General features: G+C 56.9%; 54 protein-coding genes and 1 pseudogene (1 of these 55 running past the window's edge). 18 read left to right on the top strand and 37 right to left on the bottom strand.

Annotation, left to right across the window (positions count from 1 at the left end; all coding sequences use genetic code 11):
• The 12 genes from ccmE to F9C28_RS08440 form a co-directional block, all read right to left on the bottom strand.
• A protein-coding gene (gene ccmE, locus F9C28_RS08495; RefSeq protein ID WP_199014799.1) for a cytochrome c maturation protein CcmE crosses the window boundary here: on the bottom strand, positions 1 to 386 show its 5' portion. 97 nt of this gene lie to the left of the window's left edge; the window shows 386 of its 483 coding nt (coding positions 1-386); its start codon is at positions 384 to 386; its stop codon lies beyond the left edge, outside the window.
• On the bottom strand, positions 370 to 606 hold the full coding sequence (ccmD, locus tag F9C28_RS08490) for a heme exporter protein CcmD (protein ID WP_199014798.1): 237 nt from the start codon (positions 604 to 606) through the stop codon (positions 370 to 372). Before ccmD ends, ccmE begins: the two co-directional genes overlap by 17 nt.
• On the bottom strand, positions 603 to 1340 hold the full coding sequence (ccmC, locus tag F9C28_RS08485; protein WP_199014797.1) for a heme ABC transporter permease: 738 nt from the start codon (positions 1338 to 1340) through the stop codon (positions 603 to 605). Before ccmC ends, ccmD begins: the two co-directional genes overlap by 4 nt.
• A gap of 60 nt (positions 1341 to 1400) precedes the next feature.
• Positions 1401 to 2063, bottom strand: a complete 663-nt coding sequence (gene ccmB, locus F9C28_RS08480) for a heme exporter protein CcmB (RefSeq protein WP_199014796.1) — start codon at positions 2061 to 2063, stop codon at positions 1401 to 1403.
• Entirely contained in the window at positions 2060 to 2677 is a 618-nt protein-coding gene (gene ccmA / locus F9C28_RS08475; RefSeq protein ID WP_199014795.1) for a cytochrome c biogenesis heme-transporting ATPase CcmA, read from the bottom strand. The genes ccmB and ccmA overlap by 4 nt, the downstream gene beginning before the upstream one ends.
• 202 nt (positions 2678 to 2879) lie before the next feature.
• Positions 2880 to 4220 (bottom strand): c-type cytochrome, encoded by a 1341-nt coding sequence (locus F9C28_RS08470; RefSeq protein ID WP_233148992.1) that lies wholly within the window; start codon positions 4218 to 4220, stop codon positions 2880 to 2882.
• 13 nt (positions 4221 to 4233) lie between these two features.
• Positions 4234 to 6018 (bottom strand): GMC family oxidoreductase, encoded by a 1785-nt coding sequence (locus F9C28_RS08465; protein WP_199014794.1) that lies wholly within the window; start codon positions 6016 to 6018, stop codon positions 4234 to 4236.
• Positions 6019 to 6020: 2 nt separating this feature from the next.
• Positions 6021 to 6776 (bottom strand): gluconate 2-dehydrogenase subunit 3 family protein, encoded by a 756-nt coding sequence (locus F9C28_RS08460; RefSeq protein WP_199014793.1) that lies wholly within the window; start codon positions 6774 to 6776, stop codon positions 6021 to 6023.
• Between the two features lie 541 nt (positions 6777 to 7317).
• Entirely contained in the window at positions 7318 to 8508 is a 1191-nt protein-coding gene (locus tag F9C28_RS08455; RefSeq protein WP_199014792.1) for a cytochrome c biogenesis protein/redoxin, read from the bottom strand.
• 117 nt (positions 8509 to 8625) lie between these two features.
• A complete protein-coding gene (locus F9C28_RS08450) occupies positions 8626 to 9954 on the bottom strand; it encodes an ATP-binding protein (protein ID WP_199014791.1) in 1329 nt (442 codons plus the stop codon).
• Complete coding sequence (locus tag F9C28_RS08445; protein WP_199014790.1) at positions 9951 to 10691, bottom strand: response regulator; 741 nt, start codon at positions 10689 to 10691, stop codon at positions 9951 to 9953. The genes F9C28_RS08450 and F9C28_RS08445 overlap by 4 nt, the downstream gene beginning before the upstream one ends.
• A gap of 67 nt (positions 10692 to 10758) precedes the next feature.
• Positions 10759 to 11754, bottom strand: a complete 996-nt coding sequence (locus F9C28_RS08440; protein ID WP_199014789.1) for an alpha/beta fold hydrolase — start codon at positions 11752 to 11754, stop codon at positions 10759 to 10761.
• Positions 11755 to 12015: 261 nt separating this feature from the next.
• Between F9C28_RS08440 and F9C28_RS08435 the strand changes: the two genes are divergently transcribed.
• Positions 12016 to 12582: a TetR/AcrR family transcriptional regulator gene (locus F9C28_RS08435; protein ID WP_199014788.1), complete on the top strand. Its 567-nt coding sequence runs from the start codon at positions 12016 to 12018 to the stop codon at positions 12580 to 12582.
• An 84-nt stretch (positions 12583 to 12666) separates the two neighbouring features.
• Entirely contained in the window at positions 12667 to 13374 is a 708-nt protein-coding gene (locus tag F9C28_RS08430) for an SDR family NAD(P)-dependent oxidoreductase (RefSeq protein WP_199014787.1), read from the top strand.
• A 19-nt stretch (positions 13375 to 13393) separates the two neighbouring features.
• Here F9C28_RS08430 and hutG read toward each other — a convergent pair whose 3' ends face one another.
• The 4 genes from hutG to hutU all read right to left on the bottom strand — a co-directional run bounded on the left by hutG (position 13394) and on the right by hutU (position 18573).
• Positions 13394 to 14206, bottom strand: coding sequence for an N-formylglutamate deformylase (gene hutG / locus F9C28_RS08425; RefSeq protein ID WP_199014786.1), 813 nt, complete (start codon positions 14204 to 14206; stop codon positions 13394 to 13396).
• Positions 14190 to 15407, bottom strand: a complete 1218-nt coding sequence (gene hutI, locus F9C28_RS08420; RefSeq protein ID WP_199014785.1) for an imidazolonepropionase — start codon at positions 15405 to 15407, stop codon at positions 14190 to 14192. Before hutI ends, hutG begins: the two co-directional genes overlap by 17 nt.
• A 17-nt stretch (positions 15408 to 15424) precedes the next feature.
• Complete coding sequence (locus F9C28_RS08415; RefSeq protein WP_199014784.1) at positions 15425 to 16816, bottom strand: purine-cytosine permease family protein; 1392 nt, start codon at positions 16814 to 16816, stop codon at positions 15425 to 15427.
• Positions 16817 to 16896: 80 nt separating this feature from the next.
• Positions 16897 to 18573 carry a urocanate hydratase gene (gene hutU / locus F9C28_RS08410; protein WP_199014783.1) on the bottom strand — a complete coding sequence of 559 codons (1677 nt, stop codon included), beginning with the start codon at positions 18571 to 18573 and terminating at the stop codon, positions 16897 to 16899.
• 408 nt (positions 18574 to 18981) lie between these two features.
• On the opposite strand from hutU, the gene F9C28_RS08405 reads away from it, so the two are divergent.
• Complete coding sequence (locus F9C28_RS08405; RefSeq protein ID WP_199014782.1) at positions 18982 to 19947, top strand: Rpn family recombination-promoting nuclease/putative transposase; 966 nt, start codon at positions 18982 to 18984, stop codon at positions 19945 to 19947.
• Between the two features lie 52 nt (positions 19948 to 19999).
• Here F9C28_RS08405 and F9C28_RS08400 read toward each other — a convergent pair whose 3' ends face one another.
• Both F9C28_RS08400 and hutC read right to left on the bottom strand, forming a co-directional pair.
• Positions 20000 to 20566 (bottom strand): HutD/Ves family protein, encoded by a 567-nt coding sequence (locus F9C28_RS08400; protein WP_199014781.1) that lies wholly within the window; start codon positions 20564 to 20566, stop codon positions 20000 to 20002.
• Positions 20563 to 21315, bottom strand: coding sequence for a histidine utilization repressor (gene hutC / locus F9C28_RS08395; RefSeq protein ID WP_199014780.1), 753 nt, complete (start codon positions 21313 to 21315; stop codon positions 20563 to 20565). Before hutC ends, F9C28_RS08400 begins: the two co-directional genes overlap by 4 nt.
• A gap of 101 nt (positions 21316 to 21416) precedes the next feature.
• Between hutC and F9C28_RS08390 the strand changes: the two genes are divergently transcribed.
• The 3 genes from F9C28_RS08390 (at position 21417) to F9C28_RS08380 (ending at position 24899) form a co-directional block, all read left to right on the top strand.
• A complete protein-coding gene (locus tag F9C28_RS08390) occupies positions 21417 to 22778 on the top strand; it encodes a formimidoylglutamate deiminase (protein ID WP_199014779.1) in 1362 nt (453 codons plus the stop codon).
• Positions 22779 to 23097: 319 nt separating this feature from the next.
• Positions 23098 to 24330: an amino acid permease gene (locus F9C28_RS08385; protein WP_199014778.1), complete on the top strand. Its 1233-nt coding sequence runs from the start codon at positions 23098 to 23100 to the stop codon at positions 24328 to 24330.
• Positions 24331 to 24572: 242 nt separating this feature from the next.
• On the top strand, positions 24573 to 24899 hold the full coding sequence (locus F9C28_RS08380) for a gamma-glutamylcyclotransferase family protein (RefSeq protein ID WP_199014777.1): 327 nt from the start codon (positions 24573 to 24575) through the stop codon (positions 24897 to 24899).
• Positions 24900 to 24969: 70 nt separating this feature from the next.
• Here the strand turns inward: F9C28_RS08380 and F9C28_RS08375 are convergent, their stop codons facing one another.
• Positions 24970 to 25896 carry a DMT family transporter gene (locus F9C28_RS08375; protein ID WP_332909406.1) on the bottom strand — a complete coding sequence of 309 codons (927 nt, stop codon included), beginning with the start codon at positions 25894 to 25896 and terminating at the stop codon, positions 24970 to 24972.
• 103 nt (positions 25897 to 25999) lie between these two features.
• Here F9C28_RS08375 and F9C28_RS08370 point away from each other — a divergent pair, with 103 nt between their 5' ends.
• Positions 26000 to 26365 (top strand): AraC family ligand binding domain-containing protein, encoded by a 366-nt coding sequence (locus F9C28_RS08370; protein ID WP_199014776.1) that lies wholly within the window; start codon positions 26000 to 26002, stop codon positions 26363 to 26365.
• Complete coding sequence (locus F9C28_RS08365) at positions 26331 to 26789, top strand: helix-turn-helix domain-containing protein (RefSeq protein ID WP_199014775.1); 459 nt, start codon at positions 26331 to 26333, stop codon at positions 26787 to 26789. Before F9C28_RS08370 ends, F9C28_RS08365 begins: the two co-directional genes overlap by 35 nt.
• A gap of 17 nt (positions 26790 to 26806) precedes the next feature.
• Here F9C28_RS08365 and F9C28_RS08360 read toward each other — a convergent pair whose 3' ends face one another.
• Positions 26807 to 27760 carry a diguanylate cyclase domain-containing protein gene (locus F9C28_RS08360; RefSeq protein WP_233148995.1) on the bottom strand — a complete coding sequence of 318 codons (954 nt, stop codon included), beginning with the start codon at positions 27758 to 27760 and terminating at the stop codon, positions 26807 to 26809.
• Positions 27761 to 28243: 483 nt separating this feature from the next.
• Between F9C28_RS08360 and F9C28_RS08355 the strand changes: the two genes are divergently transcribed.
• The 3 genes from F9C28_RS08355 to F9C28_RS08345 are packed head-to-tail and all read left to right on the top strand — an operon-like array spanning position 28244 to position 31539.
• Complete coding sequence (locus F9C28_RS08355) at positions 28244 to 29461, top strand: MASE1 domain-containing protein (protein ID WP_199014773.1); 1218 nt, start codon at positions 28244 to 28246, stop codon at positions 29459 to 29461.
• A 3-nt stretch (positions 29462 to 29464) separates the two neighbouring features.
• On the top strand, positions 29465 to 30772 hold the full coding sequence (locus F9C28_RS08350; protein ID WP_199014772.1) for an MFS transporter: 1308 nt from the start codon (positions 29465 to 29467) through the stop codon (positions 30770 to 30772).
• Complete coding sequence (locus F9C28_RS08345) at positions 30772 to 31539, top strand: Lnb N-terminal periplasmic domain-containing protein (protein ID WP_199014771.1); 768 nt, start codon at positions 30772 to 30774, stop codon at positions 31537 to 31539. The genes F9C28_RS08350 and F9C28_RS08345 overlap by 1 nt, the downstream gene beginning before the upstream one ends.
• Positions 31540 to 31549: 10 nt before the next feature.
• On the opposite strand, the gene F9C28_RS08340 is transcribed toward F9C28_RS08345, so the two are convergent.
• On the bottom strand, positions 31550 to 32671 hold the full coding sequence (locus F9C28_RS08340; protein ID WP_199014770.1) for an MFS transporter: 1122 nt from the start codon (positions 32669 to 32671) through the stop codon (positions 31550 to 31552).
• Between the two features lie 306 nt (positions 32672 to 32977).
• Here F9C28_RS08340 and F9C28_RS08335 point away from each other — a divergent pair, with 306 nt between their 5' ends.
• Together F9C28_RS08335 and F9C28_RS08330 are read left to right on the top strand one after the other, a co-directional pair.
• The gene (locus tag F9C28_RS08335; RefSeq protein WP_199014769.1) at positions 32978 to 34012 is read left to right on the top strand and encodes an NADP-dependent oxidoreductase; all 1035 of its coding nucleotides are present in this window, start codon (positions 32978 to 32980) and stop codon (positions 34010 to 34012) included.
• Positions 34013 to 34146: 134 nt separating this feature from the next.
• Positions 34147 to 34399 (top strand): annotated as a pseudogene (locus F9C28_RS08330) (helix-turn-helix domain-containing protein).
• 28 nt (positions 34400 to 34427) lie between these two features.
• Here F9C28_RS08330 and csiR read toward each other — a convergent pair.
• The 8 genes from csiR to F9C28_RS08290 form a co-directional block, all read right to left on the bottom strand.
• The gene (csiR, locus tag F9C28_RS08325; protein WP_199014768.1) at positions 34428 to 35126 is read right to left on the bottom strand and encodes a DNA-binding transcriptional regulator CsiR; all 699 of its coding nucleotides are present in this window, start codon (positions 35124 to 35126) and stop codon (positions 34428 to 34430) included.
• 70 nt (positions 35127 to 35196) lie between these two features.
• Entirely contained in the window at positions 35197 to 36591 is a 1395-nt protein-coding gene (gene gabP / locus F9C28_RS08320; protein ID WP_199014767.1) for a GABA permease, read from the bottom strand.
• A gap of 140 nt (positions 36592 to 36731) precedes the next feature.
• On the bottom strand, positions 36732 to 38018 hold the full coding sequence (gene gabT, locus F9C28_RS08315) for a 4-aminobutyrate--2-oxoglutarate transaminase (RefSeq protein WP_199014766.1): 1287 nt from the start codon (positions 38016 to 38018) through the stop codon (positions 36732 to 36734).
• Positions 38019 to 38088: 70 nt separating this feature from the next.
• A complete protein-coding gene (gene gabD, locus F9C28_RS08310; protein ID WP_199014765.1) occupies positions 38089 to 39537 on the bottom strand; it encodes an NADP-dependent succinate-semialdehyde dehydrogenase in 1449 nt (482 codons plus the stop codon).
• 15 nt (positions 39538 to 39552) lie between these two features.
• A complete protein-coding gene (gene lhgO, locus F9C28_RS08305) occupies positions 39553 to 40821 on the bottom strand; it encodes an L-2-hydroxyglutarate oxidase (protein WP_199014764.1) in 1269 nt (422 codons plus the stop codon).
• Between the two features lie 27 nt (positions 40822 to 40848).
• Positions 40849 to 41826, bottom strand: a complete 978-nt coding sequence (glaH, locus tag F9C28_RS08300; RefSeq protein ID WP_199014763.1) for a glutarate dioxygenase GlaH — start codon at positions 41824 to 41826, stop codon at positions 40849 to 40851.
• A gap of 364 nt (positions 41827 to 42190) precedes the next feature.
• The gene (locus F9C28_RS08295) at positions 42191 to 42943 is read right to left on the bottom strand and encodes an aspartyl/asparaginyl beta-hydroxylase domain-containing protein (protein ID WP_199014762.1); all 753 of its coding nucleotides are present in this window, start codon (positions 42941 to 42943) and stop codon (positions 42191 to 42193) included.
• A gap of 366 nt (positions 42944 to 43309) precedes the next feature.
• Positions 43310 to 43915 carry a helix-turn-helix domain-containing protein gene (locus tag F9C28_RS08290; protein ID WP_199014761.1) on the bottom strand — a complete coding sequence of 202 codons (606 nt, stop codon included), beginning with the start codon at positions 43913 to 43915 and terminating at the stop codon, positions 43310 to 43312.
• Positions 43916 to 43958: 43 nt separating this feature from the next.
• Between F9C28_RS08290 and F9C28_RS08285 the strand changes: the two genes are divergently transcribed.
• Both F9C28_RS08285 and F9C28_RS08280 read left to right on the top strand, forming a co-directional pair.
• On the top strand, positions 43959 to 44669 hold the full coding sequence (locus F9C28_RS08285) for a B3/B4 domain-containing protein (protein WP_199014760.1): 711 nt from the start codon (positions 43959 to 43961) through the stop codon (positions 44667 to 44669).
• 2 nt (positions 44670 to 44671) lie between these two features.
• On the top strand, positions 44672 to 45022 hold the full coding sequence (locus F9C28_RS08280; RefSeq protein ID WP_199014759.1) for an antibiotic biosynthesis monooxygenase family protein: 351 nt from the start codon (positions 44672 to 44674) through the stop codon (positions 45020 to 45022).
• Positions 45023 to 45028: 6 nt separating this feature from the next.
• Here F9C28_RS08280 and yczR read toward each other — a convergent pair whose 3' ends face one another.
• The gene (gene yczR, locus F9C28_RS08275; protein WP_199014758.1) at positions 45029 to 46456 is read right to left on the bottom strand and encodes a MocR-like transcription factor YczR; all 1428 of its coding nucleotides are present in this window, start codon (positions 46454 to 46456) and stop codon (positions 45029 to 45031) included.
• An 87-nt stretch (positions 46457 to 46543) separates the two neighbouring features.
• Here yczR and yczE point away from each other — a divergent pair, with 87 nt between their 5' ends.
• Positions 46544 to 47158 (top strand): membrane protein YczE, encoded by a 615-nt coding sequence (gene yczE / locus F9C28_RS08270; RefSeq protein ID WP_199014757.1) that lies wholly within the window; start codon positions 46544 to 46546, stop codon positions 47156 to 47158.
• A gap of 19 nt (positions 47159 to 47177) precedes the next feature.
• Here the strand turns inward: yczE and F9C28_RS08265 are convergent, their stop codons facing one another.
• A complete protein-coding gene (locus F9C28_RS08265) occupies positions 47178 to 47837 on the bottom strand; it encodes a hypothetical protein (RefSeq protein WP_199014756.1) in 660 nt (219 codons plus the stop codon).
• Positions 47838 to 47985: 148 nt separating this feature from the next.
• Here F9C28_RS08265 and F9C28_RS20100 point away from each other — a divergent pair, with 148 nt between their 5' ends.
• On the top strand, positions 47986 to 48150 hold the full coding sequence (locus F9C28_RS20100) for a YnfU family zinc-binding protein (RefSeq protein WP_269846421.1): 165 nt from the start codon (positions 47986 to 47988) through the stop codon (positions 48148 to 48150).
• Between the two features lie 102 nt (positions 48151 to 48252).
• Positions 48253 to 48429: a YnfU family zinc-binding protein gene (locus F9C28_RS20455; protein ID WP_408641456.1), complete on the top strand. Its 177-nt coding sequence runs from the start codon at positions 48253 to 48255 to the stop codon at positions 48427 to 48429.
• A gap of 82 nt (positions 48430 to 48511) precedes the next feature.
• On the opposite strand, the gene fdnI is transcribed toward F9C28_RS20455, so the two are convergent.
• The 6 genes from fdnI to F9C28_RS08235 all read right to left on the bottom strand — a co-directional run bounded on the left by fdnI (position 48512) and on the right by F9C28_RS08235 (position 56663).
• The gene (gene fdnI, locus F9C28_RS08260) at positions 48512 to 49156 is read right to left on the bottom strand and encodes a formate dehydrogenase-N subunit gamma (RefSeq protein ID WP_199014755.1); all 645 of its coding nucleotides are present in this window, start codon (positions 49154 to 49156) and stop codon (positions 48512 to 48514) included.
• On the bottom strand, positions 49149 to 50033 hold the full coding sequence (gene fdxH / locus F9C28_RS08255) for a formate dehydrogenase subunit beta (protein ID WP_199014754.1): 885 nt from the start codon (positions 50031 to 50033) through the stop codon (positions 49149 to 49151). Before fdxH ends, fdnI begins: the two co-directional genes overlap by 8 nt.
• 11 nt (positions 50034 to 50044) lie before the next feature.
• Positions 50045 to 53098 (bottom strand): formate dehydrogenase-N subunit alpha, encoded by a 3054-nt coding sequence (gene fdnG, locus F9C28_RS08250; protein ID WP_199014753.1) that lies wholly within the window; start codon positions 53096 to 53098, stop codon positions 50045 to 50047.
• 388 nt (positions 53099 to 53486) lie between these two features.
• Entirely contained in the window at positions 53487 to 55049 is a 1563-nt protein-coding gene (locus F9C28_RS08245; RefSeq protein ID WP_199014752.1) for a sensor domain-containing diguanylate cyclase, read from the bottom strand.
• 338 nt (positions 55050 to 55387) lie between these two features.
• On the bottom strand, positions 55388 to 56290 hold the full coding sequence (locus F9C28_RS08240) for an alpha/beta hydrolase (protein ID WP_199014751.1): 903 nt from the start codon (positions 56288 to 56290) through the stop codon (positions 55388 to 55390).
• 151 nt (positions 56291 to 56441) lie between these two features.
• On the bottom strand, positions 56442 to 56663 hold the full coding sequence (locus tag F9C28_RS08235; RefSeq protein WP_199014750.1) for a hypothetical protein: 222 nt from the start codon (positions 56661 to 56663) through the stop codon (positions 56442 to 56444).
• Positions 56664 to 57047: the final 384 nt, after the last annotated feature.

Here is a 57047-nt window from a genome sequence, read left to right as displayed (position 1 = left end):
TTCGCCAGCACCTGGCGGGCGGTGATATGGCCTGGCCCATCAAGTACCCCCTGGGCCACCACCCCCTGCCCCTCGCGGAACAGATCCGGCAGAATGCCCTGGAAACTGACGCTGACCACCGAGCGGCTATCGTAGAGCTTGAAGGTGACCAGTAGGCTGTGCTCATCGCGCTTCACGCTGCCTGGCTGTACATAGCCCCCCACCCGCAAACTCTGCCCGATGCCCGGCTTCTGCTGGGTTTCGTTTTTGCCATAGGTTATCTCACCCGGGGTGTAGAACAGGTCAATGTTGGCGCTCAGCGCATACATTACCAGCCCGACAGCCCCCCCGAGACCTGCCAGTACTCCCAGTGCGATCCACAGGCGAATTTTACGGCGTGCGAGCATGGTGCCCCCCTGGGGTGTGTTGTTGTTCCCGGGCCGCACGGATACGCCGCTCCCGGGCCTGATGGCGGCGCACATCCGCCAAAATAGCCCGCCGCTGCCAGCGGGTGTGAATCACTAAGGCCAGCAGCGCCAGCAGTGTCATACCCACTGACAGCCAGACATAAAAGGCGTAACCGCCCATGGCCCAGAACGCGCTGAAGGATTGAAACGCCGGTGTCATTGTGCGCCTCCTTTATGGGCCAGCCCCTGCACCCAGGGGCGACGGCGCTCCATCACGAGGATCAGATTACGCAGCCGCATCAGGGTCAGGGTGGCAAACAGGCTGAGAAACGCGAGAATACAGAGGCGCAGCGGCATCCGCATGGTCGGATCAATGGTCTGCTGCATATTGGTCGAGCCCTGATGCAGGGTGTTCCACCACACCACTGAGAAGTGAATAATCGGCAGGTTTACCACCCCCACCAGCACCAGAATGCTGGCCGCGGTCCCCGCCCGGCGCCGGTCATCAATGGCGTTATACAAGGCAATGATCCCGGCATATAAAAACAGCAGCACCAGCTCCGACGTGAGCCGGGCATCCCAGATCCACCAGGTTCCCCACATGGGTTTTCCCCAGGCCGACCCGGTAATCAGGGCAATAAAGGTATATACCATACCCACCGGCGCCATGGCGGACACCGCCAGGGTGGCCATTTTCATCTGCCACACCAGGCCAATAAAGGCAGCTATCGCCATGGCGGCGTAGATCCCCATCGACCACATGGCGGCGGGCACGTGCAGGTACATAATGCGATAGCTTTGTCCCTGCTGGTAATCTGCCGGGGCATAGACAAACCCCCATACCAGACCCACCGCCAGTAATAGCACACTTAGCCCCCCCAGCCAGGGGAGCCATCTGCCACTCAGGCGGTATAACCGCTCAGGGATGGCCAGTTGATGTAACGCTTTCCACATACGCAGCTCACTCGACCTCTTGATAACTGCCGCACCGCTGACGGCCCGGCAGAAAACACCTCACGACTGGGCAGATAAGCGCAATGCTGCCGCCGTCGCAAACGGACACAGCGTGGCACTCGCCAGCAAAAATGCCCCCAAAATGGCCAGATAGCCGTCCACCGGCAGCCCGGATGCCGCGGCATCACTGGCTGCGGTGGCAAAAATTAACAGCGGTATTGCCAGCGGTAATACCAGCAAACTCAATAACACACCGCCGCGCTTTAGCCCCACGGTAAGCCCCACCCCCACAGAGCCAAGAAAGCTCAGACACGGGGTGCCCAGTAACAGGGTCAGTGCCAGCACCAGCGCGCTGTGGGTATTGATCCCCAGCAACAGCGCCGCCAGGGGGGAGATAATCAACAGCGGCAGGCCAGTCACCAGCCAGTGGGCGGCAACTTTGATGATAACCACCCACACCAGCGGGACCGGCAACAGGAGCAACTGCTCCAGGGAGCCATCCTGCCAGTCCTCCCGGAACAGGCGATCCATCACCAGCAGCGCCGCCAGCAACGCCGCCACCCAGACCACCCCGGGGGCAATCAGGGACAGCAGTTGTGGGCTGGGGCCAATAGCGAAGGGGAACAACGAAATCACGATCAGGAAAAACCACAGCGGGTTGAGGATCTCCGCCCCGCGTCGCCACATCAGCAGCAGTTCGCGGTAAAAAATAGCGCGGCTCACAGGCATTCCTCACTGTTGAGGGCAATAGCGCGCAGCGGGCAGGTCAGTACGCGCAGCGGCTGGTGGGTGGTCATCAAGACACTGCCACCGCCCAGCACGTGCTGCTCCAGCAGGCTGGTCAGGGTTTCTATCCCCGTGCTATCCAGGGCGGTGAAGGGTTCATCCAGCATCCAGAGCCGGGCATCGCTCAGCCACAGCCGGGCCAGGGCCACGCGGCGCTGCTGGCCCGCAGACAGCTGATCAAGCGGCTGATCTTCGTATCCGGCCAGCCCGATGGCGGCCAGCGCCTGTTCACGATCGGCCAGCCGGGAGCGGGGATAGAAAAAGTGCAGATTTTCATCCGCCGTCAGGGCCGCTTTCACCCCGGGTTTGTGGCCCAGCCACAGCACCTGGCGCTGAAAACTGTCGCGCACCGCCGCTAGCGGCTGCTCTTGCCAGTACACCTGGCCACTTTCCGGGCGGGATAACCCGCTCAGAATGCGCAGTAAACTGGTTTTGCCGCTGCCGTTCGCGCCGCTGATTTGCACCAGTTCCCCGGCGTTGATCACCAGGGACAGGTTGCTAAAGAGCAGCCGGTCGTCATACAGACAGCGAAGTTCATGGGCCCGGAGCATCAGTCCCCCTGCACCCCGGGACGCAGATTAAAAACATTGCCATATCCATGTTGTGTGCGCCAATGTGCGGGAGACCCCCCGCTGATTAATGCCTGGCCGGCAGGCTTCGCCAGCCAGGTTATTTATTATATGGGCATCCTGCCCGCCGGGGTGTCTCCCGGTTGATGCTTCCCTGCTGGGCTGTCGGTCATGACGTTACCGTCTATTCCGCCGCCCCCGGCAGTTTTGACACATCCGGGCTGCCCATGGCTTTTTCATCGGCTATCATGCTCCGGTCCTTACGGACTTTCGCCACATCCCCTGCGGTCACCGCCGGGGCTTTATTGCCCCAGCTGGTGCGGACAAAGTTTGCCACATCCGCCACTTGCTGATCGCTCAGCCGCCAGCCAAAGGATGGCATGGTCAGGTTAGAGACCGCCCCCTGGACTGCCGGGGTAGTGTTACCGGTGAGGATAATATGGATAAGCGAGGTGGGGTCATCGGTCTGCACCACCGGGTTACCTTTCAGGGACGGGAAGGCGCGTTTATAACCGACGCCATCCGTGCGGTGGCACGCGGCACAGTTATCCACATACAGCGCAGCGCCGGTTTTACTGTCATTCCCTTTCCACAGCTGTTGGGCTGTATCGTCCGCCTGCGGTGCCGGGGATTGTTTGCCCCCTTTCGGCGGCAGGGACTTCAGATAACGGGCAATGGCCGTGATGTCGTCATCGGACAGGTATTGCAGACTGTGTTCGACCACATCGCTCATACCGCCGAACACCACGCTTTTATCGTTACGACCGGTTTTCAGGAATTCGGCCAGTTCCGCCTCATTCCAGGTCCCCAGACCGTCGCGATTTTCACCGCGCAGGCTGGACGCAACCCAGCCGTCAATCGGTGCGTTGCTGCCGGACAAGTAATCATCCCCGTCCTGCTCGCTGAGGGCTTTTTCCTGCATGGTGATACTGCGCGGCGTATGGCATGCCCCGCAGTGCCCTAACCCTTCTACCAGGTAACGGCCACGCTCCAGCACGGGATCGGCGTTGCTGTTAATCACAAAGTCCTTGGGATCTGGGGCAAACAGCCCGCGCCAGATTGCCAGCGGCCAGCGCATAGAGAGCGGCCACGGGATATCGGTATCTTTGTTCGCCTCAGCAACGGGCTGCACGCCTTGCATAAAATAGGCATACATGGCGCGCATATCCGGCTCGGTTACCCGGGCAAAAGAGGGAAACGGCATCGCCGGGTAGAGGGTGGAGCCATCTTTACGCACCCCGCGACGTACCGCAGCATCGAACTCTTCAAAGGTATAGTTACCAATACCGTGCTGCTTGTCCGGGGTAATGTTGGTGGAGTAGATAGTGCCTATCGGGGTCGCCATTGCCAGGCCGCCCGCAAAAGGCTGGCCTTTGCTGCCGTTGGTGTGGCACGCCACGCAGTCACCGGCCCGGGCCAGATACTCGCCGCGTTTGATCAAGTCACTGTTATTTTGGGTATCCTGGGCCCAGCTCGCCATACTGAGCATCCCCAGGGCCAGGGCGGAGAAAAGTCGTTTTTTCATGATCTGCCTTCCTTTATGCCTGCACCAGTGGGCCCGGGTTCTTCAGGTACTGCTCGCGGATCGCTTTCGCAGACCAGTAGGCCAGTGCGGCCACGGTACCTGTCGGGTTATAGCCCAGTCCCTGCGGGAAGGCAGAGGCCCCAATAACAAACACGTTGTGCACGTCCCAGCTTTGCAAATAACGGTTTACGGCGCTGGTTTTCGGATCATCCCCCATTACCGCACCGCCGTTCATATGGGTGGTCTGGTAGCTGGTGGTGTCGAAATGGCTATTGGCGTTTTTCGGGCTGCCGAGAATATATTTCGGGTTCATGGCCTCGGCAATGGGTCGCAGCTTCGAGTACATAAACTGCGCCATTTTGATGTCATTTTCCTGCCAGTCAAACGTCATCCGCAGCAGCGGCTGGCCGAAGACGTTTTTGTAGTTCGGGTCCAGATCCAGGTAGTTCTGGCGATAAGACTGGTGCGCCCCGTGGGCATCCATCGACAAGTGGTGGGTGTAGGTATCCGCCACCGCCGCCTTCCATTTGCTGCCCCAGGCCGGGGTGCCCGGCGGAACCGGCAGGCCGGAGATAGGCTTGGTGCCCGCCTGGTTAACCCAGAACGGCGAGCCGCCCACAAACCCCAGCGGGCCGTGGTCAAAGTTATCGGCGTTGAAATCATCCACGCCCACCCCGTTACCACCGGCCCCGATAAACGGATTGGTGAAGGTGTCTTTATCAAAGATAGCCTTCACGGTGGTCATGTTCTGGTAGGCGAAGTTGCGGCCCACGACCCCTTCCCCGGTTTCCGGGTTATAGGGCTTACCGATGCCGGACAGCAGCATCAGGTGGACGTTATGGAACTGGAAGGCGCCAATAATGACCAGGTCCGCGGGCTGTTCAACCTCACGCCCCTGGCCATCCACGTAGGTCACCCCGGTGGCGCGCTGTTTGTCGTCCGTCAGGTTCACCTTCAGCACATTCGCATTGGTGCGCAGCTCAAAGCCTTTCTCACGGCGCAATGCGGGCAAAATGTTAACGTTAGGGGACGCTTTGGAGTACATATAGCAGGCATAACCGCTGCAGAAACCGCAGAAGTTACACGGCCCCATCTGGGCGCCATAGGGGTTAGTGTACGAGTCTGACGTGTTGGCAGACGGTAAGTTATAAGGGTGATAGCCAATCGATTTTGCGGCTTTCTCAAACAGCTGGGCAGACCAGGTGTTTTTCTGGGCCGGTAGCGGGAAATCCGCGGAGCGATCCGGCGCAAAGAAGTTGCCGCCTTTCCCTTCCCCCACTTTCTGGCCTTTAATGGTCCAGGCGGTGCCGGAGGTGCCAAAAACTTTTTCCGCTTTGTCGTAAAACGGTTCCAGCTCGTCGTAGGTCACCCCAAAGTCCTGGATTATCATATCGTCAGGAATAAAGTGTTTCCCGTAGCGCTCTTCGTAATGGCTGCGCATCCGCAGTTCAATCGGATCGGCGCGGAAATGGACCCCGGACCAGTGCAGGCCCGCACCGCCCACCCCGGTCCCCGGCAGGAACGCCGCCAGCTGGCGGTAAGGCACCGCCGTCTGGTTGCTGTCGTGGCGGATGGTTACCGTGCTTTTGGAGAGATCCTGGAACAGCTTACGGCGGATGTTATACGTTAGCTCATCAATCACCTGGGGATATGCGCCATCCGGCCAGGTGTCGCGCATTGGGCCGCGTTCAAGGGCGACCACATTCAGGCCCGCTTCAGTCAGTTCCTTGGCCATAATGGCCCCGACCCAACCAAAGCCGACGATTACCGCATCGGTTTTTTTCAGTACAGTTGCCATGCTTATGCCCTTACCCCATTAATTGATACTGGCGGGAAGGGATAGCGCTCGCCGCGTTCTACCCAGTCCATGAAATCGGCCCGCGCCCCCGGGAAATTAATCAACGTCCAGCCCACCATGCCTTTGTTACCGCCGTGGATCGGGTCACTGAAGAAGCCTTCACGGGTGTTTTGTAACAGGTAGGAGAAAAACAGACTGGCGGGCACTTGCGGGAACTGTGCGGAACCGGCTTCAAACGCGCTCAGGGTCGCATCTTGCTGTTCCGGGGTCAGATCGGCGAACACTTTACCGTGTTGCTGCTTGCACCAGGCGTTGGCGTCCGCAATCCCGAGATTGTAGATCTGCTTAGGGACCAGAGGCAGCTGATAGCCCATTTCTTTCGGGACATCCGGGTTAAACGGCCCCTGCATATACCAGATAGCGCCAGTGGCATAAGGGGTGTTCATCTGCTTATCAATAAACTCAGGGACACCGGCTTCCAGCGCACCTGGGCCGCGGTCGTCGGCGGGGATCAAGCGGGCCACGGCCGCCTTCACAAACGCCCATTCTTCAGTATTGAAAAATACCGGCTGCCACGCTTTACCATCCCCGGCTGACGCCCCAGAGGCTGCAGTTTTCGGGGTATCACTGGCGGCAGCGGCGGACCCGGCAAAACTCAGCGCACCAATATTGCCACCGGTCACCACAACGGCGGGGATTAATCCCATTGATTTTACAAGAAAATCACGCCTGGAACTGTTATTTCTTTCTTTCGACATAGTACATTCCCATCCAGAAATTGTTGTTGCTATAACACCAGGAACCTCGTAACGAACAGAAAACAAACAACGACAGCTAATTATTGTTATGCCATATCATGACCAGCGTATTGCCAGCCAGGTAACATGGATCGTTAATTGTTAGTTAATAATCACCGGAGTAATTGTAGTACTAAATAAACGAATATCGCGATATTACGCCGTCAGTTATCAGCAAAAAAGTGCGATTTTCGTTTGTCAGCCAGGTGATTATTCTACAGGTGAGTATTAACAAAAAGAGTAGTTCATTCATTCAATTAGCATTGTGAAAAATGGCGATCCTGCGGGAACCATTCTTCTGTGAAACACCAGATTGTTACCGGTAACCATCGCTAATTATATACTGTTCAGCCGGGTCGCTTACCAGTACATTTGTTGCCTTCTTCGATAAAAATTTTTAACATTATCGCCAGATATTCCCTACATTACCCCGCCAATACTGATGTTCGCTGGCTTTGGCGGTACGTACGGCACACCGCCAAAGAGATAGCAAAAAGAGCGATTATGCGTGAGCTTCTTTCAGCAACTGCTGAACGACCTGCTCCTGTTTCTCATAATTACCTTCACCAAAGGCGGCATAACGCAGCTGGCCGCGGCTGTCGAAATAATACTGCGCCGGCCAGTAGCGGTTACCGAAGGCCTGCCAAATCCGGTACTGGTTATCAGTGACCACCGGGTAACGGATGCCCCATTTTCTGACGGCATCCTGCACGGAAGGCAGGTTTTTCTCCCAGGGGTATTCCGGGGTATGCACCCCAATCACCACCAGCCCCCGGGGCTGGTATTTACGGTACAGTTCCCGCACGTGGGGCAGCGTATGCTGGCAATTGATGCAGTCATAGGTCCAGAAATCCACCAGCACCACGTGGCCCTTCAGGGCGGCGGCGGTCAGCGGGGGGCTGTTGATCCAGTCACCGCCGCCGTCCAGCTCAGGCATCGCACTGGTGGGCTGGGCGGCAGCCACCGGCTGGAGCCGGACTCTTCCCCCGGGCGCATCACGCCAGTCAATCAGCTGCTTTTCCAGCCGTTCGGCCAGGCCGGAGAGCTGGGGGTACAGATGATTACCTCCCCCGGTACTGACCAGCACGGCGATTAACATCACCCCCCCACCGCCCCGCCGCACCATCCCTAACAGCGGCTGGTGGCCCCGCAAACGGGCCACCAGCCGCTGGCCAGATACCCCCAGCAGTGCCAGCATCAGCGCACAGCCACCGCCATAGGCCAGCAGCAATACCCCGGTGGCCAGCGGGCTGCCTCCGGCCAGTGCCGTCCCGAGAATGGCGCCAAGGATCGGCCCGGCACAAGGGGACCAGAGCAACTCCACCGCCAGGCCGGACAGTAACGCGGCAATATCACCGCCGCCCCGCATACTGCGGAGATTCAGGTAGTTTCCCAGCCACACGGCGGGGGCCGCCAGGCGCTGAGCAATAGTCGGCGAGATTAACCCCAGCGCCGCAACCGCCAGCATCGCCAGCGCCAGCCAGCGCCCGATACGGGTCGCGGGGGTAATCCAGGCGCTGGAGACGGTCAATAACAGTGACAGGGCGGTGAACATCACCACCATTCCCAGCAGCAATAACAGAATATGGCGCTTACTGCCGCGAAAACTGGCAAATAACAGGGGAATCACCGGCAATGTGCAGGGGCTGAGCAGGCTTACCATCCCCCCCAGAAAAGCGATAACAGCAAACATAAGACACCTCGTGGCGGTTGCACAGCGGAACCCAGTGCCCGCTGTTGGTCCCGCCATTACATGCCGGCCAGGTATCGGTATTGTGTTGTCTGAGGGGGGTTTTTGTCTGGCGGTGTATCACGGCGGGCGCCCGATACAGTGTGATACGTTGCGGGGGAGCGCCAGACGGGCGCGTAGCCCCCCGTCCGGGGCGTTACTGAGCACCAGCTCGCCCCCCAGTTGCTGAGCCAGTTGCCGGGCAATGGCCAGCCCCAGCCCAGTGCCGCCGGTGGCGCGATTACGGGAGGACTCCAGCCGGTAAAAGGGCTGAAATACCGCCTCCAGCTCGCTTTCCGGGATCCCCGGCCCATTATCCGCAATAGTAATGATCACCCGGGCAGGGTCTGCGCTATCGAGAATAACCTCTGCCTGACTGGCGAACTTAAGCGCATTATCCACCAGATTCGTCATGATCCGCCGCAAGGCCTGGGGGCGGGTGGAAACCACAACAGCCACCGGAGAGGTGACAAAAGTGACGTGTTTACCGGTATCTACATAATCACACACCAGACTGTCGAGAAACCCAGGCAGCGCGAGGGGATGAAACGGCTCGGGGGGAACGTCCCGGGTGCGGGCATAGGCGATCCCCTCCCGCACCAGGCGGGTCATATTGTCGAGATCCTGGTTAAGCTTATCGCGCAAGGCGGGTTGGGCCGCCATTTCCACCCGCAGCTTCATCCGGGTGATTGGGGTCTGTAAATCATGGGATATCGCGGCCAGGATATGGGCGCGCTCTTTCAGGTGGCGCTGGATGCGGGACTGCATACTGTTAAAGGCCCTCGCCGCCTGGCGCACCTCCACCGGCCCCTGCTCCGGCATTGGTTCACTGTCGGTGGCGGGATCAATAGACTCTGCCGCCCGGGTAAAACGGGCAATGGGCCGCACCACATGGCGGACCGCCAGCCAGGCGCAAATCACCAGCAACACTAGCTGGATAAGCAACACCACCGGCAGCCAGCCCGCAACCGGCGCCATATGGGGGGTGACATCCAGAGTGAGCGGCGCGCCATCCCCCAGGCGCAAATGAAGCTGAAAATGGGGGATGTTACCGGGAACAGCGCTAAATGTCGGGGAATAGTGACCATCCAGCGCCTGTTGCAGTGCCCCGATAGCCGCCCGGGAACGGGCATCCACCGGTGCCGGGCCTGGCTGCCCCGCCCCCAGCACATAGCGGTAGTTACCCCGGTTAAGCCGCGCCAGCCAGGCCGGGCGCTCCACTGCCGGTAACCGGTCGAGGATTGCCACACTGGTGGCCACGTCCTGCCCGAGGGTGTTGAGCATTACCGTGCGGGCGCTCGCCATCCGCTCTGCCAGCACCAGGCTAAGGCTCAGCCCGTTAGCCAGCAGTAACCCCGGCAGGATGATAAGCATTAGCCTGGCCAGCAGGCTCCCGGGCCAGAGGGTCATTCCCGCCCTGCGGCAATCACCACCGGCATGGCAAAGACATAGCCTTCGCTGCGCACGGTCTTGATGTACGCCGGGGTGCGGGCGTCATCATTCAGGCGCTGGCGTACCCGGCTGACCAGCAGGTCGATAGATCGCTCAAACAATTCGGCGTCCCGCCCCTGGGTCAGGTTGAGCAATTGGTCCCGGGTGAGCACCCGCCGGGGATTATCCACAAAGACCCGTAGCAGCCGGTATTCCGCACCGCTCAGGGCAGTGATCACCCCCGCCGGGTCCACCAGGTGGCGGGCAGTAGTATCCAGTTGCCAGTCACCAAACGCGATAATACGCGCCGCCTCGCTGATTTGCAGATTGGGGGGCAGGCTGCGCAGCCGCCGGAGGATAGCTTTGATGCGCGCCAGCAGTTCCCGGGCCACAAAGGGTTTGACCAGGTAATCATCGGCCCCCATCTCCAGCCCGAGGATACGGTCCATATCGTCACTGCGGGCGGTCAGCATCAATACCGGCAGGTCTTTATAAGGGCCGCTGCGTAGCTGGCGGCACAGTGTCAGCCCGTCATCCCCGGGCATCATCACATCCAGTACCACCAGATCCACATGGTGATGCTCCAGCATCCGGTACATCGCCTTGCCGTTGGCGGCCCCCCCGGCCCGGTAGCCAGACGTGACCAGGTAATCCACCACCAGCTCACGGATGTCGCTATCGTCATCCACCACCAATATGTAGTCGCGTTGATCCATGATTTATCCCGGCAAGTGAAAGGTAACGGTGTTTTTCAACATAGCACAGCCCCGGTCAGTTAGCGGGCTAGCCCTCTCCGAGCTTATTCGCGGCCACCACCGCGTTGGTAAAGGCCACGGGATCTTCCTGGGGCGGGTTGTGGCCAATATTGCCGGTAAAGGTCACGTGCTGGTATTTGCCGGTAAATTTGCCGGCGTAGGTCTGCGGGGCCGGATGCGGGGCGCCGTTATTATCCCCTTCAATGGTAATGGTCGGCACACTAATCGCGGGCAGTGTCGCCAGTTTCTGCTCGTCGGCGGCGTATTTGGCCTCGCCTTTTTCCAGCCCCAGCCGCCAGCGATAGTTATTCAGGGTAATGGCCACATGGTCCGGGTTGTCCAGCGATGCGGCACTGGCGTTGAAGGTGGCGTCGCTGAATTTCCAGCCCGGGGAGGCTTGCTGCCAGATCAGCCGCGCAAAATCGTGGGTATTTTTGCTGTACCCCTGTTTGCCGCGCTCAGTGGCAAAGTAGAACTGATACCACCACTGCAATTCGGCCTGGGGCGGTAGCGGCTTCTCGCCGATAGCCTGGCTGCTGATAAGATAACCGCTGACCGATACCAGGGCTTTCACGCGCCCGGGCCACAGGGCGGCGACGATATCCGCACTGCGGGCCCCCCAGTCGTAACCGGCAAACACCGCCTGCTTGATATGCAGCGCATCCATCAGGGCCACAACGTCATGGGCCATGGCGACGGGCTCGCCATTTCTCGGCGTGCTGGCCTGCAAAAATCGGGTGGTACCAAAACCGCGATTATAGGGAACTATCACCCGAAACCCTTGTTTTGCCAGCGCCGGGGCCACGTGTTGATAACTGTGAATATCATAGGGCCAGCCGTGCAGCAGAATAACCGGCTGGCCGTCCTTCGGCCCGAGGTCCACATAGCCAATATTCAGCTCACCGGCGTTGATCTGGTTAACGTTGTCAAAGGCCGTTTGCGGTGCGGTGGTTTCAGCCTGGCACGCAGAAACGGTGGCTGCCGCGAGGATGGCGACCAGGGATGATAAGGTGATATTGTTCATAACAGTCTCTCCGGATGTAAGAAGTGGTTGTGTGGTCATATCAACCGCCGGATGTATCCAGAATGTGTTGCCTGACCGGGAGAATTGTATGGCACTGTATCTGCCCGCCGGTGTTCCCCCCTCACTGCCGCACAACAGACCCATCCGCCGCGTTCCGCGCGCCCCGTGATAACACTGCAATGGCCACCCCGGCCATAAACCCTTACAATACGGCCATCATTATTATTGACTGTTCAGTCTGGAATTAGATAGATTCAGAGTATGGCACGACATAAAGCATTTGATCTTCACCAGGCATTAAAGCGTGCCATTGCGGTATTTGCCGCCCACGGTTTTGCCGGCACATCCACGGCTATGCTGTTGAATGCCATGGGAATAAGCCGCCAGAGTTTGTATGACACTTTCGGTGATAAGCGCCAGCTGTATTTGGCCGCCCTGTCCCACTACAGCCAGGAGAGCGTGAGCGACATCCTCCAGCATCTCGAACAGGCAAGCACCGCCCGGGCCGGGCTTGAGCAGGCGCTGGCGGCGTTTACGCAACGGCCTGCGGATCAAGGCTGCATGGGGGTCAACGCGGTATGTGAGTTTGGAATAAGCGATCGCGACATCACCCAGGCCACTCACCAGAGCGGGTTGCGGCTGGCCACAGGGCTGGCCCACTGCATCCGCGAGGGCCAGCAACGGGGGGAGTTTGACCCGCAGCTTGATCCACACAGCGCCGCCGGCTACCTGATGACGCTGCTAAGCGGGCTGAAAGTGGCCGCCCGCGGCGGGGCCAGCGAGCAGGCGCTGCGCCAGACGCTGCAAATCGCATTGCGTAATCTCTGATTACGCCAGGCTGAGTAAGGTACCGGTCCGCCGGTATTTTTTTACTCTTTATTTAGACTAATCAATCCAGAAACTGATAATGCAATGAAAAATAACACCACAGGTAAAAAAGCGCTGGTCATCGGCGGCGCACGGGGCATTGGCGCCGCTATCGTACAGCGCCTCAGCCAGGATGGCGCAGCGGTAGCCTACACCTGGGTCACCCGGGCAACGCACGCCAGTGGCCTGGCCATCCAGGCAGATAGCGCCGACCCTCTGGCCCTGGCTGCTGCCGTAGATCATGCGGCTAACACCCTGGGCGGGCTGGATATTCTGATCTATAACGCCGGGATCCTGATCCCCGGTGATATTGCCAGCTATAAACTGGCGGATGTCGATCGTATGTACGCCGTGAATGTCCGCGGCCCCTTTGCCGCCGTCCAGGCCGCGCTGGCCCACCTGCCCGCCGGGGGAAAAATCATTACCGTGGGCAGTATCGCCAGTGAGGCCGCCCACGGGCCAGGCTCTACGGTCTACGGCATGACCAAAGCCGCCGTGGCCAGAATGGTACGCGGCCTGGCCTGGGATCTGGCCCCGCGCGGGATAACGATTAACGATGTCCAGCCCGGCCCCATCGCCACCGACATGACTCCCGGCAGCGGTGAGCTGGCAGAACGGTTGCGCAATGCCAGCCCCCAGCAACGGCTGGGCAGCGCGCAGGAGGTGGCGGATTTTGTCACCTGGCTGGCGCTCCACGCCCCGGATTATATCCACGGTGCCGGGCTAAAAATTGATGGCGGGTTTACCGCCTGATCCTTTGGCCCTGCGCCGATTACCCCCGGTAGCGGCGCTCCCCCCAGGCCAGCGCCGCCGTAATCAGGGCATGGAGCAGTTGCTGCACCTGCCCTGCCGCCGCGGCTTGCCAGCCAAAACTGCACTCATCCATATAAATCGCCTGGGCCATCTCCAGCTGTACCGCATGAATATGCCGCTGGGGGTCGCCATAATGCCGGGTGATATAACCCCCTTTAAAGCGCCCGTTCAGCACATAACGGTAGTGAGGTACCCCTGGCGGCGGATTGGCACAAATATCCAGCAACGCCGCACTGAGGGAAGGATCACAGCTGGCGCCGTCTGCAGTGCCAAAGTTCATATCCGGCAGGCGCCCCTCAAACAGCCGGGGTACCACGGACTTTATCGAGTGCGCATCCCACAGCAGCACATAACCAAACCGGGCGCGCAGCCGCGCCAGCTCATCATTCAGCGCCTGATGGTAAGGCCGCCAGATTTTCGCCAGAATCTGATCTTTGGCGTGCTGATCCGGCTGGCCTCCGGGGATAAACAGCGGTTCACCGTCGAAAAAGATATCGCTGAACAGCCCGGTGGTGGCACTGGCATAAAGCGGGGTGTCATCCGCCGGGCGGTTAAGATCCACCACATAGCGGGAGTAACCGGCACACAGGGTGCTGGCCCCCAGCCCGGCAATCTGCTGGTACAGTTGTGGGATATGCCAGTCGGTGTCCTCAAGGCGCCGGGCGCGAGGGCTCAGCCCGGCGGCCACTTCCGGGGTGAGCGCCGTCCCCGGATGGGGCATGCTCACCAGCAGCGGTATGGTGCCCTGGTGGAGCTCAAAGGGTGCTGTCACGGTAAACCTCCTTACCCTGATAAATAACCTGTTTCGATAATGTCCCCCCCAGCCAGTAGCTCAGCTCCGCCGGGTGCTGTATATCCCAGGCCACGAAACTGGCCTCTTTGCCCGCCTCCAGCGATCCATAACGCTCCTCCAGCCCCAGGGCCCGGGCGGCAAACAGGGTCACCCCCGCCAGCGCCTCTTCCGGGGTCATACCGAATAATGTACAGGCCATATTCATCATCAGCCGCAGCGACAGCACCGGCGAGGTGCCTGGGTTCATATCCGTGGCGATGGCCACCGGTACCCCGTACTGGCGCAGCAAATCCAGTGGCGGCGGTTGTGTTTCCTTCAAAAAGTAATAGGCGCCAGGCAGCAGGACCGCGACTGTCCCTTGTGCGGCCATCAGGCCGATATCCTCCTCGCAGAGATATTCCAGATGGTCTGCCGACAGGGCGCGGTAGCGGGCCGCCAGGGCTGCCCCGTGTTGCCGGGAAAGCTGTTCCGCGTGGAGCTTAACCGGCAGCCCCAGTTCCCGGGCGGTATCAAACACCCGCGCCACCTGGGCCGGGGAGAACGCCAGGTGCTCGCAGAACGCGTCCACCGCATCCACCAGCCCTTCCCGGTGCAGGGTCGGCAGTAACTGCCGGCACACATAGTCGATCCAGTCATCTGCCCGCTGCTGATATTCCGGGGGCAATGCATGGGCCGCCAGGCAGGTACTGCGTACGGTTAACGGCAACAGGGCCGCGATACGGCGGATAACCCGCAACATCGCGCGCTCGCTGTCCAGATCGAGGCCATAGCCGGACTTAATCTCCAGCGCGACCACCCCCTCCTGGCGCAGGGCATTAATCCGCTTGAGGGCGCAGTCCAGCAGTTGTTGCTCGCTGGCGGCCCGGGTGGCGCGCACCGTGCTCGCTATTCCGCCCCCTGCGGCGGCGATATCTGCGTAGCTGGCCCCCTGCAAGCGCTGTTCAAACTCCGCCCCGCGATGGCCACCGAAGACCGCATGGGTGTGGCAATCCACCAGGCCCGGGGTGACCAGCCGCCCCTGTAAATCCACCCGCCGGGATACCGGCAGATCCGGTGCGTGACCGGCCTCCCCCACCCAGACAATCTGCGGGCCTGCGCTAAGCAGCTCCCCGTGCGGGATCAGGTTATAACGCCCTCCCGCCATGGTGGTTATCTGGCAATGATGCCAACGCGTGTACATAGCACTCCTCCTGGCGGCTAATCAGTAACCAGCATGTCATCCGCCCGGCCGCTGACCTGACGTTTGCGTAACACGTAATAGACCACCGCCGGGACCACCAGTCCGATAATCCACGAAATATCAATCCCGCCCAGCAGTTTCACCAGTGGGCCACTGTAGAACCCACTGTCGATAAACGGGGTCTGTATTACCACCCCCATGATGTAAACCCCGAGGCCGGTAGCATTCCAGGCCCGGTATTTCCCCCGGGGATCGTTCAGGGCGGCGGTATCAATGTCCCGATGGTTAAAACCGTAGTAGTCCACCAGATTGACCGCACTCCAGGGGGTGAAAAAGGTCAGTAAAAACAGCAAAAAAGATTTAAAGGCCGCGAGGAAGGCATGTTGCCCGAGGATAGCAAGACCAGTGGCGACCAGAATGATGGCCGCCAGCACCAGCAAGCGCACCCGGCGGCTAATCTGTACTGCGCCACTACCGCAGCGGTATACCGTGGTCAGACACATCAGGCTGCCGTAGGCATTCAGGGTATTGATAGTGAGTTTGCCAAACGCGATGCTCAGGTAGAGCAAGGTGGCCACGGCACCGCTGCCGCCCAGGCCAACGATATAGTCCACCTCATGGCCTACCAACTTACCCTGTGACATCGCCGCCGCCAGCACCCCGACTGTCATGGCTATCTGCGCCCCAATCACCGAGCCGCTGCCCACCGCCAGGAACACTCGCCGCGACGGGGTGCTGCGCGGTAAATAGCGGGAATAATCCGCCACATAGGGGCCAAAGGTGATTTGCCAGGACGCGGATAGCCCGACGGCGGTCAAAAAGCTGCTCCAGCGGAATGGCTGGAAAGTGATCAGGGTACTGAGTGGCTGGAGTGTGCTGATTTTCCAGAAGAGATAGACAAAGGCCACAATGCCCACCAGGCTTGCCAGTTTCCCCAACAGGTGAATCAGGCGGTAGCCCACATAGGCGATTATCAGCGTCGCGAGGGCGAACACCATAATACCGCTGGTTTCGGATACCCCGCACAGGGCGGATATCGCCTGGCCGGACAGTACCGCCCCGGTGGCGATAAACCCCAGATACATCAGGCACACCAGCAGAATAGGCAGGCAAGCGCCATAAACCCCAAACTGCACCCGGCTGCTGATCATTTGGGGGATGCCCAATTGCGGGCCCTGGGCCGCGTGCAGCGCCATAACGACACCGCCGGCTATCTGGCCTATCGCCAGGCCAATCAGGGACCAGAACACATCGCCGCCAAACACAATTGCCAGGGCGCCGGTCACAATGGCAGTAATTTGTAAATTTGCCCCCAGCCACAGGGTGAACTGGCTGAACGCACTGCCGTGACGTTCACTGTCGGGGATGGGGTCAATAGAACGGGTTTCAATATAACTGTTGTTGCTCATGGTGGCGCTCCGCTACCGGTGCGCGCGGCCAACACCGCACGCCGGTGCCCGAAAATAGGGGGAGGTTTATACCGGCTGATTTAGCCGGTGATCATCGGCAGGTTCAGCCCCTGCTCCCGGGCGCACGCAATGGCAATGTCGTAACCGGCATCCGCATGGCGCATCACCCCGGTCGCCGGATCATTGCTCAATACCCGGGCGATACGTTCCGCCGCATCGTCAGTGCCGTCACAGACAATCACCACCCCCGCATGCTGGGAGAACCCCATTCCCACCCCGCCGCCGTGGTGCAATGACACCCAGGTCGCCCCGCTGGCGGTATTGAGCAGGGCGTTCAACAGCGGCCAGTCAGAAACGGCATCCGACCCGTCGAGCATGGCTTCGGTTTCGCGGTTCGGGCTGGCGACAGAGCCGGAATCCAGATGGTCGCGGCCAATCACAATCGGCGCGGAGACTTCACCACTACGCACCATTTCATTAAATGCCAGCCCGAGCCGGGCGCGCTGGCCAAGCCCGACCCAGCAAATACGCGCCGGTAACCCCTGGAAACTGATCCGCTCCCGGGCCATATCCAGCCAGCGGTGCAAGTGATTATCATCCGCCAGCAGCGCTTTGACTTTGGCATCAGTGCGGTAAATATCTTCCGGGTCACCGGACAGCGCCACCCAGCGAAATGGCCCGATCCCCCGGCAGAACAGCGGGCGGATATACGCCGGAACAAATCCGGGGAAATCAAACGCATTCGCCACTCCCATTTCTTTGGCCATCTGGCGAATATTGTTACCGTAGTCGAATACCGGTATGCCCCGGCGCTGGAAGGCCAGCATCGCGGTGACATGTTCGGCCATCGATGCCTTTGCCGCCTGGATAACCCGCTCCGGTTCAGTAACGGCCAGGGCGCGGTAAGTGTCCCAGTCCCAGCCCGCCGGCAGGTAACCGTTGAGCGGGTCATGGGCGCTGGTCTGGTCGGTGACCAGATCCGGGCGTACACCGCGTGTAACCAGCTCAGGAAGCACCTCCGCCGCATTGCCGCGTAGCGCAATGGAGACCGCTTTCCCCTGTGTGGTATAGCGTTGCAGGCGCGCCAGTGCATCGTCCAGATCCCTGGCCTGCTCGTCCACATAGCCAGTGCGCAGACGAAAATCGATACGCGATTGCTGGCATTCAATACTCAGCGAGCAGGCCCCGGCCAGGGTCGCCGCCAGGGGCTGTGCGCCCCCCATGCCCCCCAGGCCAGCAGTCAGCACCCAGCGCCCGCGCAGATCGCCGTTATAGTGCTGGCGCCCCGCTTCAACAAAGGTTTCATAGGTGCCCTGCACAATGCCCTGGCTGCCGATATAGATCCATGAGCCTGCCGTCATCTGGCCGTACATCGCCAGCCCTTTGGCATCCAGTTGGTTAAAATGCGCCCAGTTAGCCCAGTGGGGGACCAGGTTAGCGTTGGCAATAAGTACCCGCGGCGCGTTGCGATGGGTTTTAAACACCCCCACCGGTTTACCGGACTGCACCAGCAGCGTTTCGTCATCTTCCAGCTGTTTCAGGGTGGCGACAATCTTGTCGTAACACTCCCAGTTTCTGGCGGCGCGGCCAATACCGCCATACACCACCAGCTCATGGGGGTTTTCCGCCACGTCTGGGTCGAGGTTATTCATTAACATGCGCAGCGGCGCTTCTGTCAGCCAGCTTTTGGCAGTTAGCATAGTGCCGCGGGGTGCGCGGATATCGACATCACGAAAACGGGTTGTTTGCTTGCTCATGCACCTTACCTTATCAACGATGCTGAATTGTTGTTTTTATGTTCTTTTGGTAACTTGTATATACATGATAAGCACATTAAGTGCCAGTTTAGGCAAAAAGTTAAATACTCTTTTTATATCATTTAGTTAACCAAATACCCGACTATTACCCCGTTGAAAACACGGCAGTTAGATGATCTTTTTTAGTGCCGAAAACCGCGACCATGCCTCATTTTTGTGCGCCGGTTAGTCATGGCGACAACGGATAAAGAGGGTTTATGTCGGAGATTGACGCGTAATGTGAAAGCTGCAACGGGACACCATAGTTAGCCCGCCCAGGCCAGCAGATCGGGAAAATGGCAGATATGCCGAGGCTCACTTCGCTACAATTCACTCACCGGTAACCCAGGTGGCCAGCGCGGAGAGAGGATGCCTCAACCTAAGAATAAACAAGGCCGCACCACAAAAAACGTGGCAACACCACACGATCTGGCGTTCAAACAGTTTTTATCCCATCCAGCGACTGCGCGGGATTTTATGCAGTTGCATCTGCCAGCCGAACTGCAGGCAATCTGCGATTTCACGACGCTGACCCTGGAGCCTGGCAGTTTTGTGGAAGAGACCCTGCGCCCCTATTTCAGCGATATTCTTTATAGCCTGAAATCCAGCCGCGGCGATGCCTACATTCATGTGCTGATTGAGCACCAGTCGACACCCGATCGGCATATGGCATTTCGCCTGATTCGCTACGCGGTGGCCGCCATGCACCGCCACCTGGAGGCGGGCCATAAAAAACTGCCGCTGGTGATCCCGGTATTATTCTATACCGGTAAACGCAGCCCTTACCCATACTCCACCCGCTGGCTGGATGGGTTTGCCGACCCCGGGCTGGCCGAAAAGCTCTACAGCAGCGATTTTCCCCTGGTTGACGTTACCGTGATCCCTGATGATGAGATAATGAACCACCGCAGTATGGCTGCACTCACCCTGCTGCAAAAACATATTCACCGGCGCAACCTGGCCGACCAGCTGGACAGGCTGGCGACCCTGTTATTGAATGAATACATGACGGGACAGCAATTGGTTTCGTTGATAAACTATTTGGTGCAGGCGGGTGAAACCTCAGATGCCGAAGCCTTTGTACGCGAACTGGCACAGCGGGTGCCACAACATGAGGACACATTGATGACCATAGCCCAACAGCTGGAACAAAAAGGGATCGCAAAAGGGATCGCGAAGGGTATCGAACAAGGTATCGCACGTGGCCGCCAGGAAGGCGAGCGCGAGACCATCCTGAAAATCGCCCGCGCCATGCTGCAAAACGGCCTCGATCACCACGAAATTATCCAGATGACCGGCATTACCCGGGCAGAGCTGGATCAACTTCACCATTAAGCATAACCCCTCCCCCAACAAACTATTTTGCCGGGGAACCGGCAAGGAAAGGCTAATGGGGGCTGCGGGAAAACAGCGTCACCCTGGCAATATTGGCCCCGGGGCTATCACTGATTATCAGCGGCACAGGGCGATCCACCAGCAGGCTGTCATAACGCTGTAGCACCACCGGCTGGCCATCAATATGGACCGTCAGGTTATCACCGGCATTAAACAGCAGCCGTATCCCACTTTCGTATTGCCAGTGGCCTTCGCCACTCCAGAGTACCGTAGCCCGTACCCGATCGGCACGGTAGATAACATTAAAATCCAGCAGCGGGCCGCTGACAACCTGGCATTCCACTGCCGATGCGCCGCTGAAATCCAGCGCCTGAAACCGCGTGAGCAGCGGGCAGTGCTCGCCATCTATGGTGAGGTGCATCCCACCCCCTTCCAGCACGCTGATATTACGTAAGTAACCGTCGAAGCGGGAAAATGGCCCGGATTGGGTGATGGTCGCCAGGGAAATGCGCCAGTCATACTCCCCCTGTGCCGGAGAACGGCACACTTCCCGGGTCATCCCCTGGCCGTTCTTCCAGGGCATGGCCCGATAATCGTGATAGCGCAGTAATTGGATCATTTACGCATGCTCCCTTCCAGCCGGTAACGGGGACCGGGATACACCAGACGGACGCTGGTGACGATTTTCTTCTCCTGTCGGCCAGTCCAGGTACGGCGATTAACCAGCAGACACGGGGTATGTTCATCGATCTCAAGATACGCGCACTCTGCGCGGCTGGCGTTCACCGCTTCAATGACGTGCTCTCCCTCGACGATCGGCGCAATAGAAGAAAGATAGGCGTTCGGCGTGATCCTGGTAAAATCCTGCTGGAGATAATCCGGCACCACTTGGGTATTCACCAGCCGATCCTCCAGCATGATCGGCACACCGTTTTCATAGTGGCAGATCAGTGAATGGTACAGCCGGCAGCCCTGCTGCATACCAAAGCTGAACGCCTGCCGGGCATCGGCTTCTATTTCCGTGAGCCGGAACACTCTGGCGTGGTGGCGATGGCCGCGGCTGGTTATCTCATCCGCAATGTTGTTGATCTCCAGCAGAGCCGACTGACCGCGGATCCCGGCGACAAAAGTTCCCACCCCCTGCATCCGTACCAGCAGCCCTTCAGCAGTCAGCTCGCGCAGGGCGCGGTTTACCGTCATCCGGCTATAACCGAACAGGCTAACCAACTCACTTTCCGAGGGAACACGGTAATTCACCGGCCAGGCGCCACTGTGAATTTTGGTTTTGATCATGGCTTTCACCCGTTCGTAAAACGGGGCGGGGTTTTCCAGTTGCTCATCCATGATGGGGGGTTTTTCCAGATCCATGAAGCATTCCTCACGCTAATGACATTCTCAGTTTACTCTATGACCTATTAGATGTATATCTACATACATGTATATACATTTACATAACACAGGGGAATGGCATGGCGGTCTGGTTTGCGGAAAAAGCACTGTTGCCTGACGGCTGGGCACACAACGTCAGTATTACCATTTCCGACAGCGGCGACATCACCGGTATCGTCGCTAATGCTGCCCCTGATGGTGAGCGCCTGCCCGGTATTGTGGTGCCGGGAATGCCCAACCTCCACTCCCATGCTTTTCAGCGCGCGATGGCCGGGCTAACAGAGGTTGTCGCCAATCCCAGTGACAGCTTCTGGAGCTGGCGCGATCTGATGTATCGCATGGCGGCGAAGATAACCCCGGACCAGGTCGAAATCATCGCCCGTTATCTGTATATCGAGATGCTGAAAGCCGGGTACACTTCAGTGGCTGAATTCCACTACCTGCACCACGATAATCACGGCAATCCCTATTCGCTCCAGGATAGCCTGGCGCTACGGATTTCCCGGGCAGCCAGCCAGTCCGGCATCGGATTAACCCTGCTGCCGGTGTTGTACAGCTATGCCGGGTTCAGTGGCCAACCGCCAGGCCAGGGGCAACGGCGTTTTATTCAGGATACTGACAGCTATCTGGCTCTCCATCATTATCTGACCGCACAACTCGCCCGGGAACCGATGCAGCGTACCGGGCTATGTTTCCACTCCCTGCGGGCCGTTACGCCTGAACAAATCCAGCAGGTACTGGCGTATCACGCCCACCAGCCACAGCCCGTACATATTCATATTGCCGAACAACAAAAAGAGGTTGATGACTGCCTGGCGTGGTGCGGCCAGCGGCCCGTGGCGTGGCTGTTTGACCATGTTGCCGTGGACCACCACTGGTGCCTGATCCACGCCACCCATCTTAGCGTCCCGGAGACAGACCGCCTCGCCGCGTCCGGCGCGGTCGCGGGGCTGTGCCCGACTACCGAAGCCAACCTCGGGGACGGTATTTTCCCCGGCCAGCGTTATCTCTCTCAGGGGGGCCTGTGGGGGATTGGTTCGGACAGCCATATTACGGTCAGCGTGGCTGAGGAATTACGCTGGCTTGAATATGGTCAGCGGCTCCAGGATCAGCGCCGCAACCGGCTGGCGTTACCCGATGAGCCCGCTATCGGTAACGTCCTGTATCAGGGGGCATTACGCGGTGGCGCGCAGGCTCTGGGGCAGAAAATTGGCCGCCTGCAGCCCGGCTACCGCGCAGATTTACTGGTGCTGGATGACCGGGAACCATTTATTGCCACCGCCAGTGACGCAATGCGGCTTAACCGCTGGCTATTCGCCTGCTCTGCTAACCCGGTGCGCCATGTGATGACCGGCGGCCGCTGGGTGATTAAGGATGGCCACCATGCGGATGATGAATCACTTAGCGTGGCATTTATACGGGTGCTGAAACAGCTGCGCTAATCAAAAAATGGCGTCTTCCGGCTGCTTATCACCGGCGGGGACAGCCAGCGCCCATGGCAGCATTATGTGGCGCCAGCAGGTACAAAGGCGCCCTCTCGCAGGATCCCGCCAGAAAGCGTCCCCCGTATTGGCCGCCCAGGATCGCAACGCAACCGATTAACCTTCTGTTTTTTCAGGCCGAAAACGCGGTTACGCTTCGTAATAATTCCAGAAATTTCAATCTACTTGCCCGAAACTTCACGCAAGAACCCCCGAACTGACGCTATTTATGGTAAATTGCGCTACTTTTTGTTTATTTTATAGTTGATACATTCAGTCGATGTCTAAAATTTGGTCAAAAGAAGAGACTCTCTGGAGTTTCGCACTATATGGGACTGCCGTTGGCGCAGGTACTCTATTCCTTCCGATACAGCTGGGTTCCGCAGGGGCTGTTGTTCTGTTCATTACGGCACTGGTGGCATGGCCATTAACCTACTGGCCCCACAAAGCGTTATGCCAGTTTATCCTGTCATCCAATACCGCCGCCTCGGGCGAGGGGATCACTGCCGCCGTCACCCACTATTACGGTAAGAAGATAGGTAGCCTGATTACCGCATTGTATTTTATTGCCTTCTTTGTCGTGGTGTTGATCTACGCGGTAGCGATAACCAACTCGCTTATCGAGCAGCTGGCAGCCCATATGGTGATTAATACCCACATACGCATGATGGTCAGCCTGGCGGTCGTCGTGGTGCTAAACCTGATTTTCCTGATGGGCCGCCATGCGACCATCCGGGTGATGGGGTTCCTGGTTTTCCCGCTGATCGCCTACTTCCTGTTCCTGTCGTTCTACCTGACCGGCAGCTGGCAGCCCTCGCTGCTGACGGGCCAAATGTCCTTTGATCAGCACACGCTACACCAGATATGGATTTCAATTCCGGTGATGGTTTTCGCTTTTAGTCATACGCCTATCATTTCCACGTTTGCCATCGACAGACGGGAAAAATACGCCGATAAGGCAATGGATAAATGCAAAAAAATCATGAAAGTCGCCTATCTGATCATCTGCATCAGCGTGCTGTTTTTTGTCTTCAGCTGTGTGCTGTCGATTCCCCCGTCGTATATTACCTCCGCAAAAGATCACGGCGTCACTATCTTGTCGGCACTGTCAATGATGCCCAATGCCCCGGCGTGGCTCTCTATCTCAGGGATTATTGTCGCGGTCATTGCCATGTCAAAATCCTTCCTCGGGACCTATTTCGGGGTGATTGAAGGGGCCACTGAGATGGTCAAAACCGGCCTGAACCAGGTGGGAGTGAAAAAAAGCCGGGCCTTTAACCGGGCGCTGTCGATTATGCTGGTATCACTACTGACCTTTATCGTGTGCTGCATTAATCCAAACGCGATATCAATGATTTACGCCATCAGTGGGCCGCTGATCGCCATGATCCTGTTTATTATGCCAACACTGTCCACCTACCTGATCCCGGCGCTGAAACCGTACCGTTCAGTGGGGAATCTGATAACCCTGATTGTTGGCCTGATGTGCGTATCAGTGATGTTCTTAGGCTAGACACCCCGCCGTACGCCCCTGGATACCGCCGCCAGGGGCAACCTCTCAATGTCGTGGTAATTGAGGTCGTGGTGATTGAGCAGATTGTTGCCCTGCGCTTTTTTAGCGCATCGCGTAACAAATATAATTACTATTAATTAACGCCAGCAATTTATTATATTATTATAGCGCTGTAAAATATGGCACCCCGATGATATTCATGGTAGCCTGATATTCTGTTTTATATCATCTGGAATTTACTAATGGATAGTTTATTTGTCTATGGCACATTATGCCCCGGCCGCCCTAACGCCCATATAATGGAAAATATCGGCGGTAGCTGGGAAGAAGGCTACGTTAATGGTTCTCTGGAACAAAAAGGCTGGGGAGCCGACATGGGCTACCCGGGTATTGTGCTGGATAACAGCGAGAATCGGGTAAACGGCTATTTATTTTCTTCAGATAATTTGGCGGCTAACTGGCAGGTGCTGGATGCGTTCGAAGGCGCGGAGTATCAGCGCGTGAGCGTTACGGTAACTACTCATAGTGGCCGTAAAGTACAGTCATGGATTTATATGCTGAGCCAATAATATTGTTTAACCGGGCTGAATATTCAGCCCGGTTAAACATCAGGTCACTAGAAATAAAAATTAAGAAATATTAAACCTGATAGCGCAGCCGTTTTTTAATATATTCGCTAAACCACGGCATGCCGCTGACAATAATTACCCCAGCCAGAATCAGCGCACTGCCATAAAAAAATTCCGGCAAGGGTTTCTCATGTAATATCAGCATCCCGGCAAGCACCCCAAATACCGGGGTCATAAACGACAATATCCCCAGTTGGGAGACGATATACACCTTCATCAGACTAAACCATGCCAGATAGCTGGCAAAAGAGACCACCAGCGTCTGGAATACCAGGCTCAGTATACCGGCCAGCGCCGGCTGAAAATGGTGCTGGCCAGACACCCACGCCAGCGGCAGCAGCAATACCGCCCCGCCAGCCAGCTGATAAAACAGCGTGACGCTCGCCGGGGCCCGGCTCAGGGCGGAACAGCGCACCACCACCGTAGTCGCCCCCCAGGAAAACCCGGCCAGCAGCCCCATACCGTCACCGATCAGCATCTGGTGCACATCACCGCGTTGCTGCCCGCCAGATAAAAAGGCCACGGCAATCCCGGTAAATGCCAACGCAATACCACCCCACTGAAGCAGGCTGAGCCGTTCATCCGGGTGAAACAGCTGGAGGCCAATCGCGGCAAATATCGGCGCGGTATACAGGAATACCGCCATATGGGATGCCGACGTAAACCGCAGCCCCTGGGCGACAAAGAAAAACTCCAGTGCAAATAGCGCCCCGGCGACACACCCTGCCAGCCGGAATTCCCGGGTATCCGCCGTCGTACGGGATAGGCATGTGGACAACAGAAAAATCAGCACTGCGCTGGCCCCGCTGCGAATGGCAATCTGCAACAGGGAGGAAACCTCATCCATCACACCTTTAATCGCCACCTGCTGGATACCCCAGATAATACACAGCAGTACCATGCTCGCCACCGCGCGTAAATCGACCCCTCGCCTCACCGTCTTTTCCTGTCAGCGTGATAAAACCCGCAGTATGGCAGTGGCCGGTATGGCGCATATAATGCAAAATGGACATTCAATAGTGCAGATCAGCAGAATACCTATGCCTCACCGCCGTATGGCCCAACAGCAACACCATATTGCTCCCCCTTTTGAACACGAGATCCCTGCGCCGCTCTGGTTCCGGGTGGCAGAGATGCCTGCGGGCGCCAGCTACTCACGCCATCGCCACCACTGGGGTGAGTTTGTCTACTCGTTTACTGGCCTGCTGGAGGTGCGCCTTGAACACGGCCATTTACTGGCCCCGCCCCACTATGGGATCTGGCTTCCCCCCGGTGTCACCCATGAAGGGCTAAACCGTAATGGCGCGATCCACTGCACGCTGTATCTCTCTGCACCGCTGTGCCAGGCACTACCGGCGTATGCCTGCTCCCTTGAAACCACGCCCTTTTACCACGGCACTGCTTAGCCATTTGCGCCACCATCCACCGCATCTGCCGCTCTCTGACGCGCATCAGAGGCTGCTGATGGTATTGCGCGACCAGCTGAACAGCGCACCGGTAAAAGACAATTTTCTGCCCTTCACCGGGGATCCTGTCATCCGGCCCATCCTCGAAAAACTGGAGCGGGATCCCGCAAGTAATACCCCACTGGCGATCCTTGCCCGGGAGGCCGGGATCACCATGCGTACCCTGCACCGCCGGTGTGAAGCCACGCTGGGGATGTCATTAAACCAGTGGCGCCAGCGTTTACGCGTTGTGCGGGCCATGCCGCTGCTGGAGAAGGGAGAAAAGATTGAAAGTGTCGCCTTTGAGATGGGCTACAGCACGGCATCAGCGTTTATTGCGATGTTCTCCCGCCAGACTGGCCGTACACCGGGCGGCAATACCTGATCCCGGCGAGCGATACCTCAGTGTGAGCGCCGTTCACAACTCGCCGTTTGATGGTATAAACAGACGCCTGCTTTCCCGCGGGATTTTTGCTGGTACATCGCCAGATCCGCAAGGCGTATCAGTTCATGGGCGTTGCCCGCCTGGCCGGGATAAACCGCAATACCAATGCCAACCCCCAAAGACACTGACTGCTTCCCGTAACGAACCGTGCGCGACACCTGATTAATGATGCTCTGCGCCACAGATAAAATGTCCGCATCATCAGTAACATCATCAATGATCACCGCAAACTCATCGCCCCCCAGGCGCGCGATGATCCGGTGCTCATTTTGTACTTTGGATATACTCTTTGCGACCTGTTTTAATACTTTATCGCCCACCATATGACCATAGCTGTCATTGATATATTTAAAATCATCAAGATCAATAAATAATAGCCCGACCTGCTGATGCTTTCTTTTCGCTCTGAGTATCCGCCGCGACAAATATTTATGAAAAGCCCGTCGATTATACAACCCTGTCAGGGCATCGCTTTCACTTTCTACTTTTAGCTTACGCTCAGCCAGCACTTGCCGGGTAATATCCCGGGAGACACATAATATATGGGAGACCTGTTGATCATCACCGATAACCGGCGTGAGCGCATTATTCCAGTAAATAACATCACTGGTATTTGTACCGGTGGCCCCGTTAAACGTACAGCGTTGTCCCTGGCTGGCCTTTTTCAACGCTGCGCGACCGCGACGCTGCACGTTGTCTGGTAACAGACTAAGCCAGTTGATACCCGCGGGGTTATTTTTATCGATCCCCAATGCCTGGCAACCGGCATGGTTTACAAACAGCAGCGAGCCATCCGTCCCAATCACTTTGATACAATCCTCGCTGACATTCAACATTTCGCTAACGATGTCATATTGCTGACGCTCATTGATATCAAAAATATCCGTTGCCTTCGCGCTATTCACAACCATCACATTCATTTCCAGGGACAAATACTACAGAAAATTTAATTTAAAATTACCGCAACAATATCATCATACTCACGGCATATTTTTACCTTACTCAGGTAATATACATGGCAGCGCAGATACACCATGCCATATGATAACCGATAAAAGTGTCAGAAATTATCACTCTCAGGTATTAGTTTGATGGGCGCTAGATGACAGAATGCATTATCACTACGCCAGCCAATTGTAATTGGCCTTGCCACCATAAACAACGCCATCGATTAACCCACCATAAATTTATCTACGCCAAATACCCAAACCCAATATGCCCCAGTGCAGATTACCTTCAAGTTTTATGGTCTTTTGTATAGCCATTTGACATGAGTGATTTAAAATATAAATCTATATATATCATATAGTTACGTACAAATACGTAACAGATGTTATTCCTGTGCACTTTATCGGGGCACACCTATTCAACCGGGTCATCTGTCAGAGGTAAATATGCTTTCTGGTCGCTATTACTGGCAGTTATTGCTGTGGTGTACGTTATATTTCTTACTGGGGTACTTATCGCTCTGGCTCCATGATGCGCAAGACCGGCTGTCATTTGTCTGGTTACCGGCAGGCATGGCGGTAGCGGCATTTATCCTGACCCCAGGCCGCCTCTGGCTGGCGCTGTTTATCGGCCTGTTTACCGTCCAGTATCTGCTGGATGCCGTCGTGCACCACAGCCTGAACACGTCGCTGATCCACTCGGTAGTGTCATTGTGTGATGATATCGCCATCGCCTGGTGTGTCCGCCACTATTCACGGCCCGGTGACACGCTGCATGCGCTGATCGTCTGGCTGCTCTCTACCGCTATTATCAGCACCCTGGCGGGTGGGTTGATCGCCATCTGGACCACCCTTCATCACGACATCGCATTTACCCGCGCCCTGTGGATCTGGTGGTCCGCCAATGTGTCCAGCACGGTATTGCTGACCACGATAATTGTCGGGCTGCTGCGCAACGATGGCCGGCCTCCCCTTGCCCGCTGCGTATCAGCGACCGTACTCGGATTATTGCTGTGTGGCCTGACCCTGTATATCTTCCGCCAACCCCCCAGTGGGGACAAAGGCGACGTCTCGCTGTTTATGCTGGCCTGTGTGCCGGTGATGCTGATGATCGCCCTGCCGCTGATCGGCGGAAATAAAGCCGGTGCACTGGTGTTCACCTGTTTTAGCGCCATTGTTATTGTCTGTTCATGGCAAGGATACGGGCCGTTTTTTACCCGCGGCCTGCACGCCGGAGAGCCCCTGTTACTGGCCCAGATTTACCTCTCCGGCACCGCGCTGTTGCTGAGCTTTATCTATCTGTATAACCACCAGGCCAGAAAACCGACGATTTCATACTTTCTCGAACCGGAAAGCGGGCGTATCGGCTGGGATGAAAACAGCACCTCCGCCCTGCAAACGCAACTGGCCGCAATAACCCACCGGGACCAGTTAATTGCCCTGCTGGACGAAGAGGACCAGGGCCAGATGCGCCAGCGCTGGGCGGCGGTCGTTAACGATCACAACACCAGCCAGCCTTTTCGCTTCACCCTGCACTTGCCCGGCTGGCGCCACATTCACATAGAAGAAACTACATTAATTCGCCTGCAGCGCCCCTGGGGGCTGTTACTGGTTGGTCAGTGGGCTGATGAGGAAAATCACGCACCCACGCCCGGGGAGGGCTGAGCCATGTTACAAATTGCACTGTTATTAATGGGCGCTAATTTCGTTCGCCAGGCGACCCCTCTGCTGGCGCTGTTTGGCGTGCTGTGGGGGATAGCGGGCCTGTCGATATTTATCGACGGGCTGGACGGCATGCTGTACTTCCCCTCCCGGTTCTTCAGCGGGCTGCTTATCTGTGAAAGCCTGGTTATGCTGATAATGGCCCCCGGGGCAGCCGGGGCCCGTAAGCCCATTCTCTACTTTGAGGGGACGTTATTTTTATTTATCGCCCTGATGACCCTGCTGGGGCACGGCATCAGCAACCTGCTGCTGGCACTGCTGTTCGGCTTTGCCTTCTTCATTACCGGCCTGTTTGTGATGGCCTCCGCCTGGGTGGTACGCTTTGATAACTGGAAAGCGTCGTTTGTCGCCGGGATTGGTTATCTGGCTTTCGCGCTGTTTCTGTTCCAGCCCTACCCTACCCACCATAAAGGCACCATCGCCCAACTGGTGGGAATGTTGATGCTTATCAGCGGTATCCAGTGTGTGCGAACCGCGTGGCGGGCCTTCCGGCTGCACGATAGGCGTTCGGTGTTTGCCCTGCTGGCCCCGGAACGGCTATTTATCAAGAGTAAAGCCAGCGTCTTACCCGACGATGAACAACCCGATACCGCACCAGCCGGTGAAAATGGCCCGCTCACCGTGCATGTCTGGACACCCGAAGGCTCGGCGGCCCACCAGCCAATCCCGCGTCCGGTCTTTAATCGCTATATTGCCGCCGTGGATGCTACCGGCGTTATCTCTACCGGTCACGCGGCCCTGGAGTTGCCGCCCGCCCTGTATATCAGTTTGTATCCTGCGGTGGATATTGACCGCTCACCGTCAGAGTTCTTTAACACGCTAAAGGCAATCCAGGAGAACAACGTAGCCGGGAAATTCCAGCCCGATTATTCCAGCGAATCCGCCGCCTGGTGCGAGTCTGACCGGAAAATCATCTTCCACAATATCAACGGCGCATCCCTGAAGCGCTACTGGCTACGCTACCGCGATGAGGAGATCTACAATCTGACCTCCCGTAACTGCTCCAGCAGCGTCGCCTATGGCCTGGAAGCCGCGCTGGACGGTGTTTTTGCTCAGCGTTACGGCTGGCTGCGCTTCCTCGGGCTGTTTTTTATTCCTGAAATGTGGATTGCGGCACAGCTGCGTAAGCGCGCCACCACCATGGCATGGACCCCGGGCCTGGTGCTGGACTACGCCCGGGCGCTGAGCGCTATCGTACACCCGGCGGATAACCGCTGGTTCAGCATCCGCCGCCAGACCGAAAGGCTGAACTGATGCTCATCCAGCCCCCATCCGGGGAGGACGCCATTGACTGGCTCGCGGAATACGCCCGCCCCGGAGAGGTCGAGTGGCACGATGATAACCGCTTCACCCTGCGCAATATTCGCGACTTCCGCTATAGCCCCACCGGCCAGGAGAGCCCCGCCTGGTATCAGCGCCAGCGGGATCTCTCCCAGTTGACCACCACGGCGCTGGTGCTCTCGTACTGGGGCGGGGGCTGCGTGGCTCACGCCTTTTTAAGTTTTGGCTTTCGCGATGGTCAGTGGCTGGCTATCTCGGTAGAAACCCGGCGCCGCCATAATCAACCCTGGTCATCCCTGGGCGGCCTGTGGCGTAATTATCCGCTGATGTACGTGGTCGCAGATGAGCGGGATGTAATTGGCGTGCGGCTGCATATCCGCCGGGAACGGGTTTATTTATATTCCCTGAATATTACGCCTCAGCAAAGCCAGCAATTATTGCGCGATTATTTATTACGCATTGAGCAGCTTAATAACCACCCGGAGTGGTATCACACATTATTGAATAATTGCACCACCAATATTTTGCGCCACGGCCGGGCGGTATCCCCGGCGATAAAATATCACTGGCGGCTGTTATTAAGCGGCTTTGCCGATCGCTATTGTTACCAGATGGGGCTGCTGGATACCCGCCAGCCTTTTGCCACGCTGCGGGCGCGCAGCCGCCTGATGGCGGCGCACAGCGTTATCGACAGCCCAAGCTTTTCACAGGACATCCGCCGCGGCGCGCCTACTGAATAAACTGCGTGGATTACACCTCTTTACGTAACGAGAGCAGCGTAAACATCAGGCACAACAACGCCACCAGCCACGGCAGCCCGTGGGTCGCCATCTCCATCGCCACACCACCGAGTATCGGCCCCAGCAGCGCACCCGCCCCCCAGGCCACAGACATGGTGGCATAAATCCCCGCCAGCTCCGCACCGCGAAACAGCGAGCCCACCCAGGTAATGGCAACGGTATAGATACCGACAAAAAAACCGCCCCACAGAAACAGTACACCGTAGGCCAGTAGTGGGTATGGCAGGATCAGCGGCCACATCAGCGCCCCGAGGGTAGAAATCACCGCCAACTGGGTTATCAGCCTGCGGCGATCCACTTTATCCGCCAGCCAGCCGAGGGGGAGTTGCAGCACAATCGCCCCCAGCAACAGCACCGAAATAAGCGTCGTGGCCTGGTTATCACTCCAGCCGTGGGCCAGCGCATACAGGGATAAAAAGTTCATGCCCGCCACTTCAACGGCGGCATTCAGCGCCGTTGCCACAATGGCCAGCAGGGCAAGCTGTAAACTGCGCACAAATCCCGTGGCCGCTACGGCGTCACTCTCTTGCCGGGCCATACCGGTTTTTGCCAGGCAAAGCGCCGCCAGCAGCGCGATAAGCCCCCCGGCCATAAACGGCTGAAAACTGTCTGTCCCCAGCCAGACCAGCAGTACCGGCCCCGCCGCAAACCCCAGCGACAGGCAGGCGGTATACAGGGCCATGGTTTTTCCCCGCGCCTCCTCCACCGTAGAGTCATTAAGCCAGGTTTCGGTCAGTACCATAATAATTTCGATGAAAACCCCGAGAATAAACCGCAGCAGGAACCATACCGGCAGCGAAGTAAAGGGAAACAAGCACAGCACCAGCGCTATCCCCACCAGGGAGACCAGCATCAGGGTCAGGGTCTGGAAGCGGCGAAATAGCGCCGGCAGAAACGGGGCAATAACCAGCACCCCCAGCGCCTGCATAGCGGCATTTAAGCCGATTATCATTTCACCATAACCGTTATCATCCAGCCGCAGAGCAATAAGCGGCGCACTCAGCCCGTACGTCAGGCCAAATATCGTCACCGAAAAGATGACTGATAATATATTTTTATTAAAAATAAACATACAAATACATCCTTTATTTGTATTAGTGGTAAATAATCGCGATAAAAATATTACTGAAACAGTCTCCGATATATATATTGATGTCAAACTGAAAAGCGCACCGCCACCATTAAATAACACAAATAACAATAACGCCGATCATCCCTGATAATTAAATCATAATATTGTTGTATTTTACTGCGCCCCCTATATCAGCCGTAAACCCCGGGCAGATCGCCAGCCCCGCACACATTCCCCATCAGCGTTGCCATTTCGTGCATACACTCAATGCCTGATGCGCTCTTTTATCATGTTCTGGAGTAGATAATGACGACCACCTCATCCCGTATAAACCGCCGCTTTATTCTGGCCAAACGCCCCCAGGGAATGCCCACCGCCAGCGATATCGTACTGGAAAATGTGCCCCAGGATGATCCCGCCCCGGGCCAGGTACTGTTGCGCACGTTATACCTCTCCCTCGATCCCTATATGCGCGGGCGCATGGATGACACCCCGTCTTATGCACCGCCACTGAATATCGGAGACGTTATCGTCGGTGGCACCGTCAGCCGGGTTGAGCAGTCACGCCATCCCGACTACAGCCCCGGTGAACTGGTGCTGGCCTATTCCGGCTGGCAGGACTATGCGCTATCCGATGGGCGCGATCTCCATAAACTGGACCCGACCATGAAACACCTGCCCCATGCTCTGGGCCTGCTGGGGATGCCGGGGTTCACGGGTTATATGGGGCTGACTGATATTGGCGCCCCCCGAGCCGGGGAGACCGTTGTGGTGGCCGCCGCCTCCGGGGCGGTGGGGTCAGTTGTCGGCCAGGTGGCTAAATTGCGCGGTGCCCGGGTGGTCGGCATCGCCGGCGGGGAACAAAAGTGCCGTTATGTCACGGATGTGCTCGGGTTCGATGCCTGCCTCGATCACCGGGGTAACGATCTGCCCGGGGCGCTAAACAGCGCCTGCCCGGACGGTATCGACGTCTATTTTGAGAATGTGGGTGGTGCGGTATTCGATGCGGTATTCCCGCTGCTAAATACCCGGGCGCGTATTCCGGTATGTGGCATGATAAGCCAGTACAACGGCCCCACAGGTTCGGTACAGCACGATCGCCTGCCGCTACTGATGGGCACGATCCTCAAAAAGCGCATGCGGGTACAGGGTTTTATTATCTCGCAAGATTACGGCGAGCAGTATCCGGCGTTTTACCGCCAGATGAGCGCCTGGCTTGATGCCGGGAAGATTCAGTTCCGGGAGGATATTGTTGATGGTCTGGAAAACAGCGTGACGGCATTCCAGCACCTGTTGAGTGGTAAAAACTTCGGCAAAATGATAGTTCGCGTCGCCTCATAGGCCAGGAATGGGCCATCGCCCACGGCGCGGATTAACGAAAGGGTGTTAAAGGGCCCACCAAAGCGACAAAGGTTAGCCCTTGAGCTAAGTTAGCCTAATAGAATTAGCGTTGCGCAGGCTGGAGGAGATGTTAAATGACTACGCGCTACAGAACGTTATCAGAAATACACGCCGAATCTATGAGCGCCCCCGAGTATCGCGCGGCATATGAGGTGGAGAATGACGCCGAAGCGCTCCGTGAAACATTAGCGGCCTGACTTCTGCTCAGGTGGCCGAGCGTATGGGCGTCAAGCCTCCCACCGTCTCCCGTATGGAGCGTAACGCCATCAAAATGAGTTATGCTACGCACGGGCCTGTGGCGTCCATTTTAAGCTACAGCAGATATAGCAAAATCGGCCTGCACTGCCCCACCTAATCACCCTGCGGCATTGCGCCAGTTCTGGCTGGCCGCCATTGCCTGCTGGATTATCGGGATCGGTGTCAGCAAATGCTGGCACATCAGCGCACTGGCCCGGGGGGCATCCCGCTCAAGGATCGCCGCCAGCAGGGCCTGATGCTGTTGCTGCTTATCCTCCAGCATCTCAACGGAGTGGACCGTCTCCCGCAGCCAGATAAACCGGTAGCGGGAGGCAAGGTCAAACAGCCGCTGGCGCATTTGTAACAGGTAGAACGAACCACACCCTGACACAATGGCAGTATGAAACGCCTGATGGCGCAGATCCCATTCATCCAGCATCTGCTCACTGTCTTGCTGGGATTCCAGTTTACTCAGCAGATGAGCACGGGCGAGGATCTCCGCCTCCCACTCATCGTTGCCGCGCTCAATGGCCAGCCGCACCAGCATGGCTTCCATATTGGCCCGGGCATCAAAAATATCGAGCAACTCCTGCTGCGACATCGGCGCCACCCGGTACCCCTTCTGATTAATCACCGTTACCAGCCGCTCGGCCACCAGCTGCGAAAGCGCCTCCCGCAGGGGGCCAATCCCCAGCCCATAGCGCGAGGTCAGCACACTCATGGGCAATTTTTCATCGGGCAGATAAACGCCGCGGATAATGTCATTTTTCAGCCAGCGATAGCCGTCTGTTGCCGAAGGTTGGGTTGTGTCAGTCATAGGCTCAACTCCTGTAAACGGCTAAAACGCATACTGCCCGGCCCCGGGCCGGGCTCCACCATAAAACGCACTAGCGCGAATTTTGCAGCGGCAGCTTCTGCCAAAGCAGCCACTTCTTCCAGCGGGCCATGATAGGCACCGTGCAGATAATCCCGATAGCCAGTAACCCGGTAGAAATCACCTCCAGTTGCTGGGCAGGCCGGAACAGCATCACCACCAGCACCACAGAGATAAACCCGATAACCAGCCAGGTCAGCCACGGGAATAGCCACATCCGCAGGGTAAGCGGTTTGCCTTCTGCCAGCAGCAATTTACGCATCCGCAACTGCGACACCGCAATCACCAGATAAACCAGCAGCGCTATCGCCCCGGAGCTATCAATCAAAAATTTAAACACTTTTGCCGGGGCATAATAGTTCACCCCCACCATTAAGAACGCCGCCCCGGTAGAGAGCAATACCGCCACATACGGGGTCTTGCTGCGGTTCACTTTACCCATCACCGCCGGAGCATCACCGCGGCGGCTCAGGGAGTACAGCATCCGCGAGGCGGTATACAGGGCGGAGTTCAGGCAACTGGTGACCGACAGCAAAATCACGCAGTCCATAATCAATTTGGCGTGGGGGATATGCAGAAGCTCCAGTACCGAACGATAGGAACCAACACTTTTCAGCCCCGGCATATTCCACGGGATCAGCGCCACCACCACAAAAATAGAGCACAGATAAAAAATCGAAATACGCCAGATAACCGAATTGGTGGCGCGTACAATATGCTTGTCCGGCGAGTCAGACTCCGCCGCCGCGATGGTGACAATCTCCGCCCCCATAAAGGAGAACATCGTAATCAGCATCGCACTCAACACCGCCCCAAAGCCATTGGGCATAAAACCGCCGTGATCCCACAAGCGCGAAACACCGCTCACCTCCGCCAGCGGATAAACCCCGCTTATCGCCATCGCCCCCAGGGCAATAAACGCCAGGATGGCGATAACCTTGCACAGCGCCAGCCAGAACTCAAATTCACCGTAGTTTTTCACGCTCAGCAGATTACTGCCGGTCAGCGCAACGGTAATCACCAGTGAGAACAGCCACACCGGCACCCCCGGCACCCAGGAGTGAAGAATAATCGCGGCGATATTGGCCTCCAGGGGGATCACCAGCACCCAGAACCACCAATACAGCCAGCCAATGGTATAGCCCGCCCAGGGGCCGATAGCTTTATCCGCATAGGTGGAAAATGATCCGGAGTCCGGGATGGCCACCGCCATTTCACCCAGCATACGCATGATCATGACCACCAGTAATCCGGCAAACAAATACGCCAGTAACACCGCCGGTCCGGCTTCTGCGATAGCCACGCTGGAGCCAACGAATAAACTGGCGCCGATAACGCCCGCAATAGATAACATGGTGACGTGGCGTGATTTCAGCCCGCCCCCTAATGCCTGTGACGACTGCCCCATCCTGTTTCCTCTCGAAAGTGTTGTTTTTTTATTGGTCACTTGGGAGAGCACCCCGGCTTTCCCGCGCCGGGGTACGCGTATTGTTATTATGTTTACTGCATCGCTACTGTTCCTTTAGCAACTTACGGCGGTACTGGCCTTTACTGCGCTTGCTTCGCCTCATCAAAACACTGGCCGATAATCGCCAGCCCCTGACGAATCTGATCCGGCTCAATGGTCAGCGGCACCAGGATGCGCAGCACGTTGTAGTAAGGCCCACAGGAGAGCAGGATCAGCCCCTTGTCGCGGGCCCGGGCCACGATATCCGCCGTCAGTTTGGCGTTTGGTTTGGTCGGGTCTTCCCCTTCGAACAGCTCAATCGCTACCATTGCCCCCAGGCCGCGAACGTCGCCAATCTCGCGATGGCGCTCAGCAATAGCCAGCAGCCCGTCGCGCAGGGTTTTGCCCAGTTGGTTTGCTTTATCCAGCAGTTTTTCCTGTTCAAAGGTTTCCAGCACCGCCAGCGCAGCGGCACAGGCAATAGGGTTACCGGCATAGGTCCCGCCCAGCCCCCCCGGCACCACCGCATCCATCACGTCCGCCCGGCCGGTTACCCCGGCCAGCGGGAAGCCGCCAGCAATGGATTTAGCAAAGGTTGTCAGGTCCGCGGCAACCCCCATTTGCTCCATCGCAAACAGGGTACCGGTGCGGCCGGCCCCGCTCTGAACTTCATCGGCAATCAGCATAATGCCGTGGGTGTCACACAGGGCGCGCAGGCGCTGCATAAAGGCCGGGGATGCCGCATAAAAGCCCCCTTCTCCCTGGACTGGCTCAATAATAATGGCGGCCACATCTTCCGGGGCCGCATCGTTTTTAAAGATGCGCTCAATGCTGGCAATGGCATCGTCATCACTGATACCGTGCAGCGGGCAGGGATACAGCGCGCGGTAGACATGGCCCGGCATCAGCCCCATTCCGGCAGAATACGGATTCACTTTACCGGTCAGGGACAAGGTGTAATGGGTGCGGCCGTGATAGGCCCCGCTAAAGGCAATGGTGGCGCTGCGGCGGGTCGCCGCCCGGGCAATTTTGACCGCGTTTTCTACCGCCTCTGAACCGGTGGTCACCAGCAGGGTTTTCTTGGCAAAGTCCCCGGGCACCTTCTGGTTCATCGCCTCACACAACTCCAGGTACGGCTCATAGGCCAGCACCTGGAAGCAGGTATGGGACAGTTTTTTCAGCTGAGCTTCGACGGCGGCCGTCACCTTCGGATGCAGGTGCCCGGTGTTCAGTACCGCGATCCCCCCGGCAAAATCCAGAAATTCCCGTCCCTCGACATCCCATACCCGGCAGTTCTCCGCCCGATCGGCGAAGATGGGGTGAATCTGCCCTACCCCACGGGGAACGGCATTGGTGCGGCGCTGCATTAGCTCTTTATTGGTGCTCATTGGTAGTTCTCCAGTATCGGACCGGCGCTCTCGCCATCAATCATGAATACAGCCGGTGCATCCGGGGCGGTTACAGCCCGATGCACATATATTTAATTTCCAGGTAATCTTCGATGCCATACTTCGAGCCTTCCCGGCCAAGGCCGGAGGCTTTAATACCGCCAAACGGCGCCACCTCATTGGAAATAATGCCGGTATTGATGCCGACAATGCCGTATTCCAGCGCTTCACCCACCCGGAATACCCGGCTCAGATCCCAGGCATAGAAATAGGCCGCCAGGCCAAATTCGGTGTCATTGGCCTGGGTAATCACATCCGCTTCATCGTTAAAGCGGAACAGCGGCGCCAGCGGGCCGAAGGTTTCCTCTTTGGCCACTTTGGCATCCGCCGGGACATTCACCAGAATCGTCGGCTGGAAGAAGTTCCCCCCCAGTTGATGCGGTTTGCCGCCGGTAATCACCTTCGCCCCTTTGCTCACCGCGTCTTCAATATGCTCCTGCACTTTCGCCACGGCTTTTTCATCAATCAGCGGCCCGGTGGTAATGCCGTTTTGCAGACCATCCCCCAACTTCAGCTGGTTGACCGCCTGCTGAAGTTTTTCAGCAAACTGATCGTACACCCCGTCCTGAACGTACAGGCGGTTGGCACACACACAGGTCTGCCCGGCGTTACGGAATTTTGACGCCAGCGCCCCTTCCACCGCTTTATCGAGATCCGCATCGTCAAACACGATAAACGGCGCATTGCCACCCAGTTCGAGAGAGACTTTTTTGATGTCCTGGGCGCACTGCGCCATCAGCTGGCGGCCAATCTCGGTAGAGCCGGTAAAGGACAACTTACGCACCAGCGGGTTACTGGTCAGGGCATTGCCCACTTCCCCGGCGGAACCGGTCACCACGCTAAATACCCCGGCAGGGATCCCGGCGCGCTTCGCCAGTTCCGCCAGGGCAAGGGCTGAGAACGGGGTCTGGCTGGCGGGCTTAAGTACCATGGTGCAGCCGGCGGCCAGTGCCGGCCCTGCTTTACGGGTGATCATTGCCGCCGGGAAGTTCCACGGTGTAATGGCCGCTGTCACCCCAATAGGTTGTTTGATAACAATCAGCCGTTTATCAGCCTGATGACCAGGGATCGTGTCCCCGTAAATACGTTTACCTTCTTCGGCGAACCACTCAATAAACGACGCCGCATAGCTGATTTCCCCTTTGGCTTCCGCCAGCGGTTTACCCTGTTCAAGGGTCATCAGCCGGGCTAAATCGTCCTGGTGCTCCATCATCAAATCAAACCAGCGGCGCAGAATGTTGGCGCGTTCTTTGGCGGTCAGTGCACGCCAGGCCGGCAGGGCTTTATTCGCAGCGTCAATGGCGGCGTGGGTTTCTTGCGCCCCCATTTTGGGAACCGTCCCCAGTTGCTCACCATTGGCCGGGTTGGTTACCGGGATCACCTCTCCATTCAGGGCATCGCGCCACTGTCCGTCAATAAACGCCTGCTGGCGGAAGAGTGTTTTATCATTGAGTTGCATTATCTTTTCCCGTTATCAGGTGGTGGACGCAGCGTGCAGTGACGCCACCGTCCGGGCTGCGCGCAATGTACGTCCAGGATTGCTCTGGCTGGCCAGCAGTGCCTGGACCCTGGTAATAATATGCGCACCAATAGGTATAGCTGACGTGGCCGCCGGTGACGGCGCATTACAGGTGTGAATTGAGCGCGGGGTGGTGACAAAAAGGAAATCGTCGATCAACTTGCCGTCCGGAGAGACCGCCTGGGCGCGCACCCCGGCGGGCCAGGGTTGCAGATCATCCAGGGTTAAACTGGGGCAATATTTTTGTACCAGCCGCAGGTAACCGCTACGACACAGGGAGTTTTTCATCTCTCCCAGCCCGGCGCGCAGATTGTTGTGCAGCACCCGGCGGATCCCCGGGGAGGCGAGAATTTCCAGGGTATCGGTCAGGGAAAAATCGCGCTTGCGGTAGCCTTCACGCTTAAAGGCCAGCACCGCATTCGGCCCCACGGTGACGCTGCCATCGATCATCCGGGTCAGATGCACCCCGAGGAATGGCATGGTCGGATCCGGGATCGGGTAGATCAGATGGTTAACTATCTGGTTATGTTGTGGTGCCAGGCGGAAGTATTCCCCCCGGAACGGGCAAATAATAAACCCGGGATCGACACCGATCATTTTGACCAGCCGATCCGCCATCAGCCCGGCGCAGCTAATCAGGGTCGCCCCTTCATAAGAAGCCCCCTGATGCGTGGTCACCACCACCCCACTGGCGTGTTCTGTCAGGCCGCTAACCTCGGCGTTGTACACCACCTCACCGCCTTTCGCCTGGAAGATTTTCGCCATCGCGGCGGTCACCTCCCGGTAGCTGACAATGCCGCTGGAGGGAACAAAAATCCCCCCCAGCCCAGTAATATTCGGTTCCCGGGCATTAAGCTCGTCAGCATTCAGCCAGTAACGTTCAAGGCCGTTAGCCTCGGTTCGCTCCCACAGGGCTTTCATGCGTGACATTTCCAGCGCCGAGGTGGCCACCAGCAGTTTGCCGCAGGTGTCGTAGTGGATATTGTGCTGATCACAAAACGCTTTGGTTGCCTGGTTTCCGGCCAGGCAAAATTGTGCCTTGAGGCTGCCGGGGGTGTAGTACACCCCGGCGTGGATCACCCCACTGTTATGACCGGTCTGGTGGCAGGCCGGGCCGGGTTCTTTTTCCAGCAGTGCTATCCGGGCATCCGGATAGCACTCAATCAGCTGCATGGCGGTGGACATACCAATGATGCCGCCGCCGATAATCACAAAATCATACATCCGCTGCTTTCCTTCGCCTGCCGGCGCTTACTGGTGGGTCTGATAGTGTTGGGTGGCATAACTGATATAGCCACGCTGGCGCATCAGCTCACGGCGCAGGTCCGGGTGCGGGGTAAAGCGGTCACGGCCATGGAGCCAGAACAGGTTGTTGATCAGCAGGAATTTCCCCACCGGAACCGGCACCGAGACGATATTTTTACTGGTTTCAAGGGCATCAGACAGATCGCTCAGCCAGTTCCCTTCTTCAATATCTTTGGGCTGGACAAACTGATCGATATAGCGCATTACCGGGCGGCCTTGCTGGTCGACATCAAACACCGAATGGAAGACATCTTTGGCGACATTTTTACTGGGCGGCGCCGTCCAGCGCATCACCCGGCGGGCCAGCGGATGGTGGAAATACTGATCAAGGTATTCCCAGTCATCAAGGTGCAGCAGCAGGGAGTTGCCCCCCACCATGTTCTGCTCGTCGATTTTCATCATCAGCACATAATCGGTCACCTCTTCAACGAAGGTGCCGTCATTATGCAGCTCCAGCACCCGGTGCGGCTGGCGCAGATAGCTGTCTGAGTTATCGACATTTTTTACCACAAAGCGCGCATAATACTGCCCGCTCATGGCGTCATAGTTTGAACGGCCAATCAAATGCGCCACCGCCGTGGCCAGCTTGACCATTTCATCAGCCTGGGCGACATCATCCAGCCCGTCTGCGCCTATCAGCAGCGCCCCTTCGGCGCGATCGAGCAGGGTTTTCACCAACAACGGCTGCAACGCGCCGCCGCAGAGATCGTCGAGGATGCGCGCCACTTTAAAACGCAAAAAGGACTTATATTCCAGTGCCTGCACCGGCCACTGGGCCACCTGCTCAAGGAAGCGCTGGGCAACCTGTGCAGTAAACGTCAGTTCCAGCAAGCGCGGGGACTGTGCAGAAGGCGCGATAGAAAATCCGCGGGCAGTACAGGGTACGTCACCAGTAACAGGTTTTACGGCAGTCAGTGCGTTCATCAGGAGCGATCCTCTGGTCGGTAATCAGGGAGACAGGGTGATGTTCATTTCGTAGCCATAAATTAAAAATATCTACATTTTTGAATAATGCGTATAAAACCGGTGAATTGTTTAATTATTGTGATCAATGCAACATTTAATTAACCACACCATTAACAGTAATATCATTAACAATGTGGATATTCAGCCCGGGGATAACAATAATGTGGCGACAATAAGTTATTAATGGCAAAGCAAAATTAGCGGGAAAATAAGCACAGATGCGTGCGGTGAATAATGCCAGCGGCAGTCAATGGCAGGGAGGTTTTTCACTACGCGGGAAGCCACACTCCCGTTATTCCGGGAGTGATGACCGGATGACACTTTATTTTTTAGGGTTTTGTTTATTCCAGTTGGCAAGATTTTTCAGCGGCTGTTTCACATAGGGGCTGGCTTTGATCAGGCTAAATAACAGCGTATTGACCAGGGTCCCCACCCGATCCATTGGCCGGTCGATATCGAGGAATAACACCGCGCGCAGCTCGTCAGTATCATTACGGACCTCATGCTCATAGGCGTCATCAAAGATAATCACCTTGCCCTCCTCCCAGTGCAGGATCTGGTCATCTACCCGGATCCACAATTTGTCGCGCGCCTGGGGCACAATCAGCCCGAGGTGAGCGCGCACCACCGCCCGGGTGGGGCCTTTATGGGGCACAATATGGTAGTGGGGCTGAAGAATAGAAAACATCGCGGTGCGCATTTTCGGGATCGCGCTGACCGCCGCCGCAGTGCGTGGACACAGGGCACAGTTCGCGTCTACCCGCTCACCATAGATATAAAGACCAAAGGTTTTCCAGCTATCCCCTTTAGAGATACGCTTCTGGTCTGGCGAGATTTGGTGAAACGCGGGAATGTCTTCCGGGTGCTCGAGAAGGTGCTCCAGCTCTTCGCGAATGGCGGGCCAGCTGGCCTCAAGATCGGCAACCCAGTCAAACTCATGATTACCGATTTGCGGTGTGGTTGAGATTAACGAATGGCGAATCTGAAAACGGCCATTCCAGCGCAGGAATCGCTTCCCGGCCTTGATTAACATGCGGCGTAATAACGGGCGCTGCGGCGATGCTGTGGCAGGCATAAGTATTGTCCCTTCTGTAAAACGGCGGTTTGCACTGTCCGGGAGGATATTTACCCGAACGCACACCCGCACTCATAGCGATATTGTCTGCACTCATAAAATAACCGACATAATGGCAGAAGGAAGGGCAACAAATAAAAAACAACCTTATAACGGGGCCGTTCAGCACAAATATCCAAAATAAAATAACCTGGTCGCCAGGTTATTTATCCGCGTTTAAAAACCCCAGTAATGATAATAAATTAAACAAAACATAAGCCGTAAGCCGCAGGTTAATAATAACCCGCCACGGGTGGCGAAATCATTATTTCCCGACAATTACCCGGTATTTTCCCGCCCGGTGGGCTGCCGCCATTCACACCCGGTTCACACGCTGTGCCGCTCACTCACCGTCATCATGAACACCACCGGGGCGTCGGACGCATTAGCATAATAGTGCGGTGCATCGGCACGCATAATGGCAGACGCCCCACAGGCCACCTGGTAACGGTGGTCCTGGCGCCCGAGCAGGAGCGTGCCCTGCTGGACATGCAGCAACTCACAGGTGTTCTGCGGATGTGCCGGGGAGTCATAACGCTCTCCGGGGAACATCTCCCAGCGCCACATTTCTACCATATCCGGGCCGCTGGTCCCCGCCAGCAGATGCGCGCTGCCGCCGTGGGGGCCTTCCCAGAGCAGCGGAATATCCCCGGGGTTGATCAGGTGCACCCGGGGCTGCTCGGCAACGTCGACAATGTCCGCCACCGACACGTCCATCGCCGCAGAGATTTTGCACAACATGGCAATACTGGGGTTCGCCTGGCAGCGTTCGATGTCCACCAGCATCCCTTTACTGATACCGGCCCGGCGCGACAATTCATCCAGGGAGAGCTTCTGGCGCTGGCGAAACGCCTTGATCCGCTCAGCAACAGCCTGGTTGACGCGGTCAACATCGGCCCCCGAGTCGGTCACTATATTGACTTTTCTGGTCATCGGTCGATACTGTGATATAAAGTGGTCATTAAGAGATTATCCAATGCTTTGCTTTTCTCCGTCAATCGATGATGCCGTTAGCCGTATTGCCCCGCATTTTCGCGCCCTGAGTATTTTGGTCGATAACGCCCGGGTCAGCCGCCCGGACATTGGCCGCGATATGCTGGCCCAGGCCTGCCAGGGAGCGCTTGAGGGCCAGCCAGACTGGGCCGCCGCCCATATCGACGCCTGGAATGAGACCTACCGGGCCTTCGGCGCCAAACCTAAACGTACCCCCTGCTCTGCGGATGCGCTGATCAAGCGGGTACTGCGCGACGGCGCAATCCCGCCGATTGATCCGGTGGTTGATCTGTATAACGCCATCAGCATTCGCTATGCATTGCCGGTGGGCGGGGAAAATATCGCCGCCTATTGCGGACAACCGCGCCTGACCGTCGCCCGGGGGGATGAACCTTTCGACGTCATGAAAGACGGTGAGCCGGTGATTGAGCACCCGGATGCCGGGGAAGTTATCTGGCGGGACGATCGTGGGGTAACCTGCCGCCGCTGGAACTGGCGCCAGGGGGTCCGCACCCGCCTGAGCGCCGACAATACCGCCATGTGGTTTGTGCTTGAAAGCCTGCCGGCCATGCCCCTTGAGGCGCTGTATCAGGCGGGAGAAACCCTGACCAATGGCCTGGCACATATGATGCCCGCCGCCAGTATTACCATGCAGCCGTTTGGCCATTTCCCGGAAGAACCGGCACAGGATTAACCATGTACTTAAGCAGCTTTATTTTTGATAAAAAAGAGTATGACGACGCGTTCTACGCCCTGGACGGTGAAATTGAGGCCCTGGCCCGTGCCCTGCCGGGGTTTATCGGCATGGAAAGTTTTACCGACACCGCCACCGGACGCCTGCTGAATAACTACTACTGGCAGGACCAGGCCAGTATGGACGCCTTAATCAGCGGGGCAATGCACCTGAAAGCCAAACGACAAAGCGCCCAGTGGATTGCCGGTTATCAGACCATAATCGCTCACATCGAGGGGGCCCATAACAGCAACCTCGACCACCCGCTGGCAGACCGCCCGGTAGCTTATATCCCCGGGAAACCGGCACAATAACCGCGTTTACAGTACCGCCGCACGCACAACACCGTGGCGGTGCTGGGTTAGTTGCTGCCACAGGGGCTGCAACCGTACCAGGGCATCACGCATCACCTCGGGTTCCAGGGTAAACGGCAGCCGCAGATAGCGTTCAAAAGCGCCATCCAGCCCGAAACGCGGCCCGGCACCGATGCGGATACCAATGGATTCGGCACTGGCAGCAAACACCGTTGCCAGCGGCTTTGGTAAGGCAATCCACCATGCCAGCCCCCCCTCGCCCGGCAGCAGTTGCCAGTCGGGGAATAACGCAGTAATGGCCGCGGCACAGGCATCCCGGCGCTGGCGCAGCATGGCGCGCCGGGCGGGCAGAAAGGTCCCGGCCTCCCGGAGCAGGTGCAATGTGGCCAGCTGTTCCAGTAGCGGTGTTCCCAAATCCATCGTCCCCCGCACCTGTATCAGTGAGGCAATGGTGCGCGATGACGCGCGGATCCATCCCAGCCGCAGCCCTCCCCAAAAACTTTTCCCCGCCGAGCCAAGAGTAATCACCTGCTCTGCATCGTCAAAAGCCGCCAGCGGCGGCGGCGGTGGATTATCAAACCATAAATCCACCATGGTTTCGTCCACCACGATGGCGGTGCGGGTCTGGGCTGCAATCCCGGCTACCGCCGCCCGGGTGTCAGCATCCATACAGCGGCCGGTGGGGTTGTGGTAATCAGGAATAAGGTACGCCAGGCGCGGCGCTGTCTGGGCAATGGTGGCACGCAACCCGTCGGTGTCCCACCCCTGGGCCGGCAGGCCCACCGCCACCGGGCGGCAGGAGGCACCATGAATGGCCGCCAGCGCCATCGGATAGGTGGGGTGCTCAATCACCACCCGGTCACCGGGGCCGGTCAGCAGCCGCAGCAACAGGCTAAACCCGCTAACCGCACCGTTGACCAGCATTATCTGATCGGCCCGGGTAGGCAGGCCCCGGGCGCTATAGCGTTCGGCTATCGCCTCCCGCAGGGCGGGCAAGCCATACTGATCATAACCGGTGGACCCAAGGTGCTCCGGTAGCGCCGCCAGCGCACTGGTGTAGGCCCGGTGTATCTCCGGGCCCGCCGCCAGCGCGGCAGTGGAGAGGTCCAGCACCGGCATCATCCCGGGCAAAGGCGCCCCGGTGGCCGGGCCATCGGGCAGCATGGTGACCGAGCCGGAGCCCTGGCGGCTCAACAAAAACCCGTCTTCACGCAGTTGCGCGAGGGCTGCCGCCACGGTGGTTCGGCTCACCCCCAGCGCCCCGGCCAGCTCGCGCTCCCCGGGTAACCGGCTCTCCAGCGGCAGGCGGCCATCCAGAATCAATAGCCGCAGCCCATCCGCCAGTTGGCGATACACCGGCACCCGGGCCAGTGGTTGGTGCCACTGGCCTAACAGTTTAATTAACGATGCGCTACCGGTTCTGCGTGCGTTCATAGCAATCCACTTTCTGATAACTGGACCTTAATATTCAGTCCATTTTGCGAAAAAATCCAGCCATTACCCACTTCGGAGCAATACATTATGGTACGGCGACTGCTGCAACTTTATATCGGACTGGTACTGTACGGGGTTTCCACCGCCATGTTCGTCCACGCCAGGCTGGGAGTGGATCCCTGGGATGTGTTTCACCTCGGGGTGGGGAGGATATTCTCCCTGACGATTGGCACGGTGATGATTGTGGTCGGCGCGCTGGTGCTGCTGCTGTGGATCCCACTGCGCCAGCGCCCGGGGCTGGGGACCCTGAGTAATGTGGTGCTCATCGGGCTGGCGGCGGATGCCACGCTGGCGCTGCTGCCCCCGGTAGAATCTCTGGTGGTGCGCAGCCTGTTGCTGGGGGCCGCCGTGTTACTGAACGCCATCGCCACCGGGATGTATATCGGCGCCGGGTTTGGGGCGGGCCCACGGGACGGCCTGATGACCGGTATCCACGCCCGTACCGGCTGGTCTATCCGCGCTATCCGTACCGCCATTGAGCTAACGGTACTGCTGGCGGGCATCATGATGGGCGGCGCATTTGGGGTGGGGACGATTATTTATGCCCTGACGATTGGCCCGCTGATCCAGCTCTTCCTGCCGTGGTTTCAGCCCGCTGCCCGGGATAAACAGCCCGCGGTCAGTGCCCCGGCCATACGCTGAGCTCGATGGCGAAAACCAGTCACGGGTGGCGCTGCAGGATCTGAAGGATAAACGCCCCATAACGGGACAGCACCGCCGGGTCCTGCAAATAGTCAGCGTGGGCCAGTCCGGTATGGGCATTGAGCGCTTTATCATGGTCGATGGCATGCAGCCCGACAGGGCTTATCGGGGGCGGCATAAACTCGGGAAGTTGCTTCCTCAGCATAAAATCCCGCGGGGAGAGGCAGTTAATCGCCTGAATCACATTACGATTATCGAGCAACTGGCCCGCACGCTGGCGGTCCAGACTCCCGGCCATAAAAAACAAATAGATATCGCGTTTTCTGGTCAGTTGCGCCACCATGTCGCCAATCAGCAGGGTCCCCATTGAATAGCCCACCAGCAGTAGCGCATCCTCCCCGGGCAACTGATTAATCATCGCGGCGGTCTGCTGGCTCACCGCGGCCATATTGCCGATGGCCACATCCCATTCGGCGTGCAGCGCAGCGCTACTGGCCACCAGCTGATACACCGCCTGAATGCCGTTACCGGTGGCAAGGTAAGGCGCGCCGGCGTCCCAGTCACTGTTGATAAAACGACAGGGCGGTGGGGTTTCTGAGGCGAAACCAGGCGTTAAGTCGAAGGCAGCTATCTCGTTCGCTGTGCTTTTAAAACCGTGGAAAATGAACACATGCAGCATAGGAGGGACCGGCGTCAGTAATACCCAATACCGCTAGTGTGGCATCCCGCCCGGCACAAGTAAAACCGCCACTCTCCAGGTGATTTAGCGGGTACTTTTTAACCACTGCGTGGTAGGATGAATCTCATTCATTGAGAGGTTAATCATCATGTCTTTTCTCGATTACGCAATGAAACTTATCAGCGGCACCTCCACCACAACCGTCACCTGTCCAACTTGCGGTTTCAAATCAACCCAACCGGTTTCAAAAATCCGGCTACGCCAGGCGATGCTGTGCCCCAAATGCAAGGCGCTGTTTGTGGTACCGCGCTGATCTGCCGGGCACCAGAGCAGGCCTGAGAACATGGAAAGATAATCCAATAGCGGAAAGCATAAAGGCGTATAATTAGCGTTCAATCAGTTGGAGTAATAAACAATGTCTTACACAAGTGGTTTACGACACTTTAAAGAACGTCCGGTACACGTGGCCTGCCCGGCATGTTCCCACCGGGCAGATCAGAAAGCGGGAAAAATGCGCAAAGATGCGATACTCGAATGCCCATCCTGTGGGCTCCATTTCCGTCCTTCAGAATGCTGGTGCATTGGCGGATAAGCCAGGCCGCTCACGCGGCTATCCCCGCACCGCCCGGAACAGCCACAAAGTGCGGAGATAATCCCGTTTCCCCTTCCTGTCTTTACCGTTCAGCGCCCGACTGTTCGCCAGCGTCAACGTCACGATACCAGCGAGGATGGTGCTTGCGGGCCCAGCGGCGGCTCACCTTGCCCTCAATCATGCCGCTAATCGACCCCTTCACCCAAAACGCCATATACATATGGATAAGGATCGCATGGATTAACACGATGGCCGCCGTGGCGTGGATCAGTAAACACCAGCGTACCAGCGGGATCGGGAAATAAGCCGCCAGATATGGCCGCCAGATAACCAGCCCGGTAGCCAGCAGTACCAGGATCATGCTCATGATGGTCCAGAACATCATTTTCTGCCCGGCGTTATATTTACCCACCTCGGCCACGTGGTGTTCATTGCCCTTCAGCACTTCTACTATCCCTTTGATCCACGGGATATCCTGGCGATCGGGGATATTGTGATGCACAAAGCGCACGAACATAAACACCAGCATCATAAAGATAAGCACCCCAAAAAACGGGTGCAATATCCGGCCCATCTGGGGGGTACCAAAGGTTTCCGTCAGCCACTGTAATGTGGGGAAAAACAGCGCTATCCCGGACAGCGATACCAGAAAGAAGCACACCACCACCGTCCAGTGGCAGGCGCGATCGATAAACCGGGTGCGCAGGATCGTCGGAGACTTACTCATGATAATTCTCCTCTTGAGCATCGGTTTCCTTATTCGGCCCGATCCCCACATAGTGATACATCAGCCCGGCAAAAGTGGCGATAAACCCGGCGGCGGACAGCGGCTTAAGGATCCCCTTCCACAAGTTCACCGGCGTCGCGATCGCCGGATCGCGCGGCAAGTTGTGGTACAGCTCCGGGTGGTTCGCATGGTGCAGAACGTACATCACATGGGTGCCGCCCACCCCCTGAGGGTTATACAGCCCGGCAGCGGGGTAGCCGTTTTGCTGTAACTGCACTACCCGCTCCGCCCCGGCGGCCAGCATCTCTTCTTTGCTGCCGAAACGAATCGCCCCGGTTGGGCAGGTTTTAGCACAGGCGGGCTCCTGGCCAACGCTGACCCGATCCACACACAGATTGCATTTATACATCCGGTTATCTTGCGGGTTCAGACGCGGGATATTAAAGGGGCAACCGGCAATACAGTAGCCACAGCCGATGCAGTGTTCCGACTGAAAATCCACAATGCCGTTAACGTACTGGATGATAGCCCCCTCAGACGGGCAGGCTTTCAGGCAGCCGGGATCGGCACAGTGCATACAGCCATCCTTGCGGATCAGCCATTCCAGCCGGCCGTTCTGCCGGGTTTCGCTAAAGCGCATCACGGTCCAGGCCTGGGCGCTTAAGTCGGTGGGGTTATCGTATACCCCAACACATTCCCCCACCTCCGCACGGATGTCGTTCCACTCCGCGCAGGCCACCTGGCATCCCTTACAGCCAATACAGCTGGAGACATCAATAAGTTTGGCGACCTCCTGTTTAGCGTCCCGCACCTGGGGCGGTTTAGTCAGGCTATTGGTGGCCGAACTTTTAATAATATCCTGTGATTGCATAGACATATGGCCTCCCCTTACACCTTCTCAATGTTGACGAGAAATGCCTTGTACTCCGGCGTTTGCGAGTTCGCATCCCCCACGGACGGGGTGAGCGTATTGGCGAGGAATCCCTTACGGGTGGCCCCTTCAAAACCCCAGTGGCAGGGGACACCAATGGTGGAGACCGGCTTACCGGCCACGGTCAATGTCTGCAAACGCGGCGTGACCACCGCTCTGGCGTTGATATAGCCGCGCTGTGACGAGACTTTCACCCAGTCACCGGCACGGATGCCTTTCTCCCTGGCCAGTACCTCACCCACCTCAACAAACTGCTGGGGCTGGGCAATGGCATTCAGCAAGGCGTGCTTCGTCCAGTGGCGGAACAGTTCGGTAATCGAATAGGTGGTCGCCACATAGGGGAAATTGTCCGCCGTACCGAGGGTTTTTCGATCCGCCGGGTACAGGCGCACCACCGGGCTATGGCTCACCGCCGGGTGCAGCGGGTTAGTCCCAATGGGGCTTTCCAGGGGTTCATAGTGTTCAGGGAACGGGCCATCCGCCAGTTTATTCAGGGCAAACAGGTGCCCCAGGCCATCCGGCAACATAATAAATGGCCCGACATTATCCCCGGGGGCGGAGTTGGGTGGGAAGTCCGGCACATCCAGCCCCTGCCATTTCCCTCCGTCCCAGTGCATCAGCGGGCGGCGTGGGTCCCAGGGGCGCCCCTGGGGATCGGCAGAGGCGCGGTTATAGAGGATCCGGCGGTTAAGGGGCCACGCCCATGACCAGCCGTTGACGGCCCCCAGCCCGGAAGGATCGGCATTATCGCGATTCGCCATCTGGTTGCCCTGCTCTGTCCAGCTCCCGGCGTAAATCCAGCACATGCTGCTGGTGGAGCCATCAGCCCGCAGTTGAGCAAAAGAGCTGAGCTGCTGCCCGGCTTTCGCCAGCAGCGTACCGTTGTTATCGTAGAGATCGCGCAAGGCGCGGCCATTCCCCTCCCGGGCCAGCTCTTCAGGCTGTGGCTCCCCCGGCTCAGCATAGCGCCAGTCGATAGCCATCAGCGGCTCTGGGGCGGTCCCCCCTTCCGTGCGGTACATCTCCCGCAGGCGTAAAAAAAGCGCAGCCAGAATCCGGGTATCATGGCGCGCTTCCCCCGGCGGGGTCGCCGCCGCGTAATGCCACTGTAACCAGCGGGAGGAGTTGGCGACAGAGCCGTTTTCTTCCGCAAAACAGGCGGTGGGCAGGCGGAAAACCTCGGTCATTATCGCACTGCTGTCCACATCGTTCATTTCATCGTGGTTCTGCCAGAAGCTGGCGGTCTCGGTGGCCAGCGGATCCATCACCACCATAAACTTCAGCTTAGAAAACGCCGCCACGGCTTTGTTTTTATTCGGGAATGATGCCAGCGCATTAAAGCCCTGCACCAGCAGGCCGTTAAACTCACCGTTGACCATCATCTCCATCTGGCTGATCACGTCGTATTTACGGTCCCATTTGGGCATCAAATCGTAGCCCCACTGGTTGTCCGCTGTGGCAGCATCACCATAAAAACCCTTCAGCAGGCTGACCATAAAGGCCGGGGTGTTCTGCCAGTAGTTCACCTGGCCGGGCATCATCGTTTTCGGGGTGGCGTGATCCATCCACTGCTGGAGGGTGGTCTGGTGCTCACCGGGAAGGGGTAAATACCCCGGCAGTGAGCCATCCAGCAGACCGAGATCGGTATATCCCTGCACATTCGAGTGGCCGCGCAGGGCATTGATCCCGCCCCCCATCATGCCGATGTTCCCCAGCAGCAGCTGAACAATGGCCGCCGTGCGGATGATCTGGGCCCCGTTGCTGTGGTGGGTCCAGCCCAGCGCATACAGAATAGTGGCGGTTTTATTGCTGGCCGCGGTATCTGCCAGCATCGCGGCGACCCGCAGGAAATCCTCCTGTGGCGTACCGCACAGGTTAGAGACCACCTCCGGGGTATAGCGGCTGACGTGGGCTTTTAGCAAGTTGAAGACACAGCGCGGATGGCTGAGGGTATCATCCCGTTTGATCTGGCCTGCGCTGTCCAGTTCGTAAGCCCAACTGCTGCGATCATAGCTACGGGTGGCGTCATCATAGCCACTGAACAGCCCCCCGGAGAACTGAAAGTCTGGCCGTACGATCAGGCTGGCATTGGTGTATGCCTTAACGTACTGGTGCTGGATTTTATCCTGTGAAAGCAGGTAGTTGGCTATGCCGGATAAAAAGGCCACATCGCTGCCGGGGCGGATGGGAGCATAAAAATCGGCCACCGAGGCGGAACGGTTAAAGCGCGGGTCCACCACCACCAGTTTGGCATTGTGCGTTTTCCTGGCCTCAATAACCCATTTAAAGCCAACCGGGTGCGCTTCCGCCGCATTACCGCCCATAATCAGGATAACATCGGCATTGCGAATGTCTATCCAGTTGTTGGTCATGGCGCCACGGCCAAAACTGGGGGCAAGTGCCGCCACTGTAGGGCCGTGGCAAAGCCGGGCCTGGTTCTCTACCGCCACCATTCCCAGCCCACGGGCAAATTTATTATCCAGAATGCCGGTTTCATTACTGGCCGCAGAGGAGCACAACATGCTGGTTGTCGCCCAGCGGTTCACGGTAACCCCGGCGTTATTGGTGGTGACAAAGTTGGCGTCGCGATCCGCTTTCATCAGCCGGGCAATGCGCGTGAAGGCATCTTCCCAGCTGATTCGCTGCCAGGTGTTACTGCCCGGCGCCCGGTACTCCGGGTATCTCAGGCGGTTTTTGCTGTGGATAAAATCCACTACCCCGGCCCCTTTGGGGCACAGAGATCCCCGGCTTACCGGATGGTCCGGATCACCTTCCACGTGGTAGATATTTTCCGTTACGTTTTTGGCATTATCGCCCATGCTGTACAGCAGCATGCCGCAGCCTACGGAGCAATAGGTGCAGTTATTGCGGGTCTCTTTGGCTTTTAGCAGCTTGTGTTGACGGATTTCTGCACGGGCAGAAAAGGAGGTAAGGAATCCGAGAGATGCAACGGTGCTACCCGCCAGACCTCCGGCACACATACGGAAGAATTGCCTGCGGCTCAGGGCCATATCGCCTCCAGCTTAAACTTAAGACAAGAATAGGGGCCGGATTATAAGAGCCTGATTTTCATAACGTCATAACACCATTGTGGTTATTGACTTTTCAGCAGAAGAGGGATTACGCCGTGGTGGGCAAGGCATTGGCACGCGCATAAACAATACCCGACAATGCGATTAACATTAATTAATTGATTTTATTGACAATAATAAAAAGGCACTTGCACTGCGGACGGTGCCTCTCATTTCGTGGCGCAATGAATATGTGCAACAGTGCCGCGATTGTCGCGGCACTACAGCGCCGGGAAATCGGCCACTTTACTGATCCAGAACAATTACCGGCGGCTTTAGCGATGAGAGCGAACCACCGGTTCGCCCGCACCGCCGGTAATCACAGCGGCTATTGCCACTCGGTTCGGTTACGGCCATTACGTTTCGCCAGATACATTAATTCATCCGCTTTTTTGAGTATCTCCTGAATAGAGAGATCCCCCTGGGGCCAGCTGGTAATACCGGAAGAAATCGTAATATTGCCGATGCCATCAATGGTGGTGCTTTCCACTTTTTTCCTCAGGCGTTCAACAACATCAATCGCCTTTTTCGTCGTGATATCGGGCAACAGCAGGTAAAACTCTTCGCCGCCCATTCGGCAGGCATAATCACCCTCACGGCAATTTTCCTGCATAATAGTGGCCAGCCACTGGAGGACAAAATCACCGGCATCATGGCCAAAGGAATCATTCACATGTTTAAAGTGATCAATATCAATAGAGGCGATAGAAAATAACTTTTTCTTCTTATTAAAATCATCCAGTACTGCCTGTGCCGCCCGACGGTTTAATAAGCGGGTCAAATGATCGCGGCTCGCCTGATCGCTTAACCATTTGATTTTTTCACGCACCAGGTCGATACCATTTAATAGCCCCTGCTTGATATATATCGCCTCAACATACCAGGCGTGGATATTTCTAATCTCGAGGTCAGCCTGATCGTTATCCATATGCCCGGCGCTGGCCGCCAGCCGGCGTAAGGGTGCGGAGATCATATTTGATAACCACCACAGTAAAAAGAATACCGGGATGCTAAGGGGCAAAGTGCCAATGACCATTTTGTACATTAACGTATTTAGCGATGCCAGAGTGGTTTCTTTGGGCTGTTGCGATACCACGCCCCAGTTAGCCAACGGGACGCTGGCATACCCCGCCAGCATGCGCGTGCCTTCTGAGTTAACCACTTCCAGAGCCCCGGTTTCACCCCGTTCTACCGCTTCTACCGCATCATTATCTTTTTCTGTGGTGCCAATGCGCCGTTTTTCGGGGTGGTACAGTAAGACATCATCCTGATCCACCAGATACACATAGCTCTTATCGCTATGGTAGTGTGAGCCAATAAGTGATGACAGGATATTATCCCTTTGCAGATGGATAGCGCCGCCCACGAAGCCAAGGTATTTGCCCTGGGGGTCAAATATCGGATACGAGATATAAACAATCAAACTACCCGACGCGGAGTTATAGGCATTACTGATAGTCGGACTCACATTGTGCAGCGATTGCTGAACGCCTTCGGTATCAATAATTTTGCCATTAATACTGATGTTTTCCGGGTAGGTGCCAATAACCCTACCGGAGGCATCGACCAGGGTGACAGAATCGAACCCCGAGTCCTGCTGCTGAATACGCTCCAGCTCGTTAGTAATGGCTTTTGGGTTATCAAATTTGTTTTCAAGGATATTAGCGCTATAGGCGAGCTGATCCATACTGACTCTGAAATAGAGTGAGATACTGGACGCAACCCGCTCCGCATAAGCGCGGTTTTTAGCTAATTCATTACTGACCAGAACATTTTGCTGAACGTGCCATGCAGAATAAAAACAGTTCAACAAAGTGAGCAGCATCACAAGTAATGAAAAAATTAAAATAAGAGATCTGAGACCGACCTTCCGTAGAGCAATCCATCGCATTTTAATCTTTCCAATTATGTATCAATAAAGAGTAATAACTTTCCGGTAATACAAACATCATATAGATATTTATCTATATTACACTATTTTTCTTATATTCAGTGCCCCGGAACATTGCTCGCTAACACCGTGTAATAGAAATATATTTTGATTTGTCACCCTCTGCATATTCAGCGGACAGCATTTTTTGCCTATTCAGCGCGTTAATAATGAACTGAAAAAAAGCACATTATCGCCAGAACAACACCCGGGGATAGGCAGAGCAAGGGAAAATAGCCTTTCTCCCCCTGTCTTCTGCCTATCCTTTAGCCTGTCTTATGGTTTTATCGGAAATACGACTATCGGGCGAGACGTTGCCTGATAAACAGCGCCGCGCGATCCAGGGCATCGTCCGCTTCATCCAGTACGCCAATAAAAGCCTGGAAGACGTGGGGAACATTGGCAGTAATATCAAGGATCACATCCACATCTGCCGCCCGGGCACGCTCGGCAAGGCGGGTAGAATCATCCAGCAGCAGCTCGTTAGTGCCCACCTGTAATAGCATCGCCGGAAAACCGGCCAGATTGGCATACACCGCGGGCGACAGCAACGCCTGGTGTGGGTCCGCCCCGCCGAGATACATATCACTGGAGGCGTGCAAATTTTCACGGCTAAAAAACGGATCAATACCGTTTTTACTCTCCACACTGTTCCCGGTGCGGGTGGCATCAAGCCCGGCAGAGAACGTCACAATCCCCCCCGGTAGCGGCAGGCCACGATCGCGGGCTCTCAGGCAGGCAGTGACACACAACCCACCTCCGGCAGAGTCGCCGGCAAACACTATCGAGTGTGGCTCAATACCGCTGTCCAGCAGCGCCTGATAGGCATCAGCACAGTCGTCAATGGCCGCCGGGAAGGGGTACTCAGGGGAAAGACGGTAATCCAGTGACAGCGCCTGTATCCCGGTTTTCGCTACCAGGCTGGTGGTCAGCGACAGCGCCGTTTCCGGGGACCCCATAATAAAACCACCGCCGTGAAAATAGAGGATGGTACCCGGGCGGGTGTGGTGCTGCGCCTCAACCCGCAGCGCCCGATGATAGCCCAGTTGTGCCTCACTCACCTTAACCCCTGGCGCGACAGGCATTGTGTTCATAAACCGCGCAAAATCATCCCGGATTTGCCCAATGCTGCGCGTCGCGGAGGCGGCAACTTTCGGCTGGCCAAGTGCCGTTTTCAGGCGTTCACGTTGTGCATTACTCATAATATTTACCGCTTACCGGCTTGAGGTGTCGATCGTCAGGCCTGAATAATAGCACTGCAATTGGGGATATCAGGGGGGTTATGTGCCGCTTAGCCACGGATTAATCATGATAACTCCCGCAGCCATCGCTGCGGGAGCGTTAACGGTTAACTTAAGCCACTGCGATATTCATACCGGACAACATATCGGCGTTCACCCCTACCAGGGTGACACTGTTTTCGCCGAAAGAAAGTAATGCATTATCATCAATAAATGACAAATGGTTGAGATAACTGTCACTCTGGCCAATATCCTGATTTTGCATAAATACCAGGCTGTCAGTCGTGGACAGGTTATAGACCGTATCGTGACCAAAATCACCGTAGAACAGCATGGTATTATCGCTGCCGCTCAGGTTAAAGATATCACTGCCGGCCCCGGAAACAATATTATTGAATTGCCCGGTAATCGAGATGTTACTGTCATTGTCCCCGGAGAAGAACCAGTTATCGTTCGCTGCGGTTGAAATAGTAAAGTTATTATCTGTGTTTGCATAATAACTATCAAAATAGCTGTAAGAATTATTATCACCCTCTAAGCCATAATCCGTTACATTATAGGTTTCACTACCTTTTATATCAAAGCCAAATAGATTGTACTTAGTATAGTCTACATTGACATGGCTTTGTTGAATAAATCGAACTTTTAGCCGAAATTAGGATCAGATCACCACACTCCTGACCCTGTAGCGACATCCTGTGACAAAGCAAAAGTTCAA

This window comes from Shimwellia pseudoproteus (assembly GCF_016415625.1).
In the GTDB taxonomy this organism is placed as follows: Bacteria; Pseudomonadota; Gammaproteobacteria; order Enterobacterales; family Enterobacteriaceae; genus Shimwellia; species Shimwellia pseudoproteus.
The sequence above is the reverse complement of the archived record's forward strand: the minus strand, read 5'-3'. Positions and strand labels throughout refer to the sequence as shown.

What these genes read in the sequence shown, in the direction of transcription:
- ccmD (WP_199014798.1), bottom strand. Translation starts at nt 606, where the DNA reads ATGACACCGGCGTTTCAATCCTTCAGCGCGTTCTGGGCCATGGGCGGT.
- ccmC (WP_199014797.1), bottom strand. Translation starts at nt 1,340, where the DNA reads ATGTGGAAAGCGTTACATCAACTGGCCATCCCTGAGCGGTTATACCGC.
- ccmA (WP_199014795.1), bottom strand. Translation starts at nt 2,677, where the DNA reads ATGCTCCGGGCCCATGAACTTCGCTGTCTGTATGACGACCGGCTGCTC.
- F9C28_RS08470 (WP_233148992.1), bottom strand. Translation starts at nt 4,220, where the DNA reads ATGAAAAAACGACTTTTCTCCGCCCTGGCCCTGGGGATGCTCAGTATG.
- F9C28_RS08465 (WP_199014794.1), bottom strand. Translation starts at nt 6,018, where the DNA reads ATGGCAACTGTACTGAAAAAAACCGATGCGGTAATCGTCGGCTTTGGT.
- F9C28_RS08460 (WP_199014793.1), bottom strand. Translation starts at nt 6,776, where the DNA reads ATGTCGAAAGAAAGAAATAACAGTTCCAGGCGTGATTTTCTTGTAAAA.
- F9C28_RS08455 (WP_199014792.1), bottom strand. Translation starts at nt 8,508, where the DNA reads ATGTTTGCTGTTATCGCTTTTCTGGGGGGGATGGTAAGCCTGCTCAGC.
- F9C28_RS08450 (WP_199014791.1), bottom strand. Translation starts at nt 9,954, where the DNA reads ATGACCCTCTGGCCCGGGAGCCTGCTGGCCAGGCTAATGCTTATCATC.
- F9C28_RS08445 (WP_199014790.1), bottom strand. Translation starts at nt 10,691, where the DNA reads ATGGATCAACGCGACTACATATTGGTGGTGGATGACGATAGCGACATC.
- F9C28_RS08440 (WP_199014789.1), bottom strand. Translation starts at nt 11,754, where the DNA reads ATGAACAATATCACCTTATCATCCCTGGTCGCCATCCTCGCGGCAGCC.
- F9C28_RS08435 (WP_199014788.1), top strand. Translation starts at nt 12,016, where the DNA reads ATGGCACGACATAAAGCATTTGATCTTCACCAGGCATTAAAGCGTGCC.
- F9C28_RS08430 (WP_199014787.1), top strand. Translation starts at nt 12,667, where the DNA reads ATGAAAAATAACACCACAGGTAAAAAAGCGCTGGTCATCGGCGGCGCA.
- hutI (WP_199014785.1), bottom strand. Translation starts at nt 15,407, where the DNA reads ATGTACACGCGTTGGCATCATTGCCAGATAACCACCATGGCGGGAGGG.
- F9C28_RS08415 (WP_199014784.1), bottom strand. Translation starts at nt 16,816, where the DNA reads ATGAGCAACAACAGTTATATTGAAACCCGTTCTATTGACCCCATCCCC.
- hutU (WP_199014783.1), bottom strand. Translation starts at nt 18,573, where the DNA reads ATGAGCAAGCAAACAACCCGTTTTCGTGATGTCGATATCCGCGCACCC.
- F9C28_RS08405 (WP_199014782.1), top strand. Translation starts at nt 18,982, where the DNA reads ATGCCTCAACCTAAGAATAAACAAGGCCGCACCACAAAAAACGTGGCA.
- F9C28_RS08400 (WP_199014781.1), bottom strand. Translation starts at nt 20,566, where the DNA reads ATGATCCAATTACTGCGCTATCACGATTATCGGGCCATGCCCTGGAAG.
- hutC (WP_199014780.1), bottom strand. Translation starts at nt 21,315, where the DNA reads ATGGATCTGGAAAAACCCCCCATCATGGATGAGCAACTGGAAAACCCC.
- F9C28_RS08390 (WP_199014779.1), top strand. Translation starts at nt 21,417, where the DNA reads ATGGCGGTCTGGTTTGCGGAAAAAGCACTGTTGCCTGACGGCTGGGCA.
- F9C28_RS08385 (WP_199014778.1), top strand. Translation starts at nt 23,098, where the DNA reads ATGTCTAAAATTTGGTCAAAAGAAGAGACTCTCTGGAGTTTCGCACTA.
- F9C28_RS08380 (WP_199014777.1), top strand. Translation starts at nt 24,573, where the DNA reads ATGGATAGTTTATTTGTCTATGGCACATTATGCCCCGGCCGCCCTAAC.
- F9C28_RS08370 (WP_199014776.1), top strand. Translation starts at nt 26,000, where the DNA reads ATGCCTCACCGCCGTATGGCCCAACAGCAACACCATATTGCTCCCCCT.
- F9C28_RS08360 (WP_233148995.1), bottom strand. Translation starts at nt 27,760, where the DNA reads ATGGTTGTGAATAGCGCGAAGGCAACGGATATTTTTGATATCAATGAG.
- F9C28_RS08355 (WP_199014773.1), top strand. Translation starts at nt 28,244, where the DNA reads ATGCTTTCTGGTCGCTATTACTGGCAGTTATTGCTGTGGTGTACGTTA.
- F9C28_RS08350 (WP_199014772.1), top strand. Translation starts at nt 29,465, where the DNA reads ATGTTACAAATTGCACTGTTATTAATGGGCGCTAATTTCGTTCGCCAG.
- F9C28_RS08345 (WP_199014771.1), top strand. Translation starts at nt 30,772, where the DNA reads ATGCTCATCCAGCCCCCATCCGGGGAGGACGCCATTGACTGGCTCGCG.
- F9C28_RS08340 (WP_199014770.1), bottom strand. Translation starts at nt 32,671, where the DNA reads ATGTTTATTTTTAATAAAAATATATTATCAGTCATCTTTTCGGTGACG.
- F9C28_RS08335 (WP_199014769.1), top strand. Translation starts at nt 32,978, where the DNA reads ATGACGACCACCTCATCCCGTATAAACCGCCGCTTTATTCTGGCCAAA.
- csiR (WP_199014768.1), bottom strand. Translation starts at nt 35,126, where the DNA reads ATGACTGACACAACCCAACCTTCGGCAACAGACGGCTATCGCTGGCTG.
- gabP (WP_199014767.1), bottom strand. Translation starts at nt 36,591, where the DNA reads ATGGGGCAGTCGTCACAGGCATTAGGGGGCGGGCTGAAATCACGCCAC.
- gabT (WP_199014766.1), bottom strand. Translation starts at nt 38,018, where the DNA reads ATGAGCACCAATAAAGAGCTAATGCAGCGCCGCACCAATGCCGTTCCC.
- gabD (WP_199014765.1), bottom strand. Translation starts at nt 39,537, where the DNA reads ATGCAACTCAATGATAAAACACTCTTCCGCCAGCAGGCGTTTATTGAC.
- lhgO (WP_199014764.1), bottom strand. Translation starts at nt 40,821, where the DNA reads ATGTATGATTTTGTGATTATCGGCGGCGGCATCATTGGTATGTCCACC.
- glaH (WP_199014763.1), bottom strand. Translation starts at nt 41,826, where the DNA reads ATGAACGCACTGACTGCCGTAAAACCTGTTACTGGTGACGTACCCTGT.
- F9C28_RS08295 (WP_199014762.1), bottom strand. Translation starts at nt 42,943, where the DNA reads ATGCCTGCCACAGCATCGCCGCAGCGCCCGTTATTACGCCGCATGTTA.
- F9C28_RS08290 (WP_199014761.1), bottom strand. Translation starts at nt 43,915, where the DNA reads ATGACCAGAAAAGTCAATATAGTGACCGACTCGGGGGCCGATGTTGAC.
- F9C28_RS08285 (WP_199014760.1), top strand. Translation starts at nt 43,959, where the DNA reads ATGCTTTGCTTTTCTCCGTCAATCGATGATGCCGTTAGCCGTATTGCC.
- F9C28_RS08280 (WP_199014759.1), top strand. Translation starts at nt 44,672, where the DNA reads ATGTACTTAAGCAGCTTTATTTTTGATAAAAAAGAGTATGACGACGCG.
- yczR (WP_199014758.1), bottom strand. Translation starts at nt 46,456, where the DNA reads ATGAACGCACGCAGAACCGGTAGCGCATCGTTAATTAAACTGTTAGGC.
- yczE (WP_199014757.1), top strand. Translation starts at nt 46,544, where the DNA reads ATGGTACGGCGACTGCTGCAACTTTATATCGGACTGGTACTGTACGGG.
- F9C28_RS08265 (WP_199014756.1), bottom strand. Translation starts at nt 47,837, where the DNA reads ATGCTGCATGTGTTCATTTTCCACGGTTTTAAAAGCACAGCGAACGAG.
- F9C28_RS20100 (WP_269846421.1), top strand. Translation starts at nt 47,986, where the DNA reads ATGTCTTTTCTCGATTACGCAATGAAACTTATCAGCGGCACCTCCACC.
- F9C28_RS20455 (WP_408641456.1), top strand. Translation starts at nt 48,253, where the DNA reads ATGTCTTACACAAGTGGTTTACGACACTTTAAAGAACGTCCGGTACAC.
- fdnI (WP_199014755.1), bottom strand. Translation starts at nt 49,156, where the DNA reads ATGAGTAAGTCTCCGACGATCCTGCGCACCCGGTTTATCGATCGCGCC.
- fdxH (WP_199014754.1), bottom strand. Translation starts at nt 50,033, where the DNA reads ATGTCTATGCAATCACAGGATATTATTAAAAGTTCGGCCACCAATAGC.
- fdnG (WP_199014753.1), bottom strand. Translation starts at nt 53,098, where the DNA reads ATGGCCCTGAGCCGCAGGCAATTCTTCCGTATGTGTGCCGGAGGTCTG.
- F9C28_RS08245 (WP_199014752.1), bottom strand. Translation starts at nt 55,049, where the DNA reads ATGCGATGGATTGCTCTACGGAAGGTCGGTCTCAGATCTCTTATTTTA.
- F9C28_RS08240 (WP_199014751.1), bottom strand. Translation starts at nt 56,290, where the DNA reads ATGAGTAATGCACAACGTGAACGCCTGAAAACGGCACTTGGCCAGCCG.
- F9C28_RS08235 (WP_199014750.1), bottom strand. Translation starts at nt 56,663, where the DNA reads ATGCTGTTCTACGGTGATTTTGGTCACGATACGGTCTATAACCTGTCC.